General features: G+C 36.1%; 40 protein-coding genes, 1 rRNA gene and 1 pseudogene. 37 read left to right on the forward strand and 5 right to left on the reverse strand.

Translation table 11 applies throughout. The features are described 5' to 3' along the window. The 3 genes from rrf to JOC48_RS19235 form a co-directional block, all read left to right on the forward strand. A 5S ribosomal RNA gene (gene rrf, locus JOC48_RS19225) occupies positions 1-95 on the forward strand; the annotation flags it as partial. A gap of 147 nt (positions 96-242) precedes the next feature. Beyond that, a complete protein-coding gene (locus JOC48_RS19230; protein WP_204502032.1) occupies positions 243-1250 on the forward strand; it encodes a 2-hydroxyacid dehydrogenase in 1008 nt (335 codons plus the stop codon). Between the two features lie 147 nt (positions 1251-1397). After that, positions 1398-1943 (forward strand): NAD(P)H-dependent oxidoreductase, encoded by a 546-nt coding sequence (locus JOC48_RS19235; RefSeq protein ID WP_204502033.1) that lies wholly within the window; start codon positions 1398-1400, stop codon positions 1941-1943. 86 nt (positions 1944-2029) lie between these two features. On the opposite strand, the gene JOC48_RS19240 is transcribed toward JOC48_RS19235, so the two are convergent. Next, positions 2030-2176 carry a BH0509 family protein gene (locus JOC48_RS19240; RefSeq protein WP_204502034.1) on the reverse strand — a complete coding sequence of 49 codons (147 nt, stop codon included), beginning with the start codon at positions 2174-2176 and terminating at the stop codon, positions 2030-2032. Between the two features lie 379 nt (positions 2177-2555). Between JOC48_RS19240 and JOC48_RS19245 the strand changes: the two genes are divergently transcribed. The 22 genes from JOC48_RS19245 to JOC48_RS19350 all read left to right on the forward strand — a co-directional run bounded on the left by JOC48_RS19245 (position 2556) and on the right by JOC48_RS19350 (position 29491). Next, positions 2556-3722: a mandelate racemase/muconate lactonizing enzyme family protein gene (locus JOC48_RS19245; RefSeq protein ID WP_275580781.1), complete on the forward strand. Its 1167-nt coding sequence runs from the start codon at positions 2556-2558 to the stop codon at positions 3720-3722. Positions 3723-3741: 19 nt separating this feature from the next. Further along, positions 3742-4665: a dihydrodipicolinate synthase family protein gene (locus tag JOC48_RS19250; protein ID WP_204502036.1), complete on the forward strand. Its 924-nt coding sequence runs from the start codon at positions 3742-3744 to the stop codon at positions 4663-4665. Positions 4666-4736: 71 nt separating this feature from the next. Then, positions 4737-5915 (forward strand): mandelate racemase/muconate lactonizing enzyme family protein, encoded by a 1179-nt coding sequence (locus tag JOC48_RS19255; RefSeq protein ID WP_204502037.1) that lies wholly within the window; start codon positions 4737-4739, stop codon positions 5913-5915. 183 nt (positions 5916-6098) lie between these two features. Next, the gene (locus JOC48_RS19260; protein WP_204502038.1) at positions 6099-7460 is read left to right on the forward strand and encodes an ABC transporter substrate-binding protein; all 1362 of its coding nucleotides are present in this window, start codon (positions 6099-6101) and stop codon (positions 7458-7460) included. Between the two features lie 234 nt (positions 7461-7694). Continuing rightward, positions 7695-8549, forward strand: a complete 855-nt coding sequence (locus JOC48_RS19265; RefSeq protein WP_239584489.1) for a carbohydrate ABC transporter permease — start codon at positions 7695-7697, stop codon at positions 8547-8549. 18 nt (positions 8550-8567) lie between these two features. Continuing rightward, positions 8568-9416, forward strand: coding sequence for a carbohydrate ABC transporter permease (locus JOC48_RS19270; protein WP_204502039.1), 849 nt, complete (start codon positions 8568-8570; stop codon positions 9414-9416). 146 nt (positions 9417-9562) lie between these two features. After that, entirely contained in the window at positions 9563-10261 is a 699-nt protein-coding gene (locus JOC48_RS19275; RefSeq protein WP_204502040.1) for a YesL family protein, read from the forward strand. Next, a complete protein-coding gene (locus JOC48_RS19280; RefSeq protein WP_204502041.1) occupies positions 10245-11219 on the forward strand; it encodes a bile acid:sodium symporter family protein in 975 nt (324 codons plus the stop codon). Before JOC48_RS19275 ends, JOC48_RS19280 begins: the two co-directional genes overlap by 17 nt. A 267-nt stretch (positions 11220-11486) precedes the next feature. Continuing rightward, the gene (locus tag JOC48_RS19285; RefSeq protein WP_204502042.1) at positions 11487-13277 is read left to right on the forward strand and encodes a cache domain-containing sensor histidine kinase; all 1791 of its coding nucleotides are present in this window, start codon (positions 11487-11489) and stop codon (positions 13275-13277) included. 5 nt (positions 13278-13282) lie between these two features. Continuing rightward, complete coding sequence (locus JOC48_RS19290; protein ID WP_204502043.1) at positions 13283-14839, forward strand: response regulator; 1557 nt, start codon at positions 13283-13285, stop codon at positions 14837-14839. Positions 14840-15322: 483 nt separating this feature from the next. Then, the gene (locus JOC48_RS19295; protein WP_204502044.1) at positions 15323-16096 is read left to right on the forward strand and encodes a TerC family protein; all 774 of its coding nucleotides are present in this window, start codon (positions 15323-15325) and stop codon (positions 16094-16096) included. A 344-nt stretch (positions 16097-16440) separates the two neighbouring features. Next, positions 16441-17139, forward strand: coding sequence for an ABC transporter ATP-binding protein (locus JOC48_RS19300; RefSeq protein WP_204502045.1), 699 nt, complete (start codon positions 16441-16443; stop codon positions 17137-17139). Further along, positions 17111-18142, forward strand: coding sequence for an efflux RND transporter periplasmic adaptor subunit (locus tag JOC48_RS19305; RefSeq protein ID WP_204502046.1), 1032 nt, complete (start codon positions 17111-17113; stop codon positions 18140-18142). Before JOC48_RS19300 ends, JOC48_RS19305 begins: the two co-directional genes overlap by 29 nt. Positions 18143-18158: 16 nt before the next feature. Then, positions 18159-21014: an FtsX-like permease family protein gene (locus JOC48_RS19310; protein WP_204502047.1), complete on the forward strand. Its 2856-nt coding sequence runs from the start codon at positions 18159-18161 to the stop codon at positions 21012-21014. 1 nt (position 21015) lies between these two features. Then, the gene (locus tag JOC48_RS19315) at positions 21016-21909 is read left to right on the forward strand and encodes an ABC transporter ATP-binding protein (protein ID WP_204502048.1); all 894 of its coding nucleotides are present in this window, start codon (positions 21016-21018) and stop codon (positions 21907-21909) included. Between the two features lie 314 nt (positions 21910-22223). Beyond that, positions 22224-22592, forward strand: coding sequence for a Na-translocating system protein MpsC family protein (locus JOC48_RS19320; protein ID WP_204502049.1), 369 nt, complete (start codon positions 22224-22226; stop codon positions 22590-22592). A gap of 314 nt (positions 22593-22906) precedes the next feature. Then, positions 22907-24028: an ABC transporter substrate-binding protein gene (locus JOC48_RS19325; RefSeq protein ID WP_204502050.1), complete on the forward strand. Its 1122-nt coding sequence runs from the start codon at positions 22907-22909 to the stop codon at positions 24026-24028. 59 nt (positions 24029-24087) lie between these two features. Then, positions 24088-24858, forward strand: a complete 771-nt coding sequence (locus tag JOC48_RS19330; RefSeq protein ID WP_204502051.1) for an ABC transporter ATP-binding protein — start codon at positions 24088-24090, stop codon at positions 24856-24858. Next, complete coding sequence (locus tag JOC48_RS19335) at positions 24845-25738, forward strand: ABC transporter permease (protein WP_239584486.1); 894 nt, start codon at positions 24845-24847, stop codon at positions 25736-25738. Before JOC48_RS19330 ends, JOC48_RS19335 begins: the two co-directional genes overlap by 14 nt. A gap of 67 nt (positions 25739-25805) precedes the next feature. Beyond that, positions 25806-26438, forward strand: a complete 633-nt coding sequence (locus JOC48_RS19340) for a cysteine hydrolase family protein (RefSeq protein ID WP_420829234.1) — start codon at positions 25806-25808, stop codon at positions 26436-26438. A gap of 35 nt (positions 26439-26473) precedes the next feature. Next, on the forward strand, positions 26474-27943 hold the full coding sequence (locus JOC48_RS19345; protein ID WP_204502053.1) for an MFS transporter: 1470 nt from the start codon (positions 26474-26476) through the stop codon (positions 27941-27943). Between the two features lie 1011 nt (positions 27944-28954). Beyond that, on the forward strand, positions 28955-29491 hold the full coding sequence (locus JOC48_RS19350) for a DUF4269 domain-containing protein (RefSeq protein WP_204502054.1): 537 nt from the start codon (positions 28955-28957) through the stop codon (positions 29489-29491). 92 nt (positions 29492-29583) lie between these two features. Here the strand turns inward: JOC48_RS19350 and JOC48_RS19355 are convergent, their stop codons facing one another. Beyond that, complete coding sequence (locus JOC48_RS19355; RefSeq protein WP_204502055.1) at positions 29584-29763, reverse strand: small acid-soluble spore protein H; 180 nt, start codon at positions 29761-29763, stop codon at positions 29584-29586. 218 nt (positions 29764-29981) lie between these two features. Between JOC48_RS19355 and JOC48_RS19360 the strand changes: the two genes are divergently transcribed. The 7 genes and pseudogenes from JOC48_RS19360 (at position 29982) to JOC48_RS21410 (ending at position 34775) form a co-directional block, all read left to right on the forward strand. Further along, complete coding sequence (locus JOC48_RS19360; protein ID WP_204502056.1) at positions 29982-30266, forward strand: protein mistic; 285 nt, start codon at positions 29982-29984, stop codon at positions 30264-30266. A gap of 98 nt (positions 30267-30364) precedes the next feature. Then, positions 30365-31147, forward strand: coding sequence for a hypothetical protein (locus JOC48_RS19365; RefSeq protein WP_204502057.1), 783 nt, complete (start codon positions 30365-30367; stop codon positions 31145-31147). An 11-nt stretch (positions 31148-31158) separates the two neighbouring features. Further along, positions 31159-31632: a hypothetical protein gene (locus JOC48_RS19370; protein ID WP_204502058.1), complete on the forward strand. Its 474-nt coding sequence runs from the start codon at positions 31159-31161 to the stop codon at positions 31630-31632. A gap of 127 nt (positions 31633-31759) precedes the next feature. Continuing rightward, positions 31760-32026, forward strand: a complete 267-nt coding sequence (locus tag JOC48_RS19375; protein WP_204502059.1) for a DUF6171 family protein — start codon at positions 31760-31762, stop codon at positions 32024-32026. 190 nt (positions 32027-32216) lie between these two features. Further along, on the forward strand, positions 32217-33200 hold the full coding sequence (locus tag JOC48_RS19380; RefSeq protein ID WP_204502060.1) for a ring-cleaving dioxygenase: 984 nt from the start codon (positions 32217-32219) through the stop codon (positions 33198-33200). Positions 33201-33731: 531 nt separating this feature from the next. Beyond that, positions 33732-34244 (forward strand): annotated as a pseudogene (locus tag JOC48_RS21405) (peptidoglycan recognition protein family protein); the annotation flags it as partial. Next, positions 34239-34775 carry a peptidoglycan-binding domain-containing protein gene (locus JOC48_RS21410; RefSeq protein WP_239584490.1) on the forward strand — a complete coding sequence of 179 codons (537 nt, stop codon included), beginning with the start codon at positions 34239-34241 and terminating at the stop codon, positions 34773-34775. The pseudogene JOC48_RS21405 and the gene JOC48_RS21410, both read left to right, overlap by 6 nt. 152 nt (positions 34776-34927) lie before the next feature. Here JOC48_RS21410 and JOC48_RS19390 read toward each other — a convergent pair whose 3' ends face one another. Beyond that, positions 34928-36391, reverse strand: coding sequence for a DUF5050 domain-containing protein (locus tag JOC48_RS19390; RefSeq protein WP_204502062.1), 1464 nt, complete (start codon positions 36389-36391; stop codon positions 34928-34930). A 299-nt stretch (positions 36392-36690) separates the two neighbouring features. Between JOC48_RS19390 and JOC48_RS19395 the strand changes: the two genes are divergently transcribed. Then, the gene (locus JOC48_RS19395; protein ID WP_204502063.1) at positions 36691-37653 is read left to right on the forward strand and encodes a hypothetical protein; all 963 of its coding nucleotides are present in this window, start codon (positions 36691-36693) and stop codon (positions 37651-37653) included. Positions 37654-37734: 81 nt separating this feature from the next. On the opposite strand, the gene JOC48_RS19400 is transcribed toward JOC48_RS19395, so the two are convergent. Then, positions 37735-38187, reverse strand: coding sequence for a BsuPI-related putative proteinase inhibitor (locus JOC48_RS19400; RefSeq protein WP_204502064.1), 453 nt, complete (start codon positions 38185-38187; stop codon positions 37735-37737). Between the two features lie 470 nt (positions 38188-38657). On the opposite strand from JOC48_RS19400, the gene JOC48_RS19405 reads away from it, so the two are divergent. Continuing rightward, entirely contained in the window at positions 38658-39806 is a 1149-nt protein-coding gene (locus tag JOC48_RS19405) for an MFS transporter (RefSeq protein WP_204502065.1), read from the forward strand. A 22-nt stretch (positions 39807-39828) separates the two neighbouring features. Here the strand turns inward: JOC48_RS19405 and JOC48_RS19410 are convergent, their stop codons facing one another. Beyond that, entirely contained in the window at positions 39829-40236 is a 408-nt protein-coding gene (locus JOC48_RS19410) for a hypothetical protein (protein ID WP_204502066.1), read from the reverse strand. 283 nt (positions 40237-40519) lie between these two features. On the opposite strand from JOC48_RS19410, the gene JOC48_RS19415 reads away from it, so the two are divergent. The 3 genes from JOC48_RS19415 (at position 40520) to dacB (ending at position 44170) form a co-directional block, all read left to right on the forward strand. After that, the gene (locus JOC48_RS19415) at positions 40520-41524 is read left to right on the forward strand and encodes an ATP-binding cassette domain-containing protein (RefSeq protein WP_204502067.1); all 1005 of its coding nucleotides are present in this window, start codon (positions 40520-40522) and stop codon (positions 41522-41524) included. After that, positions 41521-42393, forward strand: coding sequence for an ABC transporter permease (locus tag JOC48_RS19420; protein ID WP_204502068.1), 873 nt, complete (start codon positions 41521-41523; stop codon positions 42391-42393). The genes JOC48_RS19415 and JOC48_RS19420 overlap by 4 nt, the downstream gene beginning before the upstream one ends. A 298-nt stretch (positions 42394-42691) precedes the next feature. After that, positions 42692-44170, forward strand: coding sequence for a D-alanyl-D-alanine carboxypeptidase/D-alanyl-D-alanine endopeptidase (gene dacB / locus JOC48_RS19425; RefSeq protein WP_239584488.1), 1479 nt, complete (start codon positions 42692-42694; stop codon positions 44168-44170). Positions 44171-44652 lie beyond the last annotated feature (482 nt).

Consider the following 44652-nt stretch of genomic DNA (forward strand, 5'->3'; position numbering starts at 1 on the left):
GTCACACCTGTTCCCATGCCGAACACAGTAGTTAAGCTCTCCAGCGCCAATGGTAGTTGGGGCTTTGCCCCTGCGAGAGTAGGACGTCGCCAGGCAATACGAAAGAAACCCAGAAAGCAATTAACTTTTCTGGGTTATTTTTTTATCTTGATTAATTAATTTAATGAAATTAATTTAATGAAATTCTCCACTAGGCTTAGGATTTTTTTGCAAAAAGCAGGGAAATGCTGATCGATTGCGAAATGTATACTAAACAAGTAATAAGAGGAGTGGAGAGTTTGAAACCAAAAGTATTAATTACAGAGCAAATACCGAATGAAATACTGGATTATATTCAGGAATCATGTGATTGTATTACGTGGGAAAAAGAAGGAAAAATGCCTCGCGCAGAAGTACTAGAGCAAATAGACGAAGTGGATGGCTTATTAACGACACATATAAAAATAGACGATGAACTGTTAAGTCAAGCCAATCAATTAAAAATCGTTAGTGATATCTCAGTTGGTTATAATAACTATGATATAGAGGCCTTGAAAAACCATAATATTTTCGCAACACATACGCCTTATGTATTAGACGAAACGGTTGCAGACTTAGTGTTTAGTCTTATTCTCTCTGTTGCACGAAGAATTCCGGAGCTTGATCGCTTTGTGAAAGAAGGAAAATGGGAAAAATCAATTGGAGAAGAAGGCTTTGGTAAGGATGTACATAGTACAACAATGGGAATCATAGGAATGGGAAGAATTGGTGAAAAAATTGCTAGGAGAGCGTCCCTCGGGTTTGGCATGGATGTTCTTTACTATAAACGGACACCGAACCCTGAACTGGAGGAAAAACTAGGTGCTACATATGTAGAATTTGAAACGCTACTTGAACAATCAGATTTTGTCGTCGTGATGACTCCGCTATCTGATACAACCTATCATTTAATTGGTGAAAAAGAATTCAATAAGATGAAAAAAGATGCATTTTTCATTAATGCTTCCCGTGGTCCGGTTGTAAATGAAAAGGCTCTCATTCAAGCGTTAAAGGAGAAGAAAATAGCTGGTGCGGGTCTCGATGTATTTGAACAGGAACCCACCGATCCAAATAATGAATTGTTGAAAATGGATAATGTAGTCACTCTTCCGCATATTGGTTCTGCCACGAAAAAAACAAGGTTTGATATGGCGATGGTTGCAGCCCAGAACTTAGTTGATGGTGTAACAGGGAAAACACCAAAGTATGTAATAAAAGAATTAAAAAATTAAGGAGTTAGTGATAAAGAGCAGTTCATCTAAATACAGATCTGCTCTTCTTTTATTTTTATCTCTAAAAATTAAAATCGTATCGGTTAGCGAAAGAAAAGCGTTTTAGGTACAATAGGTTTACTATAATAAGAAGAGGAGTTATGGTGTATGCGCATTTTAGTTATTGTTGTTCATCCAACAATGGAGGAATCTGCTATTAACAAGCGGCTAAAAAAAGCTATTGTTGGTAAATCTAATATTTTGGTCCATGATTTATACGACACCTATCCCGATGAAAATATTGACATAAAGCGAGAGCAACAATTACTAGAAGGACACGATCGAGTAGTTTTCCAATTTCCAAATTACTGGTATAGTTATCCTCCACTACTGAAAAAGTGGTTTGATTTAGTTTTAGAGCGTGGCTGGGCTTTTCGGGGTAAGCATGCACTTCAAGGAAAAGAGTTTGGTATTGCTGTAAGCTCAGGATTTACTAGAGAGGATTATCGATTTGATGGATTACATCGACACACAATTGAACAGGTAATGGCTTCATTTTTTGCTACCTGTAATTTTATCCGAGTGAAATCGATCCCAATGTTTACAACTTTTGAGGATGAGTTAGAAACAGAGGAAGACCTTGAACGAATGTCTCAGCAATATCTAGCTTATTTACGGAAAAGATACTCGTTTCACCGAAATACTTATAAATGAATATAAGTTAGACCCTTAAAAAACTTATAAAAAATGGCTCTTGCTAACATGGCAGTAGCAAGAGCCATTGGAGAGGTAATTTTAACTTACATTAAATCATAAACGGATTCTTCAAAGTAGAGCCAGTGATAATATTCAATCTGTTCATCTGACATACTCAGTATGTCTTGTTGAGTAAATTTGTTTTTCTCTAGTAGGTGTTCCATCTTATAATCACGTTCGACTTGGCTCATTTAATCAAATCCTCCTTGTACCCTTAAAGGGTATCTCTGCAATTTGGTATTTCTTCCCTTTGCTTACTTTTATTATATATCTCAAAAAGAGATAAAACAAATATCATTTTGAGATTAATTTATCCAAAGTGATATAGAATGATTATGTTTAGCGGTATGCACTAGGCTGATAAGTAGAAAGAAAGCTATGCGTCGCAAATCATAACGTTATCACTTAAGTATATTCCGTTCATATCTGTTTTTTTAACATGAATGAACGGAATATTTTATTTATTTAAAAAACACGATGGGTTAACATTAAATACAAAAGTAAACGCTTTCCAAACATGGAAAGCAAGTTCAAGCTTGATTAAATCGTATGGCGAGAGGAGGAAACCTGTTGAAAATCGTAAGTATTAAAGAGAAGGCAGTACCAATTCAATCAAGTATTCGTAATGCTTATATTGATTTTAGTAAAATGACTGCCTCTGTTGTTGCGATTACTACAGATGTAATTCGTAATGGAGAACAAGTTATTGGTTATGGGTTTAATTCGAATGGAAGGTATGCGCCAAGTGGTCTTCTACATGATCGATTTATTCCACGCTTAGTGGAAGCAGATGAATCGGAGATTATAAACGAAGATGGAACAAACCTGGACCCTCACAGGATTTGGGATGTGTTAATGAAGGGTGAAAAACCAGGTGGTCACGGAGAACGATCGGTTGCTGTTGGAACGATGGATATGGCGGTATGGGATGCAGTAGCCAAAATAGAAGAAAAACCTTTGTATCAATTATTGGCAGACCGTTACCGAAACGGCCAAATTGATGATAAAGTCTTTGTTTATGCTGCAGGAGGTTATTACCAACCAGAGAAAAGTTTGGTCAAGCTGCAAGATGAAATGCGACGCTATTTAGACATGGGATATACAGTAGTAAAAATGAAGATTGGTGGCAGTTCTTTAGATGAAGATTTGCGGAGGATTGAGGCAGTATTGGAAGTTGTGCCATATGGACAATCACTAGCAGTTGATGCTAATGGACGTTTTGACCTTGATACAGCCATCCGTTATGCGGAAAGGTTAGAACCTTATCACCTGTTTTGGTATGAGGAAGCTGGTGATCCACTTGATTATCAACTGCAAGCTGAATTATCGAAGCATTATTCCCATTCTATGGCAACTGGAGAAAACTTATTTTCCATGCAAGATGCTCGCAACTTAATTCGTTATGGAGGTATGAGGCCAGATAAAGATTATTTACAATTTGATTGTGCATTAAGCTATGGATTAGTGGAGTATTTAAGAATTTTAGATATGTTAAAGGAACATGGTTGGTCCCCCCGTCGTTGTATTCCACATGGCGGCCATCAAATGTCATTGAATATTGCGGCAGGATTAGGTTTAGGTGGAAATGAATCCTACCCTGGTGTGTTCCAGCCGTTTGGCGGATTTGCTGACGATATTCCAGTTGAATCAGGTTATGTAGGACTTCCAGATGTTCCAGGCATTGGTTTTGAAGCGAAATCTGAATTAATTTCTTTGATGAGGACGGTCTCAAAATAATTGTGAAGGAGGAAAATTGATGGATTATAAGAATTTTAGTAAACAGTTGGAGACCATCTCTGGTATCACTATTACTCCATTCAAAAAGTATTCAAAAGAAATTGACTGGGATGGAGTGAAGGAAAATGTTGAATTTCTTATTAGGAAAGGCTTAAAAGTCATCGTTCCGTGTGGGAATACAAGTGAATTCTATTCACTAACAATAGCGGAAGCAAAAGAAGAAATTAGAAGAGTAGTAGAATATGTAGATGGAAGGGCTCTTGTTATTGCGGGTATTGGATATGCTGTCGATACAGCGATCGAAATGGGAAGCTATGCCAAAGATGTCGGTGCAGATGGAGTAATGATTCATATGCCGATCCATCCCTATATTACAAACAATGGTGCAACAGCATATTTTAGGAAAGTTATTCAATCTGTAGATCTACCATCTATTATTTACTTTAAAGATCCTCATTTAAGCGATGACATACTACATGAGTTAGCTCCTCTAGAAAAGTTCGTTGCAGTTAAATACGCAGTCAATCATTTACCTAGATTCACATATACCACTCAAACACTGGACCCTAATCATCATGTAACAATGATTTGTGGTACTGCAGAGAAATGGGCGCCGTTTTTTTATCAAGCAGGGGCGAAAGGATTTACATCTGGTCTAGTTAACGTCTATCCAGAAAAGTCGTTTGAATTGCTGGAAGCACTTCAACGTAGTGACATGGAAGATGTATGGAAAATCTGGAGGGAAATTCTTCCGTTTGAAGAGTTACGAGCCAAATATAATAGTGGAAATAATGTAGTTGTTGTTAAAGAAGCAATGAATCTACTGGGGCTTAATGCAGGTGTCACACGAGAGCCGGTTGGTGAGTTAAGTCAAGCTGATAAACAAGCGGTAACAGACCTGATAAAAGATTGGGGAATAACACTTCAAACTACTGAAAGCTAAGTGTTTGAAGAAGCGCTAGATTAGCACTGTATTTAAAGGATAAATATTAATTTTGAGAGGATGGATAGACTTTGAAAATAGTTGATCTTCAATTAACTGTAGTTGGGGTTCCAAGACATACTGGCTTTATTAACAAACACGTCATCGTTGAGTTGTTTTCTGATGAAGGATTGGTAGGAATTGGTGAAATGTCGGATTTTTCTCACTTGCCGAGATACGCACCAGATGTGCATGATTTAACGAACGTATTAAAATCCATTTTGGTAGGTAAAAATTCATTTGATGTATCACTAATTAATAAAGAACTTTTAGGTAACTTTCCTGAGGCGATGTATTATTACGAAAAAGGTAGTTTTATTCGAAATGGGATAGACGCTGCCTTACATGATTTGAATGCAAAATATTTAGACACCTCTGTTGCTGATTTGATTGGTGGTCAGGTTCGGGAAAAAATAAAGGTATGTTATCCAATATTTAGACACCGCTTCATGTCAGAAGTGGAAGAAAATTTAGAAACGGTAAGAAGGCGATTACAACAAGGGTTTGATGTTTTTCGGTTATATGTTGGAAAAAATCTTGATGCTGATGAAGCGTTTTTAGATGGTGTGCACAGAGAATTCGGCTCTAAAGTTACTATTAAATCACTAGATTTTAGCCACTTGATGGATTGGAAAGACTCTCTGCGTGCTGTAAAACGCTTATCCAAATATAATTTTGAACTGATTGAAAGCCCAGCACTAGCCAATGATTTTGAAGGATTAAAAGAGTTTAGAGTACGTGTTGATGAACCAATTAGTGAGCACGTTTGGAGTTTTAGACAACAATATGAAATGATTAAACAAAACGCAGTAGATATTTTTAACATTTCCCCAGTCTTTATTGGCGGATTAACGGCTGCAAGAAAAGCAGCTGCAGCAGCAGAAATAGCCGGAAAATCATGTCTGTTAGGTACAACACAGGAACTTTCCATTGGAACAGCAGCAATGGCTCATCTTGGTAGTACACTAGTTAATTTAGATTATACTTCTGATCCTACTGGACCTGAGTTATATGTTGGAGATGTCGTGAAAAATAAAATTCAATACAACAATGGCTATCTGGAAATTCCGGATAGAGGGGTGAAAGGATTAGGAGTTGAATTAGATCCAGAGTTGATTGAAAAGTATCGAGTGGAAGATTTAAGCTGGGGAGAAGTTACTGTTCATCAATTACAGGATCGGACTGCAAATATGACAAAAACAAAAAGTTAATAAGATTAATAGATAATTGATGTTTAGTTCCTTTAGATAGTTAGTTATATCTTCGTTTATTTTTCAGCTGTAAAAGTAGTCGGTTTATTATACATGGACCTCTGTAGTTTTTATTTAAAGAAACACAAGAGTGTTATAAAATCTAACTGTAAACGCTTACAACATAAAAGGGGAGGTAAAGAAATGAAAAAGTATTTGTTATTGATGTTGTCAGTCATCACGATTCTTCTCATTGCAGCTTGTAGTGGAGGTTCCGATGAAGAAGAAGCTTCAGGAGGCAATGGAGGAGAAAATGAACAAAGCAGTGAAGAAACCGGTGGAAGTGATGATGGGGGCGGAGATGATGCAGACCAGGAACAGATTACATTAAGGATGTCGTGGTGGGGGTCACAAAGTCGTCACGACATGACAAATGAAATCATTGCTCTTTATGAAGAACAAAATCCACACATAAAAATTCAAACTGAATTTACAGGTTTTGATGGCTACTTTGAAAAGATGGCAGCACAGGCAGCAGGGAATAATCTTCCTGATATTATGCAACAAAACTTTGGAGAGTACGTAAACTTATATGCATCTCAGGATTTGCTTACTGACCTTTCACCATTTGTAGAAGATGGAACGATTGATCTAGATGGTGTATCCGACACAATTGTAGATGCAGGAAAAGTGGGTGGCACACTAGTTGGTATTCCAACAGGAACAAACGCACTTGTAGCTACTTATGATTCGGCGGCATTTGAAGACGCAGGAATAGATGCACCTACTCATGATTGGACATGGGAAGACTACGAGCGTATTGCACGTGAGTATCACGAAGAAACAGGTAAATATGGAGCACGTTTAAATGAACCTGGTAATATGTTTGAGTACTATTTAAGAGAAAAAGGCTATGCATTATTTAATGAAGATGGAACTGGACTTGGTTACGATGATGATCAATTGCTTGTTGATTATTTAAGTATGACAAAAGGTTTGATCGACGATGGCGTAATGCCAGGATATGATGTTATTCAGTTAATTAAAGGCTTAGAGGATGAATTAATCGTTCGCGGGGAAACACCACTCGACTTAACGAACTGGTCTAACCAAGTAGGTGCTCTTGAAAACGCAGCTGGAACACCAATTGAAATGGTTGTCCTTCCTGGAGAAAATAATGACCGTGGTATGTTCTTGAAACCATCGATGCTATGGTCAATCGGTAAAAATTCAGAGCATAAAGAAGAAGCGGCGAAATTCATCAACTTCTTCACAAACACTGTAGAAGTCTTTGAAATCATTGGCTCAGATCGTGGGGTTCCGATTAAGCCTGAAGTTCGTGAAGCATTAGAACCGAATTTAAGTGACATTGATCAAAAAGTTTATGATTATGTGAATTATGTTAGTGAAAATAGTTCACCAGCAGATACAAACTTCCCGCCTTCTGCAAGTGAAGTATTTAAAGCACTAGAAGATACAGATGAATTAGTTATGTACGGTGAACTGACACCAGAAGAAGGTGCAGAACAGTTTAGAATGAATGCAGAAAGAATATTAGCAAAATAATAGATTTGGGGAATGGTCCTGTGATCTAAGAATGGTGATCAGGACCCCCTATCTTTATTCTATTTTATCTGGCTGAAAATTTCGAAACTACATCTGAACAACAAACCGAAGAAAGAGGTGGTGTTGATGGGACTTAGAGAACCGGAAGTACAAAATCAAATGCAGAAAAATAAAAATCTGCCCCCGACGAAAAAATTTAATAGAAAAAGAGTAGGTAGGGAATTTGAAAATGGCATGGGATATATGTTTATCTCTCCATTTATCATAGGTACCGTAATGCTTACGCTTTTTCCTATCGTATACTCTCTATATCTATCTTTTACTAATTTTAATTTAGTAGGGGAGGCTGATTGGATAGGGCTCAGCAACTACCAGGAAATGTTTACGAGTGATCCTATGTTTAAGCAAGCATTAGAAGTTACCTTTTTGTACGCTGGTGCTGGGGTACCTTTAAGACTTGTTTTTGCTCTTTTAATCGCTTTAGCTTTAAATAAGGTTGTAGAGGCAGCTGGCTTGTACCGAACATTTCTTTACCTTCCTTCCATTGTTGGAGGGAGTGTTGGTGTAGCTATTATGTGGAGACAGTTATTTGGAAATGATGGGGCATTGAACTCAGTACTGGCTTCAATGGGATTACCAACGCATTCTTGGTTAGGTGACCCGGATACGGCTATTTGGACATTAGTTGTCTTGTATATTTGGCAGTTCGGATCTTCGATGTTAATATTTCTTGCCGGTTTAAGAAATATCCCGAAAACATACTATGAAGCATCATCTGTAGATGGCGCACACAAGATTCAACAGTTTTTTAAAATTACTTTACCATTGTTAACACCGGTAATTTTATTCAATTTGGTTATGCAAACGATACAAGGATTCATGGCATTTACTCCAAGTTTTATTATTACGGCAGGTGGACCGATGAACAGTACTCTTCTTTACATCCTTTATATGTATAGGAATGCCTTTCAATTCTTTGATATGGGTTATGCGTCTGCATTAGCGTGGTTTATGTTATTAATCATTGCAGTGTTTACTGCATTAATTTTCAAATCCTCAGATCGTTGGGTTCATTACGATGATAATTAAAGAAAAGGAGGGTCTACTATGATTACGAGGAAAAAAAGAGTTCGTAATAAAGTCATTCAACATGTTTCTTTAATTGCTTTAACAGCTGTAATGCTCTATCCATTAATTTGGATGCTTGGAAGCTCCTTTAAAGAAAGCTCACAAGTTTTCGTTGATGCACATAGAATTTTTCCTGAAACATGGAACTTTTCCAATTATTCAGATGGATGGAAGGGTTTTGCAGGTATTACTTTTGGTACCTTCTATAAAAACACATTTATCATTGTAACCATATCAACCATTGGGGCTATTTTATCTTCCGCATTAATTGCCTATGGTTTTGCACGGATAAAATTTCGTTTTAAAAAGTTTTGGTTTGTAGTTATGATGTTAACCATGATGCTCCCATTTGAGATAATTATGATTCCACAATATGTTATGTTTAACTGGTTTGGGTGGATTGATACGTATCTTCCACTTATCCTGCCAACATTTTTTGGCGTACCGTTTTTTATCTTTTTAATTATGCAGTTTATCCGTACAATTCCAACAGAGCTTGATCAAGCTGCAAGGATTGATGGATGTAATACAATCACCATTTTCACACGAATTATTGCTCCGTTAGTAGTACCAGCAATGATGACTGCAGCCATTTTTTCTTTTTACTGGCGTTGGGATGACTTTATGGCCCCATTACTTTACTTGCAGAGTCCTGATAAATATCCGGTTTCATTAGCTTTGAAAATGTTCTCTGACCCAGAAGCTGTAACAAACTGGGGGGCTATGTTCGCGATGACAACATTAAGTTTACTTCCTATTATGATCATCTTTTTTATCTTCCAGCGTTATATTGTGGAAGGAATAAGTACGAGTGGTCTAAAGGGATAATGAGTGGATGTTCAAAAAGTTCCCAAATGATACGGTGAGCTAATCGTGATTTGGTACTTTTTGAACCCGTATCTTTCTTTTTTCTATATATCTTTGAATTAGTTAGCAAGGTAGAAAACACTTGAGCCAAGTTAGGAGGGAAATAGATGATTGGAAATCGACTTTTTACAGGAATAAATAATTTATGCAAGTGGGTTTGCTATTTTTTTTATCTCAATGTTATGTGGATGTTGTGCACACTTCTTGGGGGTGTATTATTAGGAATTTCCCCTAGTACCGTAGCTTTATATACGATAGCTCGGAAAACAGCGATGGGCGAGGAAGATATTCCTGTTTTTAAAACATTCTGGAGGATATATAAAAAAGAGTTTCTTAAAGCAAATTTGTTAGGTTTAACATTAATTGCTTTTGCTGCAGTTTGGTATATGGATTTCATTTTCTTTCGTCAGTTGGAAGGAACATTTTATCGTATGATGGACTATTTTCTACTGTTGATTGGCATTTTATTTGTTATCGTAATTTCTTACATTTTTCCAGTATATGTTCATTATGAAATGAAATTTCTTAGTTATATGAAATATTCAATTGCCTTTGGCTTTTTACATCCACTTCATTTTATTGCAATGATAATTACGACTATTTCTACCTATTATTTTTTCGCTTATTTTCAAGGATTTATCCTTATTTTGGGTTTCAGTCTTAGTGCTCATCTAAATATGTGGCTAGCCTACCAATCTTTCCAAAAGATTGCTGAAAAACATCTTAAGTATGAGCAAAAAACAAGCTATAATAGTGTTAATAGGAAACCATTAGAAATGAGGGGTACATTTGTTACCAAAAGTTAATCTTGTACTTGAAAAGGCGATGCCGCTTCTTACTCCTTTAATAGTTGCTTTAGGTATAACGGTTTTATCAGGAGCAAGTGGCTTTTCCAATTGGATACCGTGGATTTTTGCTTTTATTAGTTTTTCAAGTTGTTTGGCATTTAATTTACTTGATGTCAAAATGGCATTTTCCAAACCACTTCCGCTTATTAGTTGCATGATTATTTTACAAGTGGTTATGCCTGCGCTCGCTTATGTTGTAGGTATTCTTTTTTTGCACGGAGATATCTATACGATTACAGGAGTGGTTCTCACTTTCATTATTCCAACTGGAGTAGTTACTTTGATGTGGGTATCTATTTACGGTGGCAATGTTGGATTATCAGTTGTTATTGTTTTAACCAATACGTTACTTTCACCAATTATCGTTCCTTTCGTCCTATACTTGTTTGTTGGTACAAAGGTATCGATTGACATTTTAGGGCTTTTTAATGGACTTTTGTGGATGGTCGCTATTCCTTCTGTATTGGGAATGACCGTTAACCGTATGACAGATGGAAAGTCAAAAAGGTTAGGGAAGACGTTGGCTCCGTTTACGAAAATTTGTGTGATGATTGTTATCCTTATTAATAGTGCAGTTGTTTCACCCTATTTTGAAAGAATAGATGCAAATTTGATTTACACATTTTTAATCGTGTTATCCTTGGCGTGTATGGGGTACTTAATTGGTTTTTTTACTGCTATTGGGTTCAACTGGAACAAGGATTATGTCATTAGTTTAATGTATAATAGTGGCATGAGAAATACAGGTGTAGGCGCAGCCTTGGCCGTGACTTATTTTCCATCAGCAACGGTGTTACCAGTCGTCCTTGCGATTGTGTTTCAACAATTTCTCGCTTCTGTTGCAGGTCAGATATCTGTGAAGTACTTTGAAAAAAACGTAAATCTATGGAACAATATTATTAGAAAACTTGGCTAGCGCCAAGCTTTTTGGCGCAGGTGGTTGCCAAGTTGCACTTATACAGGATGGAACCTTTTTATAAATGCTTCCTTCTTCACCTCCAGTTACCCTTCACTCGATGGGAGTTCGATCCTCGTTTAATTTTGATGCGCTTTCATTCATTTTTTATAGTTAAGGAATTCTGTAATCTTTTAATCTATCTAAACAAGCAATTTATGGTATAATAACAATTAATAAATCATGATATGTCTCAACAGAATCAGGGAACTAGCTGGGGGGATAGGTTTGAATAAAGCGACAAGCGTAATTAGAAACAGGAAAGATTCCCTCATCCAAATAATGAAAGCGCTTCACCCAACAAATATCTTTAATCAATTCACCGTTATCCGGAACAAAATATTTTCTTTAACCTTTTTGTTGTTATTTATTTTTGGAATTATGGGGATTTTTATTTTTAAATTACTTTCTTTTATTTATGAAGAGAAAATTTACGATGAGTCTGCAGAAAATTTAAAACTTTCTTCTCACGTCCTTGATGAAGAACTGCAGCGAATTGAAAATCTTTCATTCCAAATGGCTACAGATGATTTTGTTCAAAATAGTTTAGAAGGTTTAAGCACAGGTCCGTTGAATTTTCAAGTTTATCGGATACAGGCTGAATTGATTGAGAGGATGACAATGCTTTCTAATCAGGAACCCTATATTTATTCTATTTTAATGGTGGACACTAATGGTCGATCTATTGAAGTAGGTCGTGGTTCTGGGCAAAGAATAAATATTAATAAGCAGGTTGAAAGAATTAAACAAGCAAAGGGAGGGAATGTTTGGATAGATTCTGAAGAGCAAAATTATTTGCTTTCAGCACGAGAAATTAAACAAAAGAAAGGATTAACACTGGAACATCTTGGTTACATAATTATCACGATACGTATGGATAGCTTCATAGATTCAGCATTAAACTATTTATCTAACAATAATTTTATTATTACAATGGATGATGACTTTATATACACGGGGCATTTTATGCCTTACGAGGTTGATAGGTTATTAAACATGGGAATGAATCAGTCATATGAGATTCATCCAGTTGGAGGGGAAGAATTTTTCGTAACGCAACAAAAGTCTGATTTTTCAAATATTACATATTACAATATGCGTCCATTTAAAGATGTCGTTAGTACAAAGCAGTTAATTACCAAATTAATGATAGGTTATTTTATCTTGATGTTGGCTTTAACGATATTTTTAAGTCGTAAATCAGCATATGCTATTTCTAAACCCATTGAGCAATTAACGAAAAAGATGAAACAGGTTCAAAATGGGAACTTTACTCCGATCAATCACAAGGAAGAACCATATCTAAAAGATGAAATCGGAGATCTACAGCAGAATTTTCATATCATGCTTGATAAAATTAATGATCTAATTAAAGAAAACTATACAAAACAATTGCTGATTAAAGAGACGGAGTATAAGGCGCTTCAATCACAAATAAACCCGCATTTTCTATATAATACACTTGATTCGATCAATTGGTTAGCTAAGTTAAATAATCAAAAAAAGATAGCCGAAATGGTAGAGGCATTAGGAAACATGTTAAGGAATATCATTAGTAAAAAAGCTCCTCTTGTTACCATTAAAGAAGAATTAGAAATAATAGAACATTATATCACGATTCAGAAGTACCGGTATGGGGAGCGGCTGTCCTTTAGGTTGGATTATGATCAAGATATTGAAACGTCCAGCATTCCTAAACTCACCATCCAGCCGCTTGTGGAAAATTCCATTCAACATGGTCTTGAAGAAATGATATCAAAATGCAATATTTTTGTTCGGATTGCTTTAAAAGACGAATTGCTTCATATCGTTGTTTTGGATAATGGCCCAGGTATGGATGATGAAACAATTAATCATATTTATGACGGGAAAATCAAACCAAAAGGATCTGGTATAGGCCTATATAATATAAAAGAAAGAATCCAATTAATGTTTGGTGAAGAATATGGAGTTGAGGTTAGTAGCGAAAAAGGAAAGGGAACTAAAGTGAAAATCGTCTTACCTTTTGTGAAGGGATGAGATAGATGTATAAGGTAATGTTTGTTGATGATGAAATTAATTTATTAGAAACCATCGCAAAGCTCGTGGATTGGGAAAGTTGTGGCACTTGTTTAAAATATAAAGCGACAAACGGGCAAATGGCATTTGAATTAATAAAAAGGAATCCTCCAGATATTGTTATTACGGATATAAAAATGCCTGGGATGAATGGGATTAAGTTAATCGAAAATGTTCATTATCTCTTTCCTGATGTTAAATTTATTGTACTTTCAGGTTATGATGAATTTGAATTTGCACAAACTGCAATGGAGTATGGTGTGAAACATTATTTATTAAAACCTAGTAATGAAAAAAAGATTCAGAATGCTTTAAAAAACGTTGTTCAGGAAATAACAGAACTTAAAGAAAAGAAACATTTTTTAGAGGAACTGAATAACAATTTATCGCAAACCATTCCTAAAGCAAGAGAACAATTATTACGGGAGTTTGTGGCAACCAATAAATATGGAATGTTGGAATGGAATCATTATCAACAAGTGTTCGACCTCCCTCCTAGGACTAAAAAGTATCAACTAATTGTTGTGACGCTTGATGATAGTAATCAACTTCAGCAATTATTTTTCTTAAAAGATAGGATTACCAAAGAGTTGGCAGGGTTGGAGATACATGTTCTTTCCACAATCTTATCCGATCGTATCGTAATTTTAATTGAGAGTAGTAAGAATTTAAAGCAAATAGAAATATTGAAAACGATTCAAGAAAAGTGTAAAGCTTCGAATAGGTTATCTTTTACAGCTGCTATAAGTAGTTTGGGACGAATTGAGGATTTGCATAAGCTCTATAACGAAACCTTACACTATTTAAATAAGATTTTTTATCTCGGAAGTGGGAAGATAATTACTCCAGATGACTTTTATTCGGAAGAGGATCAAGCATCAGATTTACAGTTTGATCATGAAGAGTTACTTTTTTACGTTAGAAGCGGAAACATGGAGGAGGTTCGTCGCTATCTTGACGAATTTTTCGATAAGGTAAAAGACACGAAGTATGATGTGAATATGGTAAGAACTCATTGTATTCGATTATTTATGTCGTTAGCTAGATATACTAAAAAAGATGCCATGAACGATCTGTTATCAGAAGCTGCCTATTTTCAAGATTTTAATACACTTGATCAGATAGAATCTTTTTTAGTCAAAGTATTTCTTGATGTTACAGAGGAACATTATGATAATAAAAAGCAAACAAGACATACTTTAGTTCGTGAAATGAAAGAATATGCAAAAGTTAATTTGCATGAAGAGTCACTATCTATTTCCAAAATCGCGACGGAAGTATTATATATGAATTCAGATTACTTAGGAAAAGTTTTTAAGAAAGAAACTGGAGAAAATTTCTCTAATTATGTATTAAAGCTGAGAATGAGAAAAGCAATTGAAATAATCGAATACACGGATGAAATAACGATTACGGAGGTTGCTAAAGAAGTAGGCTATGGTAGTAACCCGCGTTATTTTGGTCAGGTTTTTAAAAAATATACAGGTTTTACTCCGACAGAGTATAAAGCTATCGTTAGCTAATTGGTTTTAATTACTAATTTCGCATGAATCTTAATAAAAATAATGATTGACAGATGCATCAAGTTTATATATTATTAAATCAAATAGTTGAATCGTTCTCCTAAAGGGGAGTAGCTTTTACAACAAAGTCGTCATTTCGGAGTATAGTACTCTCGGCTTTGTTGGCAACATGTTTGTTGTTAGCAAGACCTTTACCTAAGGGTAAGGGTCTTTTTATGTTAAAAAGCCTTTACCAATCATTGGTAAAGGCTTTTTTATTTTCCTTTTTGAACAACTCGAATAATTGGGGGGAGTGACAATGGGTTGATAGGTATCAATTGATTTTATTGATATCATGTTTCAGTTTAACAGGATGATTTCACTATTTTTCACATGGTTTCAATTGAAACGGAAAGGATAACAAGGAATACTTTTTTAGGTTTTTGTTTTAAATGCGGATTTTTACGATAAAAAAGACATGAAATTAGGGAGGATTTATATAAATTGGACTTTTCAATATTATTCGAATACACATGGGTACTATTACTATTAATTGCACTTGAGGGACTTTTAGCTGCCGATAACGCATTAGTATTAGCAATTATGGTAAAGCACCTTCCGGAAGAACAAAGAAAGAAAGCATTATTCTACGGTCTAACAGGTGCATTTATTTTTCGATTCGCTTCTTTATTCGTGATTTCGTTTTTAGTAGATGTATGGCAGGTGCAAGCAATCGGTGCTGCTTATCTGTTATTTATTGCTGTTAATCATATGATTCGAAAATTTGTTGTGAATAAAGGTACAAACAAAGAAAAGGAAGAAAAAGAAAAAAAGAAAGCAGGATTTTGGGGCACAGTATTTAAGGTAGAGCTTGCTGATATTGCTTTTGCTGTTGATTCCATTTTAGCAGCAGTTGCACTTGCGGTTACACTTCCGAATACAAACCTTCCGCAAATTGGAGGCCTTGACGGAGGAAAGTTCATGGTAATATTTGCGGGTGGTTTGATTGGTTTAATAATCATGCGTTTTGCAGCTAATGTTTTTGTTAAATTGTTGCATTCAAGACCTGGTTTAGAAGTAGCGGCTTTTCTAATTGTTGGCTGGGTTGGTGTAAAATTAACCGTTTATACGTTATCACATCCGGAGCTAGGAATTTTACCTTATGGGTTTGCAAAATCACCAGAATGGAAGATTACGTTCTATGTTGTTCTTATTTTAATTGCACTTGGTGGATGGTTTCTGTCAAAGGATAAAAAAGAAGAACATCAAACAGTATAAATTTTCGTTATTAAAAAAAGGCTTGAAGGAATCCCTTCAAGCCTTTTTTCCATACTTTTGTTTTGTTTTCGTTTTGCTAAATAGTAGAAAGAATTTGATTCACGTTGCTTTTATCTGACAAATAAATTGACCATATTGCTTGAAAGCGGTATCTTTATAGTAATGAAAAAAATGGAAACTAATGGTGATTTTTCTCCACTATCAATCTAACAGATGTCCTGGCGTCATGTACTTATGAGTTTCGTCGTGTTAATCCCAACTCAACTGAAATATTAAGTTGGGATGTTATGGGCATTATATCGGTTTAAAAGGATAGTTGGTGATTTGGGGAAGGGGGATTTTAATTGGAAAATATTGTTCAAGCAGAAAATGTAGAAAGAGTTTATGGACATGGAAAACAGGCTGTAAAAGCATTAAAAAGTATTCATTTGTCCGTTCAAAAGCACCAGTTAGTCACATTAAAGGGTAGATCTGGCTCAGGAAAAACAACATTATTAAATATAATAGGAGCTTTAGATAGGCCTACAAATGGAAGCGTTATCATGGACGACCTAAACATTAGCAACCTCTCCGAAAGGGATCGTGTTCAACTTCGGAGAGATAAGATTGGATTTGTGTTTCAATCTTTTGGATTGGTTCCGTTAATGACTGTTGAAGAGAATATTGAAATGGGATTAAGAATTGCTGGGGTAGAAAGAACAGAATGGGAAAAACGTGTCAGTAATGCAATTGATTTGGTTCAATTAACGAAACGCGCCAAGCATCGTCCTTATGAATTATCTGGTGGGGAACAACAAAGATGTGCCATTGCACGTGCTATTGCAACACGACCAAAGCTTATTTTAGCTGATGAACCTACTGGGGAATTAGATACAAAAACAGCCTTTCATATTATGAGGATTTTTCGAGAGCTTGTGCAAACAAAACAAACAACGATTATCATGACAACACATGATCCGGCGATAATGGAGCTGGTTGATCATGTTTATGCTTTGGAGGATGGGGAGATTGTTGATGAAAAAAATACGATTCGTGTTAACTAAAGGAAGTTTTATCGTGTTTCTTTGTATGGCGCTATCTTCTTTAGCGGCATGCTCGTTATTACCAAAGGAGGAAGAAACGTTAGCTCCACCGCTCGTTGAACCAACTGAAATTGAATATGAAACAGAGGAAGCGACTATAAAAACAATTGTAAAGGAAGTGGATGGGGTAGGAAATCTGGTTCCTTCTGATCAAGAAAATTTATTTTTTACTGAATCTGGTGGAAGACTGGAAGCGATCCATGTTAATGCTGGAGATCAGGTTGAACAAGGTCAGGTGTTAGCTGAAATCGATACAGGTAACTTATCTTTTTCCATTAGTCAAGCAGAAATTGATTTAGAGAAAGCAAAATTGCATTTAGCACAGCTTCAAGAACAAGAAGCAGATTCATACGCGATTGAAATTGCTAAGCTTGATATCCAATCCGTAGAGCTTCGTTTAAACCAAATGAAGGAAGAACAAAGGAATGCTAAAATTATTTCTCCTGTAAATGGGTTTGTTACGTTTGTAACAGATAAAGAAGCTGGTGACACCATAGAGGCATATGAAGATTTAATTCAGGTTGCAGATCCACAAAATCTTCAAATCATTTACACGGCTACGAGTCCACAAGACTTGAAGGAAGTGAATGTGGGAATGCCAGTATCTATTGATTTATCCGGGCAGGATTTACAAGGTGAAGTAGTTCAAACACCAAGTGATGTTCCTATGGAAGTGATTGAAAAAAATGATATTTATCAACGAAGTATTCTTGTTCGAGTTGATGAAATTCCTGAAAATGTGGAAGCTGGGGATGTTGCAAATATTGTAGTTGTGTTACAGGAAAAAGAAAATGCGCTTACTATTCCAAGAGGCGCGTTACGTACATCTTTTGGTCGGGAGTATGTCCAAGTATTAACAGACGAATCCAAGCGAGAAGTCGATGTTGAAAAAGGGATTGTGACTTCAACAGAAATCGAGGTACTAAAGGGATTAGAAGAAGGAGATCAAGTTATTTTAAAGTAGGGGGATCGGGAAAGCTATGTTGTTACTTATTTTACGAAAAATGCTCAACAATCGTTGGCTCGTTGGTAGCTTGTTTCTGGGCTTGGTCATTACCGTTTCCCTTGTTTCGAGTATTCCAACCTATACTTCAAGTATCCTACATAAATTATTGATAAAGGAGCTAGAGCAACACCAAATTGATCATGAGGAATTTCCTGGTACGTTTACTTATTCATTGTCTTTTCCGAGTGACGATAAAAGCAACATTTTGGATGTCTTTGAAAAAGTAGAAGCATACGATCATTCCATGATGGATGAAGTGGAAGTACCAATTCTTGCAGACGTAACGATTTTAACGACAGACCCGATGCTCGTTTCGCGAACGAATGAGAAGAAGGAAATAAATCCAGATACGTCTGACTATGGCAGAGTGACAGCATTAAACGATTTACAAAAACATGTAACGATAGTGGACGGAAGGTTTCCTAGCGCGGAGCCTGAGGATGATGTTTATGAGGTATTAGTGACAGAAAAAGGTTTGGCGGATCGTGATATGGTATTGGATACCATCTTTTTAGCAAGCAGGGGTAATACGGAAATTTTAATAAAACCAGTTGGAGTTTTCCAAGCAAAGGATGAAAGAGATCCTTATTGGATGGGATCTGTTTCTCGGTATAATCAAGATTTTTTAGTGCCGGATGAGTTGTTTCGAGAAAATTTCCTTCAAGAGGGTGATCACTTACTCGCTAACGTAAGGTTTTCTACTGCTTTTGATTATCAACAGATTACCGTTGAGAATAGTAGCCAAATAAGAAGCCTTGAAGATCGAGTGCGTGCGTTTACGGATGAGCATACGGATGATGCTATCATGTATGTAAACTTCCCAATGGATCGGATACTACTAAACTTTCATCGCCAAAGTGAACAGTTAACTACGATGCTTTGGTCACTTAATATTCCGATATTAATCATGCTTGCGATTTACTTGTTTATGGTATCGAGATTAATTGTTGATCGCCAATTAAATGAGATTGCTGTTTTAAGAAGTAGAGGGGCAAAGCGCTCTCAGATTCTCATGATTTATTTAGTAGAAGTAAGTTTACTTGGTGTAATAGCATTAATCATCGGTCCTTATCTTGGGTTGATGCTAGTCAAAGTGCTTGGTGCTGCAAACGGATTTTTAGACTTTGTTCAACGTTCCTCCCTAGACGTACAATTAATCAATGGGTCTTATATGTATGCCTTATGGGCTGTAATTGCTTCCATTTTTATGGTTATGATTCCAGTGATTCAAGCGACAAGTCAAAGCATTGTAAATCGTAAGCAGCAGTCGGCGAGGTTAGTTGGAACAGCCGTTTGGCATAAGTTTTTTCTGGACTTTGTTTTGTTAGCTCTTGCTTGGTATGGATGGTGGCGATACCAAACACGCCAGGAAGAGTTACTTAACGTATCAGGTGGCATGTTTTCCGTTGATCCTTTTTTGTTTTTCGTTCCAGCATTATTTATTATTGGGTTAGGATTACTTTGTTTGCGAATATACCCATGGCTGATGAAAGCAATCTACTTACTTGGCCGGAAATATTGGTCATTGTCCCTGTACAGTACATTGGTTCAGGTTAGCAGGTCTTCCAGGCAGTATCAATTTTTCATGCTGTTTCTTGTGATGACTATTTCTGTTGGTGTGTTTAGTGCCAGTGCAGCAAGAACGATTAACACGAATCTAGAAGAACAGCTTTACTATGAAAATGGAGCGGATATTACGCTAGAAGTTCGCTGGGAAAGTGAAGCATCTTCGTTTACTCCGAGTACACCGGCAGGACAGAACCAGGGGCAAGCAGCAGAATCAGCAATAGGAGAAACACAAACGTCTGTGTCCTATGCAGAACCTCCTTTTGATCCATTTGTTAATCTAACAGGAGTGGAGCGAGCAACAAAAGTTTTTCAGCATGATAACGTTATTGCTGAAGCAAAAGGGAAGAGTGCGTATTCCGCTGATTTAATGGGAATCGAACCAAAGGCCTTTGGTGAAACTGCCTGGTTTAAGCCGCAGTTATTGCCACATCACTGGTTTGAATATTTAAACCTGTTAGCTGCTGAACCGAGTGCTGTTTTGATCTCTGAATCTATCGCTTCTAAGCTAGGAGTTAGTGAAGGCGATTATCTGTCGATGCGGTGGGATTCTTCCGAGCAAGCGGAATTTATTGTCTATGGAATTATTGACTATTGGCCGTCCTTTCACCCAAATAGGGAAGAGGAGGAAGAAGAAACATCAACTTTAATTGTTGCTAATTTACCTTATGTACAAAATATGATGGGACTTGAGCCGTATGATGTTTGGTTAAACGTGGATGATGGTGTTTTGAGAGAAAATCTTTATCAAGAAATTAGAAGCCATCGAATTCCGGTGGTAAAGATGAATGATGTTTATCCGGATATTGTTGATCTGAAAAATAGTGCGTTTTTATTGGGATTGAATGGTACATTAACGTTAGGATTTCTTATTTCTATATTGATTACGTTTATAGGCTTTTTGTTGTATTGGATACTAACGTTAAAGTCTCGTGTTCTCCAGTATGGTATCTATCGTGCAATGGGCATATCACTGAAGCAATTAGTCGGAATACTTACGTGGGAACAGTTATTTACATCAGGACTGACCTGTTTATTAGGAATTATTATTGGTGGTGTCACTAGTCAATTGTTTGTTCCATTATTTCAGCTGTCGTTTGATCCAAAGGAACAAGTGCCACCATTCCAGGTTATTTTTGATGCGAGTGATGAAATGAAAATCTATTTCTTTATTTTGTTCATGCTAACCATTGGTTTAACGATCCTACTGATTTTGCTAAAACGAATCCGTGTTCACCAGGCTATTAAGTTAGGAGAGGATTAACATGATAGAATGCCAGAACCTAGTGAAAATTTATAAAGTTGCTGATGAGTTAGAAGTTATGGCATTACAGGGACTCGATTTAACCGTTGATAAAGGGGAGTTGATGGGAATTATTGGAAGTAGTGGTAGCGGGAAATCAACACTACTAAACATGTTGGGAGGATTGGATCGTCCATCAGCAGGAAAATTAATAATAGATGGTAAAAATTTATTGCAAATGTCGGATAAAGCACTTGTTCAATATAAATTAGAGACAGTTGGGTTTGTATGGCAAAACAATGCGCGTAATCTCATTCCTTATTTAACAGCAAGACAAAATGTTGAATTGCCAATGTTATTAAAGGGAAAACGAAAAAAAGAATGGGCTACAGAGCTATTAGAGCTTGTTGGACTAGGCAATCGATTAAATAATCGTTTAAGTGAACTGTCAGGAGGAGAGCAGCAACGGGTTGCAATCGCGATTGCCTTGGCTAATAAACCACAGCTTTTGTTAGCGGATGAGCCTACAGGGAATGTTGATACAAAGACAGCAGATATTATTCTTGACCTGTTCCGTAAGCTTAATCGGGAGCTTGGTGTTACGATTGTTATCGTTACCCATGATATGCAGCTTACACAAAAAATGGACCGGGTAGTTGCGATTCGTGATGGTAGAACTTCTAGTGAGATATTAAGCCGTAAATATTTTGATGAAGCAATCATTGATGATTCAGAGTATGAGCAGGAGCATTCACATGTTGAGCTTGCTGTTCTGGACCAAGCAGGACGCTTACAAATTCCACGAGATTATTTAGAAGCGGTTGGATTTGAACCGGAAAACAATAAGGTACAAATAGAATTACAGGATGGAAGGATTGTGCTACTAAATCCAAAAGAGATACAAAAAGTAACTTGAAGGGCTAATTTTTAAATACATTACATTTCAAGTCATGTTTTTTAACTCGATACGTAATTTTATTGGTTATATGTTAGAAAATCAGTGGAATGTAGTTGGATGAAATGATTTTATAATAAATGTTGTTAGATAATATAACAACATCTCTTGACTGTAATGAGATAATTAAATAGAATATTAGATAAGAAAAGAAGATTTAAATACAGTAATTAGTTTTGTAAGTAGATAACGTTTATTGCATATACACAAATCAATGAATCTATTAGTCGAAGAATAATTCAAACTAAAAATATAATGCCAATGAAGGAGTGTCTATGGAAGAAACACTATCGTTGACAGCTCTGAAGCAAGAGATTATTCGGGTTTATAACTCTATTAACCAAGAGGTATTTAGTATAGGTATTAGTTCACATAGGATTGAAATTCTTGGTGACAAGGTTTTAATCTTTGTGAATCATAAACGAATACCTGCTCTTAAATCGTTAGATACGAGCAAAAGAGAGTTAACAAGATTGGTTGATAGAAGTTTAATGGAAGTAACTATCGATAAGCTCGCTGACGAGTTGTTTAAATTGATTGGTATTCCAATTGAAACAATTCTTAAGGATTATGATCCTTATTCGCAAAAAGCGGTAACGGTCATATACTTTAAGGAACCTCTTAAAGAGAGGTATAGTGATTAATGATTAGCAGGTAGGTAAGCCAATATGAGTTAGGCTTAAAGACCGCTTATCATGAATACACATCAGGTTATGGTTTTAATCCTGAGGTATCCATGATATGCGGTCTTTTTTATATATCCTTGGAAAGGAGGAGGAAGAATGACAAGTTGAAATGAATCTTCTCAGAATGGAAGGGGAAGTTCGTGATTTCTAACTGCAAAATAATGGACAAGAAAGGCTACAGCAGTATCTAGTTCCTGATTACAAGGAGAATAGAGAGACAAGCAGTATTTTGAACGTAAAAGATTAATTATAAAATAACAAGGGGGATAATCATGAATTCATTCAAAAAATTTAATAAGCTGTTTGTTGTTTGTTTTATTGTATTTGCGGTATTTTTGGCAGGTTGCAATAGTAACTCACAAGATTCAAGTGCAAATGAAGCCGCTGCTGCTCAAGATGAGGAAACGGATCAATCCTCAAGTTCTGCTAATGAAGAGACAGCAGATCAATCTTCAACGACAACAAATGAAGGAAAAGAAGTAGTCGAAGAGGTAACGGTCCGTTACTCTGAGGTACTCCGATCGATTTTTTATGCACCGAGTTATGTAGCAATGGGATTAGGATATTTTGAAGAGGAAGGAATCATTCTAGATATGGTTACTTCACAAGGCTCCGATAAAGGGGCAGCAGCAATCTTATCGGACACAGCAGATGTTGCATTGGTTGGTCCTGAAACAACCATATTCGTTAATAAAGAGGAAGGTTCAAAAAAGGTAAAAGTATTTTATCAATTGACAAGAACAGATGGATCCTTCCTACTTTCGAGAGATGAAATGGATAACTTTGATTGGTCACAGTTGAATGGAAAAACTGTTCTCGGTTGGAGACCTGGCAGTGCGCCACAAATGGTCATGGCTACACTGATTGAGGAAAAAGGACTAGATACAGAAGTAGTGACAAATATCGGTGCTCCGGCGTTAGCGGGTGCATTCCAGAATGGACAAGGTGATTACATTCAAGTATTTGAACCAGTAGCATCCCAGCTGATTTCATCCGGAAATGCTTATTATGCAGCATCTGTCGGTGAAGCAATCGGTGAATTTCCGTATACTTCGTTCATTGCATCAGATGAATACATTGCTGAAAATCCGAATGTCATTCAAAGATGGACAAATGCAGTGTATAAAGCTAGGTTATGGGTCGAGGAGCACTACCCGGAAGAAGTAGCAGAGGTTATTGCGCCATACTTTGAAGGTACGGACAAGGAGTTGCTTACCATGTCTGTTGAACGATACATGAATCAAGATACTTGGCCTTTAAATCCGGTGATGACTACTGATCAATATGAAATATTGGAAAACACACTAGTGGAATTTGACCTTGTTGGAGAAGATGAACGTGTTCCTTATGAAGAAGCTGTGGAACCGGCTTTCGCTGAGGAAGTAAAAGAATAAAACGGATAAGTGATTGTTCAAAAGTCGGTGGCAAAGTCTAAAAAAGGGGAGATTTACTAATGGCTCAAATCGAACTAAATGATGTATGCCTGCGCTACTTTACCATTAATGAAGAAACAGAGGCTCTTCGGAACGTAAACCTTTCTGTCGATGAGGGTGAATTTATCAGTATAGTTGGACCGAGCGGATGTGGGAAAAGCACGTTGCTTTCCCTCGTTTCCGGTGTTATCAAGCCGACAGAGGGAGAAGTGACTTTATTTGGAGAAAAATTAAAGGAGACTTCTGATCGTATCGGATATATGCTGCAGAATGATCATTTATTTGAATGGAGAAACGTCTTGAACAATCTTTTAGTTGGTGCAGAAATTCGTGGAATAAATAGGAAAGAAGCAAAAGAGAGAGCATTAGATTTATTAAATCGATACGGTATGGGAGACTTTGCTCATCATAGTCCAAAACAGCTCTCTGGAGGAATGAGGCAACGTGTGGCTTTGATTCGGACGTTGGTAATTCAGCCGGAGATACTACTACTCGATGAACCCTTTTCCGCTCTAGATTATCAAACAAGATTGACTTTATCTGATGAAATCTCCACTATTCTGCGTGAACAAAAGAAAACAGTAGTACTAGTTACACATGATATATCAGAAGCTATCGCGATGGCTGATCGGGTGATTGTCATGTCTAAGCGGCCAAGTTTTGTAAAAAGGGATTACAAAATCTCTTTTGCTGGTGGTCGTCCTTCTCCATTCTATACAAGACAAGCTCCAGAATATAATGATTATTTTAACGAGATATGGAAGGAGTTAGAGGAACATGTCCATGCCTAATAGAGAAGTTAATAATTTTTCGAGTCAGATGGCTACAGAAGCTGTAAAACAATCCAATGAACAAGAAAAACATCAAACGCCCTCCTATAGTAATAAATATTTGGATTTTTTAAAAAGACAAAGAAATAAAAATTTAAAAATTCAATTGACCCGATTATTAGTGTTGGTAGGAGTATTAGTCTTATGGGAGTTATCGGCCGTTTTTCAATGGGCTGATCCCATGTTAACAAGCAGGCCTTCGCAAATTGTGTCCTCCTTTGTTGAAATGGTTACAACAGGAACAATTTTCCAACACTTATGGATAACGAGTTTAGAAACAGTTATTGGCTTCGTGCTATCCATGACGCTAGGTATTATCATTGCAATTGGATTTTGGTGGTCGTCTTTTTGGTCTAATGTAATGGAACCTTATGTAGTAGTCCTTAATGCATTGCCGAAAGTAGCACTTGGCCCTATTTTTTATATCTGGCTAGGAGATCGCTTATCCATTTACGGTATGGCTATTGCCATTTCTATCATTGTAACAATCATCATGATAGAATCCGGGTTCAAAGAGATAACGAAGTCCAAAATGAAGCTTATGGAATCACTAGGAGCAACCCGTTGGCAAATGCTTAAAATGGTTTTATTGCCTGCTAGTATCCCGAACTTTGTAGCGACAATGAAAGTAAATGTTGGTTTAACACTAGTGGGTGTAATTATGGGTGAATTTTTATCCTCGAAGGCAGGGTTAGGATATTTAATTATCTATGGCGGCCAAGTGTTCCAAATGGACTTAGTTATGACAAGTATCGTTCTGTTGGCAGTTTTATCAGCAATTCTATATGGAATGGTGAACCTTATCGGAAAATTTTTGAAAAAACAGTATCAATTTGATTGATGGGTGTTCTTAAGATATATAGCCAGGGGAGATTAGGACTCCCCTTACAGCAAAATCAAAAGGGATGGTGTTCAGATTGTTAAATTATAAACAGGTAGACCCAACACATACGGCATTAGTCATTGTAGATGTACAAAATGACTATTGCGATTCAAAAGGCAATTTGGGAAAACAGGGATTAGACATTAGCATGGTTGATGAGATGATTGCTCCATTAGCAGAAACAGTTGCTCAAGCAAGAGAAAATGAGGTACCAATTATTTTTATCCAAACGATTCATGAACCAAGCACAGATTCTGTAACGTGGGCAAATCGATTAAGGGATGCCAACCAGGAAGGGATATGTCGGAAAGATACATGGGGTGCTGAATTCTATAAAATAAAGCCGAAAAAGGAGGATATTATTGTAATTAAACACCGGTATAGCGCATTTATCAATACGAGGCTTGATTCAGTATTACGAAGCTTAAATATAAAATCATTAATTGTGACTGGTGTTAGCACAAACGTTTGTGTGGAATCAACCGCTCGTGATGGATTTATGCTTGACTATGATATCGTTTTGTTATCTGATTGTACCGCTGCATACTCTAAAGAGGCTTATGAGATGACGTTAAAAAATATTGATCAATACTTTGGTTCCGTTTGTGAATCAAAGGATGTGATTGAAAGCTGGCACGCACTAGAAAAAACTTCATAACTTCTTAGCACAGTATATAAAGCAGGTGTCTGTAAATGAGAAAGGCTGAAGCAAGTCAAGTATATGTGAACACGCAATCTAAACAAAAATTAGTGTCACCTATCCTTATCTTATTGTCTGTTTGTCCTGGAACATTTTTATCTCACTTTTCGGCAGGGCTAGTTAACATTGCCTTGCCTGATTTATCGCTATACTTTCAGGCTGAACTCGGATTAACCCAATGGATTGTTACGGGTTATCTATTAATGGTTATGCTTTGTTTGCCCATTATGGGGAAGCTATCCGACCAATATGGCAAAAGGCGAATACATAACATGGGTTATTACGTTTTTGGTACTGGAATTCTTTTATCTGCACTTTCTTTTTCACTTGGGTTCTTACTGGCTGCTCGAGTGATTCAGGGAGCTGGGGCAGCTATGCTGCAAGCGGCGAATATGGCTATTATTACGGAAAGCTATCCAGATGAAAAGAGAGGGAAAGCATTAGGAATTATAGGGACAGCTGTTGGGGTTGGAGCTTTGCTAGGTCCATCTGTGGGCGGTTTGCTTATTAACTGGTTTTCTTGGCAACTCTTGTTTTGGATTCAATTACCTATTGTGATTGTCTCGATTGTACTAGCGACCCGTTTTATTCCAAAAGATAAACCAGCACAAAAGGGCGGTTCTTTTGATTATATTGGTGCGGCTCTATTCGGTATTGCCTTAACGTTAAGCATTTTTGTATTGAATCAAATTGGAGAAGGTGAAGTTAATTCCCATTTATGGCTTATTTGCTTTATTGCAGCTGCGAGCTTTGTTGTTTTTTTTAGATGGGTTACGAAGAAAAAGGAACCTTTCATTAACTTGAAGGTATTAGCTCCACCAATGGTAGGAGCAGGGAGCTTTATTATCGTTATTAGCTATATGGCAACTTTTTCAGCCATGGTTGTTATTCCCTTTTACTTAAGAGGAATCTTAGAAATTTCACCATCTTTATCAGGTCTGTTGCTAATGAGTTATCCATTATTACTAGCAGTTATTGGTCCAATTAGTGGTACTTTTTCTGATCGCTTTGGCAGCTATATTGTCGTTTTAATCGGCCTTAGTACGATGATTGCTTCTTTGTTAGGGTTAACTCTTTTATCAAATACTACACCATTACTTTTTGTTATATTTCTACTATGCTCATTAGGCTTTGCAATGGGAATATTGACTTCACCTAATTATAATTTGATGATAGGTTATATTCCGATTCAATATTTAGGATTTATGACTAGTACGATTGCTTTATTAAGAAACTTTGGCATGATCCTTGGTACTGCAATTGGTGTTACTTTTATGAATCTATTTGTTGATGGTTCGATTACAGAATGGATGCTGGCAAAGGATGAAACAAATATAGGAAATGTCATGCTGGGTTTTCGTAGCTTTTTCTTACTTGTAGCAATCCTGACGATTGTTGCTACAGGTTATCTTATTATAAAACATAGAAAAATGTCTAAGAAAAAAGAAATATCTTTTGATTAGACTGTTTTCTAAATAATGCGCAATAACTATTACATGGATTTACTTTCTTCCAGTTCTTTTCAATCGAGTGCCATACAATCGCTTCGGCATCGTTACCATCACACGAAGAAAATTGACTTTATTTTCGGGTAGTCTACGTTTATTTCCTACGATGTATAGTGGATTTATATATTCGTGTAATTCATCAAGAAAAAAGAGCAGAAACTAAACGAAAAGCAGACATTCGTGTAATTCATCAATGAAAATGGGCAGAAACTAAACGAAAAGCAGACATTCGTGTAATTCATCAATGAAAATGGGCAGAAACTAAACGAAAAGCTAATATTCGTGTAATTCATCAATGAAAATGAGTAGAAACTAAACGAAAAGCAGAGATTCGTGTAATTCATCAATGAAAATGAGTAGAAACTAAACGAAAAGCTAATATTCGTGTAATTCATCAAGAAAAAAGAGCAGAAACTAAACGAAAAGCTAACATTCGTGTAATTCATCAATGAAAATGGGCAGAAACTAAACGAAAAGCTAACATTCGTGTAATTCATCAATGAAAATGAGTAGAAACTAAACGAAAAGCAGACATTCGTGTAATTCATCAAGGAAAAAGAGCAGAAACTAAACGAAAAGCAGACATTTAATCAGTAGGAGGCTGAGATGTTGCCCGCGGAAAGCGACTGCCCGTAGTGGAAATCAACATAGCAGTTATTGCACATTATAGGTCAATTATGTATTAAAAAAGCACTTATTGAATAGGTGCTTTTTAATGAGGAAAGTTTGTAATAGTTTCATCGTTTAGTTGATGCTTATTGATAAACTGAGTGTAGTTAGATGGTGGGAATTAGAATTGCTTGAGCAGAAAATCATGGGTATGGAAGAGGATATTCAATCATTGGAGAGATCAATTCCCCGGAGTAGATAATTACGCTTGCTTAAACAATTATATAAACGATTAGCTGAGTGTTAAAGCCTGGAATGAATATACTAGACTTTTCTAATTAAAAGGAGTCTTAAATCATGTTTGATACGATTACATACCTGAAAACAGGGAATGAAAAACAACAAAAAGCCTATTCGGTCATACGAGAGTTAGGAATTATCGATGACTTGTTAGAATACCATCCAACCCTTTGTGGTACGGTACCTATTGGTGTTGACACAGAAGAATCAGACCTCGATATAATTTTTGAAGTTTATGATGGTACCCAATTCGAGAAAAAGTTAGTTGCACTATATGGAGATAAACGAGGATTTCGTTTTAAAAATTTTTTCATAAGAGATTTATCTGTTGTGAAAACGAACTTTTTCTACAAAGGATTTGAATTTGAGTTATTTGGTCAACCCCAGCCTGTGAAACAGCAATATGCCTATATCCATATGGTTATCGAACATGCTATCATGGAAGAATTTCCACATGTAAGAGAACAAGTAATTCGATTAAAACAAGAGGGGCTTAAAACAGAACCAGCTTTTTGTGAGGTGTTGGGGTTGACGGGTGATCCATACTTACAACTGATAGAGTATGGGAAAGAAAAAGGATTCTTCTATAATTAGAACAAAAGGTGGTGTGTTTCAACCTAAGTAAACAATGATAAACCACTGCTTCAAAAGTAGTGGTTTATCATAATAGGCCAAAGTGAATATTGTTATTGTTCCATTAAATTATTTACAGAAACGCTTTGCTTGTTTTGTGGGTTATTTAGGGAATGAATTGTTGCTACCCCATTACTTTGGTCGACATGTTCAATGTAAATCTTTTCCCCATTACAGATCACGTTAGACATCACTGGAGAAGAAGCAATTTCTTGTGCTCGCTTTGCATCCATTTAAAGCCACCTCCTTACACATTATTTTCACAGTTTTACTATTTGTTTGGATAGCTCCATTTATACTTGTGTTTTTACATTCGCTTTTTAAAAAGAGTTGCCACAATACCTTCGTTCCGTTCCACTCACTTTTTCTCGGTACTGCAGAATCTTAAACGTTCAGTTAATAATCTTTTATTAATACCTCTTTTGGACATTCTAAGAATGGGTGATGAAAAATGAAGGCTACCGAATTAGAAAGTAAACGGTTTGATAAAGCATTAGATGAAATCATTGACCTTTTTAATAATCTGGAGAATGATGAACCAATTATCCGGTTTAGTCAGGATGTGTTGGACAATATTGAACGAGCGAAGAAGAAATATGGAGATGATATGGTTAACGAAAAAATAAACACCGTTGTCCATGAAATGCTTTCTTGGCTTGACTTAGAAGGCGTTTCCTTAGATGAAGAAGAAAGTGATGAAGAAAACAATGGAGAAAATGAAGAAAAAAATGAATAATCGTTTCACCTACGCATAAAAATGTAATTTTCTGTAAATCATGGTAGGAAGAAATATTCAATTAATCATTTAAATGCCTCAAATCAAAAGGTGAAACGATGAATAAACAAAATCCCTACTTTCAGAATAAAAGGCATATATTGCAAAAAACAACTGCAATCACTAGTAATCAATTGCATTTTAGATCTCCATGGATGGTTGCATGGTGGTCATTAGCGTTTCCTGGATTTGGTCACTTTATAGTCAATAGCTATTTATGGGGATTTATTTTAATGAGCTTCGAGTATATGTTTAATACAATGAGTAAGATTAACTTATCTATTTTCTTTTCGATGCTAGGAGATTTTGAACAAGCAAAGCAAGTCATCAATGTCCAATGGTTTTTTCTTTATATTGTTGTATATGTATTTTCTGTTTGGGACAGTTATCGTAGAACCATTGACAATAATAAAGTATATCAATTGGCCTATAAAGAAGTAGAAAACATTGCACCAACACAGTTTTCCGTATTTGAAATAAATGTTCTAGAAAAGAAGAAGCCATGGATTGCGATGGTCTGGTCGTTTTTACTGCCCAGCTTGGGGTATATTTATCTTCAAAGAATTTGTACTTTTTTATTTAATATTGTTTGGTGGATTGTTATCCTCTATTTTTCTCGGTTCCCTGAAGGATTGTATTTAACGATGATTGGCAATTTTGAAGAAGTAAAGAAGTTATTAGATCCGCAATGGATTTTATATATCCCATCAATTTATGCTTTTACCTTATACAATACATATGCATTTTCAGTTGAAAACAATAAGCTGTTTGATATGTCCCAATCAAGGTATTTGAAAAATGAATATCAATCAAATCAGCTTTGTCACTTCTATCAGAAATAAGGAGATATAATATGGATGTTGTTGCTTCTTTTGAATATTCCACAGAATTAGAACTATGCTTGAAGAAGCTTGAGGGGATGGGTGTAGAAAAACATCATATTGTCGCAATCCCACTAGATGAAAATGAGGAAAAGCCTCAATTATTTGATACAACCCACCATTCCGATGGGGTTAGTTTGATGGATCTGGGATTAATTATAGGCTGTATTTTTATGTTGTTAGGTTCTATTTACGGTTTTATATTAGACTGGGGGCCAATTATTTGGGGATTAATTGGTTTAGTTGCAGGAATAGGTCTTGGTATTATCATTAAAATAATCTTTATCAGGAAGCAATCGAAAAAAAAGAAATGGACTAGCGGACGTAGCACGGAAGTCTTTATAACGATAAGATGTACGGAAAAACAAATAGAAAAGGTAAGAGATATCCTATTTAAACACCGTGCACTAGGGGTAGGGATTCTTGATGTTAAGACTGTTGATTAATGAAATAAAAACCTGTAATAGATAAAAATATTTTTCTAATCATCGACCATTATATATGTTATCCTAGAAAGAGAACGTTTTCTTTTTGCACGTAATCTGGATAGTATTGTGGAAATGAGGGGAAAACATGAGCTGTAAGGGATGCGCTGCTTCAGTTAGAATGTCCAATAAAGAAGTTGATAAATTAGTAGAAGAACAACTAATGCTAGAAATCGATGTAGTTGATGACAATGTGTATAATGAAAGACTAGAGCATTGTGTTGAGTGTCCGTCACTTGTGTATGATACAACTTGTAGTCATTGTGGTTGCTTCGTAAAATATAGAGCAAAGCTGGCTTATAAGGAGTGCCCTCATCCAAAAGGTCCAAAATGGAAAAAGCTTCAACCAAGTTAAATATAGAGAATTATTTAATAGAGGAAGAGCGAACTTGATATTCAGGTTCGCTTTTATAATGGAAAGAAAAACTTTCTCTATGATATAATTATCTTGAATTTGAGATAATATGGGTTGATAATTGATATTATAGTACGAGGTAAATGGGCAACCTATAAAATAGATTAAAATCTCAGTTGGAGGAGATAAGATGAACGGAATAAAAGGATTACATCACGTTACTGCGATCACAAGTAGTGCAGAGAAAAACTACGAATTTTTCACGTATGTGCTAGGTATGCGTTTAGTTAAAAAAACGGTTAATCAGGATGATATTCAAACCTATCATTTATTTTTTGCTGATGATAAGGGTAGTGCAGGAACTGATATGACCTTTTTTGATTTTCCAAATATTCCAAAAGGTGTGCATGGTACAAATGAAATCTCAAAAACATCTTTTCGTGTACCTGACGACGCCGCATTAGATTATTGGGTAAAACGGTTTGATAAGTATGACGTAAAGCATAAGGGGATAGAGGAACAGTTTGGTAAGAAGACACTATCTTTCGTTGATTTTGATGAGCAGCAATATCAGTTAATTTCTGATCAACAAAATGAAGGAGTAGTTTCAGGGACACCTTGGCAAAACGGGCCAGTTCCACTGGAGTATGCCATCACAGGTTTAGGGCCCATTTTTATTCGTACTTCACATTTTGAATATTTTAAAGATGTGATGGAAAAAGTTCTTCTCTTTAAAGAAATTGACAAAGATGGCTCTATCCACTTGTTTGAGGTTGGAGAAGGAGGGAATGGTGCACAGGTGATTGTAGAAGATAACGTCATTCTTCCTTCGGCTCAACAGGGCTATGGAACTGTTCATCATGTCGCTTTTCGTGTTGATGACCGTGCGGAATTAGATGAGTGGATTAAGCGAATGCCTAAATTTGGATTTCAAACTTCAGGTTATGTTAACCGCCACTTTTTTGAATCTCTATACACAAGGGTGGCACCGCAAATTTTATTTGAATTTGCAACAGATGGGCCAGGATTTATGGGAGATGAACCCTATGAAACCCTTGGCGAAAAGTTATCATTACCTCCATTCTTAGAACCCAAAAGAGAACAAATTGAAAAAGCCGTACGTCCAATAGACACTGTTCGTAGTACAAAGGAATTTGAAAAAGAATATCTATAAGAGGATGTTCATAAAATCCGGGAAAAATCACCTTGAACTTCTTCGTTGCACTTTTGGTCCACTTTTTTAAACACGCACTATACGTTAGATAAGGCACTAATCGATATTGGTTAGTGTCTTTTGGTGTTTTACAGTTAGCAAACACAGTTGCTATAACAGGTGTAGAGCGGTTGGGTTAATTGTATAAACCTTTTATTTTGAATGAAAATCGCTAAATTGGTTAAAACAAGGTTAACAATATAATTATTGGAATAGTGGTGATTTTATGAGGGAAGTCAAGCAAAAAAATTTTTGTAAACAATGTCAAAAACGCACACTACATGTTATACGAGAAAGCGCATTAGAAATTGAGTATGAGTGCCTGGAGTGTGAGGGGAAGCAAGAGGTTGTTAAAACATTTTTTTAGGAACAAATTTTTAGTAGAAAAGGCTCAAATCCAAGTGATTTGGGCTATTTTTCATTTCGCTTTGCTTCATTCTGAATAATCTATGGATGAATCACAAATTTAATTTTTTTCGGAGGTTTTTTGGAATGAAGTACGAAATCACAAGGGATTATATTGAAGTTGGAAATTCCCGCCCAGGTGAGAAACTGGATGAAGTGAAATTTATCGTTAGTCACGATACTGGGAACCCGGGTTCAACTGCTTATGCAAATCGAAATTATTTCGCTAACACGCAACCTAGTGCATCGTCTCATACGTTTATCGACGATCAGTATATACTTGAAATTATTCCGTTAGACGAAAAGGCATATCATGTTCGTTCCAATGTTCCAGAGGATAATCGTCGTTTTGGAGCCAATGCAAACAATGCGGCGATAGGTGTAGAACTTGCTTTTGGTGGAAGTATCAATTTTTCAGAGGCTTATGATCGTTATGTTTGGTATCATGCTTATTTATTAGATCGATTTAATCTTGAAGCGGGTACGGATATTGTCGCGCATAGCACATTAGATCCTTCGCGTCGTACAGACCCACAAAATGCTTTGCATCGAAATGGAGTCTCTTGGGATCAGTTCATTAACGATGTTAAGCAAATGTATGACGCAGAATTTAGCGCAGAGGAGACCGGAGAATCAGATGTATTGGGTGAGTCAGTTGAGTTGCCATTAAGCATAGGCGATGAAGGTCCATTTGTTCGCGAGATTCAACAGGATCTGATTCGTGCTGGTTTTTCGTTACCACGTTATGGTGCAGACGGGACATTTGGGGAAGAAACAGAAGGAGCTGTCATGCAATTTCAACGAGCACACGGTTTGACTGTGGACGGATTAGTCGGACCAATAACACTCGAAAAGTTAAATGAAGTGCTTGATGAGGGTCAAACAACGGAAAATTTTTCCTTACCTTCAGGAATTTTACGCCAAGGTGATGAAGGAGAGGCTGTGAAACAACTGCAACGGGCACTGAAACAGGTCAACTTTGATCCTCAAGGGATTGATGGAATTTATGGACCGAATACGGAGGATGCAGTGAGGAGGTTCCAATCGATGCATCGGGACTTAGAAAATGATGGAATCTATGGACCAGAAACACGAAGATTCCTACGGATGGAATTAGACGATCTTGCATAATGGTAAGGGGTGAGCTATGGACCATTATAGCTCACTCTTTCCATTTTAAGCATAAGGAATGATTGAGTTTTAGAGGGGAAAGGATTACTTTTAAAAAATGAAAAAGAGGCTGTCCCTTTGCTTTTGGGAAAGCCTCTTTAAAAGTACAAATGTTAACGCAATTCTTCAGGTATTAGGTTTGGTCCAACGTGGTACTGAACGTTTCCGTCTTGATCAAGTACAAACCAATAATATTCATATTCCTGTGTATAAACACTCACAGCTAGTTGATTTTCTAATGTCATTAATCCGCCAGCTACAGGATAATCAGAAAGCTGGGTAACTGATGATCCATCTTTTTGCATTTTATATAAATGCCATTCTTCTGGTTCCGTATAGTAAATCCAATCATTTTTTACTTTAAAGGAAACAATCGGATGGTTCGTAACGGTTTCTAAGTTTGTTCCATCGAGGTTTACTTTATATAATTGATTGTCTTCATTATTTATGAAATAAACCGATGTACCAGAAATATCAAATTCACGGACTTTATCTGCTATTTTTTGTTTTTCTGTCCCATCTAATTTCACTTTATGCAGTTCAGCATTTTCGTTCATATACAATACTTCATCATTATACAAATGAGCTACTGTACCACTAGCTAATTCTTTTTCTTCTAATCCATCCGTATTTGCTGTGTACACTTTATTTTCCTTAGTATAGACCATCGTATCATCTACGACTGAAAGCCATATTGCAGGGCCATTGACGATTTTTTCTCTTTCTGTTCCATTAATCGTCATTTTATAAATGGATTGGTCGTATGCATTAATGTAATAAATCCAGTCATACACCACATTCATATTAAAAACGTCATCGACTTCATGTGAGGACAATTCTTCAGGGACGGAATTTACATCATCAGACTTCCATTTAGAAATTCCTTGGTCTCCATAGTATGTCCAACCATTTTCAGAAGTGAAGTTTCCACTATTTAAAATATTGCCAAACTCATTCCCTTTATTTGGAGGGATAAGGTCTGGATTTAACACTTTTGCAAGAAAGACAGAGAAATGCTCCCTGGAAAGCTTCACACCTGGTTTAAAGGTTCCATCAGGATAACCTGTTGTAATTTTATTAGCAGCTAAGGTGTTAATTACCTCATAAGACAAGTGATCTGCTGGAATGTCTTCAAACTGGATCAATGTAGATCCTTCCATATTAAAAGCATTAACTAGAATTGCTGCCATTTGTCCTCTTGTAAGTGGAGCCCATGGATCAAAAATAGAGCCATTATTTTTTCCAACAATAAAACCTAATTCTACTGCTTTTGCTACATACTCATAACCATAATCACCTGGGCCAATATCTGTGAAACCAGGATCTTCTACTTGATCTGCATCAGGTTCGATATCTAAAGCATTCAAAATCATTTGAACTGCTTGCATTCTTTTTACATTACCAGTTGGTTTGAATGTTCCGTCTCCATAGCCTTGGATAATATCATTGCTAGATAGATAGTTTATCTCTTCAACATAGTTGGTCACATCATTAAAACTGCTCGTATTAGCAAGCGCATGACTAGCACCAACGAATATGGTTAGCGATGAAATAACTGCAATTAGTACCTTTTTCAACTTTTTTACCTCCTATGATGGAATATATCATTAATATATCATTATAGTAGCATGAAAAATATTATAGTTGCGACAAGCGCCCAAACTACATATATTTACCATGTGATATAGAAATATTAAGAAAAAACTACTTTTTTATCAACTATTTAAGTGATTGTTGCAAGTAAGGCGTTCAATATGCGCCAATTATTTCCCGAGAAATAGACAATCTCTAACTGTTTGGAAATATTTGTTTATAAAAACTCGTCATTAATTGTGTTATCGTTAGTCACGTTGAAAACTTTTTAGGGGGAATAATCATGCGTAAGTCTATTTACTTTTTAATGACTTCTATACTTATTGTTGTACTTTCTGCTTGTGGGAAAAGTGCAAAGGAAACCTACACAGAAGCTTACTCGGAGTTAATGGATGCATCATCGTATGAGTCAACATCAACGATTGATCTTCATTTATCGTCTGACAGTACAAACAACACGCCTGATACACAAATGATTTTAGATATGATAAATAATGCTGAAATAACATTAGATACTAAAGTTGATATGGAACAAGAAATTAGTGAAATTGATTTTCAGGTTGCGATGAATCAAGGGCCTATTTCTTTTCATTTAGAGTTACCTATGCAGTTTAATATGGAAAATCAAAGGGTTTATATTGCTACAGAAACAATATCAGAAGCAATGATGATGTTTCCTGTTTTACCACTTCCGCAGGACTTTACGTTTGATAAAGAGTATATCGAACTAGATGTTAGTTCTGAAGTTGATACAGAGGATCAGCAGCAGATAGAGCAGCAACTTCGTGAGGAAATCAATGGCACTATTCGAGATTTAACAGAAGACGCATTTATAGAAAATAATGATACGATTGAATTATCACTCGAAGGGGAAGACCTTCAGAATATAATTGCATCTATTCTAGAGTTTTCAATGGAACAAAGTGATGAAGTGATACCAGATACAGATAAGAAAGAAGTAGAAACAATTCTAGACGCAATTACGTTTCAACATTTTAACATGAAAGCAACGATTGACGGTGGCAAGATTGTAAAAGAAGATATTTCCGTTGCAATGGATGTTGAAGAATCGAACGAAAAAATGGAGATTGCTGTTGATTTGTCTACTGAGTATAAAAAGATAAATGAACCAATAGATTTTAATTTGAAGCCAACCAGTGAAAACACGATGACTCAGCTGGAGTTAGAAGAGCAGCTTAATGAAGTGATGATAGATTCCATGATGAACCCATCAATGGGTCAATAATATTTTAAGTGCAAAAAAACAGATCCCTCAGTTTAGAGGGATCTGTTTTGATGTTTCATAATATGCTATTCAATGGACCGCCTATTCTACGTTAAATTCTTGAGAAACTTCATATTTTTTCCCTGTTTTTGGAGTCATCCAAGCAGAAAGGGTGTAGTTACCTGGAGATAGACCAATTTCATTTATATCTATTGTATATTCAAGTTTTTCTCCTGGCTTCACTTTTTCTTCGCCTACTACCTGTAGAAAAGAAGCTAAGCTAGAAAATAAATAAATCTGTTCTCCTTTGTCATTATAAACGGCATAATCAAATCGTTGTGAGCTTGAAAACTCTAATGTTACTTCATTTTTCGATTGATTAGTAATAGTATAAGAAAAGATAAGAGGAGAAGTTTCTTCCAATGATGGCACCATTTCACCAACTTTCTCGTCGTTTTGATTATTGTTTTTGCTTGCGTCTACATTACCTACCCCACATCCTACCAACAATAAACTAAAGATACTGAACAATACGATGAAGCCTTTTCTTATCATTTTTATTTCCTCCTTCTGGGAAACATGATTATTTAATTTTTTCATTTATATAGTCGCGTAATCCTCTTAATTAGTTACAAATTAACACCTGGCGCACTCAAATTATCGTGTTTAGTATGTGGATGCAGTCAAATATGAATACAGTTAAAATCCAAAAAATAGGTATAAGTGTCGTCGAATTAGAAGACAGGACAAGGGGGCGTAGAATTCAGTGTAATTAGTGTAACGAGAATCCAGCAAATCAAATTAGGGTAGCAAGAGTTGAACAAGCTGATCGTCAATCGTGGCGGTTTTTTTCTTTTTTGGTATATATATTCTGAGGAGTTTATGTGTATTTCCTCATAGCGTTTCCTTAAAATTAAACTTTCAAAATCCAAAAATGGCTTTTTCTTTACGATATCGACAGGAAGCTAAATAATAACCTTGAAAGCATACAAAATGGTAAAATGAGGGGAATCACAAAAAAGTAGGTGGCATATTTGCAGAGTATTAGTAGGTATTTTAACAAGTATGGAATTTTACTGATTGCACTAGTTTTTATTACAGGTATGGCGGGTACACGACCATTGGTGCCGTTACTATCTGATCAATTACAAGCGAATAAAGCAGAGATTGGTGTTATTGTGGCTCTTTTTGCGTTACTTCCTTTTTTCTTTGCTATTAAGATAGGCCAACTAGTTGATCGAATAGGTTATAAGAAACCACTAATAATCAGCGCATTCTTTACTTCAATTGCGTTAAGCTTACCTCTTTTTTTACCAGGTTTATTCTTTATTTACATATCTCAAATCATCGCAGGTATTTCTCATACTGTATTTGCTGTTTCTGCTCAAACATCTGTTAGTCACACAGGAAAAAACAATGAAGGTATTATGATTTTTAGCATTGGAGTTGCACTAGGTAGCTTTACAGGACCAATGCTAGGTGGAGTTATTGCAGATATTTGGAGCTATCCAGTTGCCTTTGGATTTTTAGCCTGCTTTGGTCTACTTGCTAGTATTCTTTCTATATTTATCAAAGAAAAAGCCACAACCAAAAGTTCCGAACAGCATCCTAAATTACTTCACTCTCTCCGACTACTAAAGATTAAAAATCTGAGAGTCGCTTTTTTAGTTAGTGTCCTAATTTTGTTAGGTAAAGATATGTACACTGCCTATTTTCCATTACTAGCTCAGGAGTATGGACTATCTAGTTCAACGATAGGATTGATTGTTTCTCTAAATGCATTGGGTGGTATTTTTATTCGTTTTTTTATGTCTAAGCTATCTGGCAAGTATAGTATGAAGAAGATTATGTTAGCTTCTATATTTGCGTCAAGTGTTTTATTTATACTATTACCGTTCTTTAATAGTGTCCTATTATTAGGATTGTTATCATTCATTCTTGGGCTTGGGTTAGGGATTGGTCAACCATTATCGATATCAACAACAGTTAATGCGTTACCTGAGGAACGAGTAGGGGAAGGATTGGGATTAAGATTAACAGCTAATCGCTTAACACAGCTTTCCGGGCCAGTACTTTTTGGAAGCATTGCACAAATAGTAAGCATAGCAAGTGTATTCTGGATATTAGGTGTTATCGTGTTTTTAGGTGGCTTGAAGGTAAAATTATCTAGGTAATAGTGATAATACATAGGAAAAGTCATTTACCAATTCGAATGGTATTCAATTTTCTTAATACTTCATCCGTTATCCAAAAGAACAAAGAAACAATTAAAGCAGAAATAATAGCTGCATCAACATTATAATCCAACACAGGAAAGTGCGAATTCATCGGAAACAACAAACCAAATACTGAACCAAAGAAAATATGAATTAAAAAGGCTGTAAAACTTCGTAATTTCCCCCTTAATTTTTTTGTTACATAGTCTGATAGGAAGGTAACCGGAACTCCATAACCCAAAACAGGAATTGCCACCAAAAAGCTGATCATACCAGACATTACAACTAGCTCTAAAGGGTTCTTCCATTCTCCAAAAAAAACCCCAAATATTAACATAAGTGAAATAGGAGTGGCCAAAATAACAGTTATTACTTTCCTCTTTATCATTTAGCTCCTCCTTTTTGAATTAATTAGCTATGAGAACTCCATAGATTTGAGATTTAAAGTGAATTTTCAACTTACACGATTTTGAAATCGAGGATTAATGGTAATCATATTTATTCCTCCACCATCTTTTAAATGAGATCTTGCGCATCTTAACAAGGGAAGCATTCACAAGGTAAGTGTCTTGTCTTTTTTGAAAAACTCATGGAATATTATGTTAATATTAAACTATCTGGTAGTAATGCTCAAGAAGTATAGATGAAATTATGATGGGAAGGTGATTTATTTGAATAGAACGAACACGAAAAATGATGTAGATAGAGATGATTTAGCCATTGAAGCTTCTGGACTCGTTAAAAAATTTGGGGAAAAACGAGCGGTAGACGGTATAGATCTGAAAGTTCGCAGAGGGACAGTATACGGTTTCCTTGGGCCGAACGGTGCAGGAAAAACAACAACGATCCGAATGCTAGCAACATTATTAAAGATTGATAGTGGAAGTGCGAAAATACTTGGACATGACCTTGTTCAAGAAACAGAGGCAGTCCGAAGTCGAATTAGTCTTACTGGACAATTCGCTTCTGTTGATGAGGACCTCACTGGATTGGAAAACCTCATTTTTATTGCCCGTCTTTTGGGGTGTTCAAGGAGACAAGCGAAGGAAAGAGCAAATGATCTACTTAACGCTTTTGGACTTGAGGAAGCAGCAAAAACTCAAGTGAAAAAATATTCTGGTGGTATGAAACGTCGAATTGATATAGCTGCAAGTATTGTGATTACACCAGATATACTGTTTTTAGATGAGCCAACGACTGGGTTAGACCCCCGTAGCCGTAATCAAGTATGGGATATTGTTAGGGCTCTTGTGAAACATGGCACGACTGTATTATTAACCACTCAATATCTAGATGAAGCTGATCAGCTAGCTGATAGAATAGCGGTTATTGATAAAGGTAAAATTATTGCAGAAGGTACGAGTGGTCAGCTTAAAGCGTCTATTGGATCAGGTAGGCTTCATGTACGACTTCTCAATCCTGATTTACGACCACAGGCTCAGCAAATTCTAGCAGACGAATTAAATACGTCCATTCAATTATTGTCAGATCCTACAGCACTTTCAGCACTTGTTTCAAATGCTGATCGGGTAGCATACGCTTTAGGTGAATTGGCTCGTTCCAATATTACTGTTACTGATTTTTCGCTCGGTCAGCCTAGCTTAGATGAAGTCTTTCTCACATTGACGGAACGACAAACTGATAGTGAAGGGAAAACTCAGGAGGTTCAATCATGACCAATCCATCATTACAGGAACAAATTCATACGGATACAGAAAATAGATCGAACAATCATAGTACAGATGATTCCTTAGATCAAGTGATAACAAATTACATACCTCATTCTAGAGCCAATGGAATCAAAACATCACTAACCTTTGCATGGCGAGCGTTACTTAAAATAAAATACGTGCCTGAGCAACTTATGGATGCGACCATTTTTCCAATAATGTTTCTATTAATGTTTACTTACCTATTTGGGGGTGCCATTGCTGGATCTACTTCTGACTACCTACAGTTTCTCCTACCTGGTATTCTCGTACAAACAATCGTTACAATTACGATGTACACAGGGATTGAATTAAATAATGACATCAGGAAGGGGATTTTCGATCGATTTCGTTCTTTACCAATTTGGCGTCCATCAGTTCTCGTTGGTGCCTTACTTGTTGACACCGTGCGATATTCTTTGGCAGCATCAATTATGATTGGATTAGGTTTAGTGCTCGGTTTCAGACCAGATGGAGGCTTTCTTGGTGTTCTCATAGCAATGGCATTGTTACTTATTTTTGCCTTCAGTTTGTCCTGGATATGGACAACGCTTGGAATGATCATGCGAACAGAAAAAGCGCTCATGGGTGTTAGCATGATGGTCATGTTTCCTTTAACGTTTGTTAGCAATGTATTTGTTGATCCAGAAACTTTACCACCCTGGTTGCAAACAGTGGTTGAAGTCAATCCAATTTCTCTTGTAGTAACAGGAATACGTGGTTCGATGCACGGTTTCGTAACGCTAGAAGATATTAGCTGGGTGCTTTTATGGTCGGCGATTATTATAGTTATATTTGCGCCACTAACAATGTATTTATATCAAAAAAAGAAGTAATGTATTAAGATAAAATTTTTTAGGAAGCCTAAAGGTCATCGATTTATGTATATATGGGAGTAGAAGGTCATTGATGGTCATAAGAATATATTTTGTCGGAGGGTATATCTTGAAACAAGTAACTTATTTAACTAGGCAGTAATATTGGGATTATCGTTAGTAATATCTGCTTTTATATTCAGCAATACTCTTACGAATTCATCGAGTGAAATTAGTAATACACAGACTACAACAACTTATACTAAATCCTTAGTAAATTGCAAATAATGATTGTAAAAAAGGAAGGAAGGTTGTTCCTTTGAATACTTTGCGCGTTCTTTGTCTTTTTTCCTTCATTATATTAGTCGCATTTGTGCCTGGGGAAACACATGACTCGAAACAGCTACCTGTGCCAAATGAAAATCCGTTAGCGTATCAAATAGATCAGCTAATAAAGAATAGTTCCGTTACTGATGGTTCTGCAGTAGGTATTAGTATTCGTTCTGCAAAAACAGGTGAACTTATTTATGAACATGGTGGAAATCAACGATTAAGACCAGCATCAAATATGAAGCTGTTAACTGCAGCTGCAGCACTATCTATTTTGGGAGAGAATTACCGTTTTTCAACAGAGTTAGTCACGGACGGAAAAATTTCAGGAAATATAATAGAAGGAAATCTATATTTAAAAGGAAGTGGCGACCCAACATTATTACCTTCAAATATGGAAGATTTCGCAAAAACTCTACATGACAAGGGGATAACAAATGTTGACGGTAATGTTATTGCTGATGATACATGGTATGACGATGTTCGTTATTCTCCGGATTTAATATGGAGTGATGAACATACATACTATGGTGCTCAAATCTCAGCATTATCTATATCCCCTGATTTTGATTATGATGCCGGTACTGCTATTATTCATGTTGCACCTTCATCTGTCGGTAAAAAGCCAAGAGTAACTGTTGAACCAGCGAATAATTACTTATCGATCTTAAATAATAGTAGAACCATTGATGAAGATGACGAAGAAGAATTAAACATTTATCGAGAACATGGAAAGAATGTTATTAAGATTGAAGGCACAATAGCTGTCGATAATCCAGGTGAAAGGGAATGGATTTCTGTTTGGGATCCAACAGCTTATGCTTTTCATATGTTTCAGCGTGCTCTAGGTCAACAGGCTATTTCATGGAGTGGGGAAATAAAACAAAGCGGTGCTCCAGAAAATACACAAGTGTTACACACCCATGAATCAATGCCGTTATCTCAATTAATAATTCCTTTTATGAAGCTAAGTAATAACACGCATGCAGAAGTTCTCATAAAAGAACTAGGAAAAGTGATAAAAGATAAAGGGAGCTGGGATGCTGGATTAGACGTATTAAAAAGTGAAGTTGTTAAACTAGGGATTAGTACGGAGCACTCGGTAATCAGAGATGGATCTGGCATTTCTCATATCAATTTACTCCGTGCGAATGATATTACTAACCTATTATATTCGGTACAGAATGAGCCGTGGTTTCATGCGTTTAGAGATGCTTTACCGGTTGCAGGTGAAGAGGATAGGAAGATTGGTGGTACATTGCGTTATCGAATGAAGGACTTAATGATTGAAGGAAGAGTTAAAGCAAAAACTGGAACGATTTCTACGGTTAGTTCGTTATCTGGTTATATAGAAAGGGAGGATAAGGAAAACATTATTTTTTCTTTCCTTATTAATAATGTAGTGGATGAAGATAAAGCAAAAGAGTTAGAGGATAAACTCGTATTTCTTTTAGTGGAGTATTATTAGTTAAGTTACATCATATTTAGTATCGCTAAATCTTTGGAGAAAGTCTTAGTTTCACTTATATATCAAGTATAAAATGTAGTTGACCTTATTATGTTTTTCGTGTTACATTGGTTTGGTCGCTTTTAAAGCAAGTGACAACGAGGTCAAAACAAAATGAAAAAAAAGATTGAAAAAGGTTATTGACTTCTACGAAGTTTAGTGGTATGATTATTTATGTCGCCAACAAAAGTAAAAAAAACGAGCGACAAAATAAATAACAATAAGTTATTGAGTTCTGCGAAAATATATGATATAATAATTGTTGTCGCGTTAAAGAGCGACCGTTCATTTGATCTTTGAAAACTGAACAAAACAACCAGTATGTTAAATAGAAAGCGTAGGCGACTGGTCAAGGAGCCGAAGCTGGATTAAGAAAGAAATGCTAGTCAAGTTATTGAGTAAGCAAACTCAACTTTATCGGAGAGTTTGATCTTGGCTCAGGA

The sequence above is a fragment of the Aquibacillus albus genome (assembly GCF_016908325.1).
GTDB classification, from domain to species: Bacteria; Bacillota; Bacilli; order Bacillales; family Amphibacillaceae; genus Aquibacillus_A; species Aquibacillus_A albus.

Coding starts and splice junctions, on each gene's coding strand:
- JOC48_RS19270 (WP_204502039.1), top strand. CDS start 8,568: ATGATTACGAGGAAAAAAAGAGTTCGTAATAAAGTCATTCAACATGTT.
- JOC48_RS19345 (WP_204502053.1), top strand. CDS start 26,474: ATGAGAAAGGCTGAAGCAAGTCAAGTATATGTGAACACGCAATCTAAA.
- JOC48_RS19375 (WP_204502059.1), top strand. CDS start 31,760: ATGAGCTGTAAGGGATGCGCTGCTTCAGTTAGAATGTCCAATAAAGAA.
- JOC48_RS19400 (WP_204502064.1), bottom strand. CDS start 38,187: ATGATAAGAAAAGGCTTCATCGTATTGTTCAGTATCTTTAGTTTATTG.
- JOC48_RS21410 (WP_239584490.1), top strand. CDS start 34,239: ATGTATGACGCAGAATTTAGCGCAGAGGAGACCGGAGAATCAGATGTA.
- JOC48_RS19305 (WP_204502046.1), top strand. CDS start 17,111: ATGAAAAAAATACGATTCGTGTTAACTAAAGGAAGTTTTATCGTGTTT.
- JOC48_RS19310 (WP_204502047.1), top strand. CDS start 18,159: ATGTTGTTACTTATTTTACGAAAAATGCTCAACAATCGTTGGCTCGTT.
- JOC48_RS19325 (WP_204502050.1), top strand. CDS start 22,907: ATGAATTCATTCAAAAAATTTAATAAGCTGTTTGTTGTTTGTTTTATT.
- JOC48_RS19275 (WP_204502040.1), top strand. CDS start 9,563: ATGATTGGAAATCGACTTTTTACAGGAATAAATAATTTATGCAAGTGG.
- JOC48_RS19250 (WP_204502036.1), top strand. CDS start 3,742: ATGGATTATAAGAATTTTAGTAAACAGTTGGAGACCATCTCTGGTATC.
- JOC48_RS19370 (WP_204502058.1), top strand. CDS start 31,159: ATGGATGTTGTTGCTTCTTTTGAATATTCCACAGAATTAGAACTATGC.
- JOC48_RS19410 (WP_204502066.1), bottom strand. CDS start 40,236: ATGATAAAGAGGAAAGTAATAACTGTTATTTTGGCCACTCCTATTTCA.
- JOC48_RS19380 (WP_204502060.1), top strand. CDS start 32,217: ATGAACGGAATAAAAGGATTACATCACGTTACTGCGATCACAAGTAGT.
- JOC48_RS19395 (WP_204502063.1), top strand. CDS start 36,691: ATGCGTAAGTCTATTTACTTTTTAATGACTTCTATACTTATTGTTGTA.
- JOC48_RS19240 (WP_204502034.1), bottom strand. CDS start 2,176: ATGAGCCAAGTCGAACGTGATTATAAGATGGAACACCTACTAGAGAAA.
- JOC48_RS19230 (WP_204502032.1), top strand. CDS start 243: ATGTATACTAAACAAGTAATAAGAGGAGTGGAGAGTTTGAAACCAAAA.
- JOC48_RS19235 (WP_204502033.1), top strand. CDS start 1,398: ATGCGCATTTTAGTTATTGTTGTTCATCCAACAATGGAGGAATCTGCT.
- JOC48_RS19290 (WP_204502043.1), top strand. CDS start 13,283: ATGTATAAGGTAATGTTTGTTGATGATGAAATTAATTTATTAGAAACC.
- JOC48_RS19360 (WP_204502056.1), top strand. CDS start 29,982: ATGAAGGCTACCGAATTAGAAAGTAAACGGTTTGATAAAGCATTAGAT.
- JOC48_RS19315 (WP_204502048.1), top strand. CDS start 21,016: ATGATAGAATGCCAGAACCTAGTGAAAATTTATAAAGTTGCTGATGAG.
- JOC48_RS19260 (WP_204502038.1), top strand. CDS start 6,099: ATGAAAAAGTATTTGTTATTGATGTTGTCAGTCATCACGATTCTTCTC.
- JOC48_RS19265 (WP_239584489.1), top strand. CDS start 7,695: ATGGGATATATGTTTATCTCTCCATTTATCATAGGTACCGTAATGCTT.
- JOC48_RS19420 (WP_204502068.1), top strand. CDS start 41,521: ATGACCAATCCATCATTACAGGAACAAATTCATACGGATACAGAAAAT.
- JOC48_RS19365 (WP_204502057.1), top strand. CDS start 30,365: ATGAATAAACAAAATCCCTACTTTCAGAATAAAAGGCATATATTGCAA.
- JOC48_RS19330 (WP_204502051.1), top strand. CDS start 24,088: ATGGCTCAAATCGAACTAAATGATGTATGCCTGCGCTACTTTACCATT.
- JOC48_RS19350 (WP_204502054.1), top strand. CDS start 28,955: ATGTTTGATACGATTACATACCTGAAAACAGGGAATGAAAAACAACAA.
- JOC48_RS19320 (WP_204502049.1), top strand. CDS start 22,224: ATGGAAGAAACACTATCGTTGACAGCTCTGAAGCAAGAGATTATTCGG.
- JOC48_RS19335 (WP_239584486.1), top strand. CDS start 24,845: ATGTCCATGCCTAATAGAGAAGTTAATAATTTTTCGAGTCAGATGGCT.
- JOC48_RS19355 (WP_204502055.1), bottom strand. CDS start 29,763: ATGGATGCAAAGCGAGCACAAGAAATTGCTTCTTCTCCAGTGATGTCT.